Origin of the sequence: Brachybacterium sp. AG952, assembly GCF_004362645.1 — a bacterium.
Taxonomy (GTDB): Bacteria; Actinomycetota; Actinomycetes; order Actinomycetales; family Dermabacteraceae; genus Brachybacterium; species Brachybacterium conglomeratum.
On sequence record NZ_SNXV01000004.1, the window covers coordinates 171,857 to 228,415 of the forward strand.

Here is a 56,559-nt window from a genome sequence, read left to right on the forward strand (position 1 = left end):
TCGAGGCCGGTGCCGACTGGAGCTACCTCTACGACGGCACCGCACCCGCCGCCGACTGGAACCAACCCGACTTCGACGCCTCCTCCTGGACCAGCGGCGCCGCACCCCAGGGCTGGGGCCAGAGCACCCTCGACACCACCCTCACCACCAGCGTCAGCCCCAAGCCGCTGACCTCCTTCCACCGACACGAGTTCGAGGTCGAGGACGCCTCCGTCATCGAAGAGCTCCAGCTCACCACCCGCGCCGACGACGGCATCGTCCTCTACGTCAACGGCACCGAAGTCCTCCGCCACAACATCGACGAAGGCACCGTCGGCGTCGGCACCTACGCCAACAAGGCCGTCAGCGCCGGCAGCGCCGTCGACAACCCCCTCACCCTCACCATCCCCGGCTACCTCATCACCGACGGCACCAACGTCATCACCGCCTCCGTCCACTCCAACTACCGCAGCACCCCCAGCCACAGCTTCGACCTCGAAGCCACCGCCACCCTCGGCACACAACCCACCCCGCCGGAGCCCGACCCCGAGGACCCGACGCTGGTTGAGGCCGGTGCCGACTGGAGCTACCTCTACGACGGCACCGCACCCGCCGCCGACTGGAACCAACCCGACTTCGACGCCTCCTCCTGGACCAGCGGCGCCGCACCCCAGGGCTGGGGCCAGAGCACCCTCGGCACCACCCTCACCACCAGCGTCAGCCCCAAGCCGCTGACCTCCTTCCACCGACACGAGTTCGAGGTCGAGGACGCCTCCGTCATCGAAGAGCTCCAGCTCACCACCCGCGCCGACGACGGCATCGTCCTCTACGTCAACGGCACCGAAGTCCTCCGCCACAACATCGACGAAGGCACCGTCGGCGTCGGCACCTACGCCAACAAGGCCGTCAGCGCCGGCAGCGCCGTCGACAACCCCCTCACCCTCACCATCCCCGGCTACCTCATCACCGACGGCACCAACGTCATCACCGCCTCCGTCCACTCCAACTACCGCAGCACCCCCAGCCACAGCTTCGACCTCGAAGCCACCGCCACCCTCGGCACACAACCCACCCCGCCGGCGGCGGCCAGGACGCCCGGGAACGATGACGAGGCACCGGCGGATGAACCCGCCGCAGAGGAAGAGCGGACAGAAGCATCGGACAATGCGGACGCGCCCGCCTCGGAGAAGGAGGCCGGAGCCGGAGACTCTCCGAGCACTGAGCCTTCGCCGGAGCCCGACGATGAGCCGGCCGCCGACGAGAAGTCCGAGGCCGCCGAGACGCCCGAGGCCGACGGCGCCGAGCCGGAGGAACCGACCGAGACGGGCACCGACAAGACCGAGAAGCCGGCTACGACGAAGGATGCCGAGCCGGAGACGCCGACCTCGACGGACGATGCCGAGCGTGCCGCGGCAGATCCGGAGGAGAAGGCCACGTCGGGCCCGACACAGGCCGACACCGAGCACGTCGCGGGAATCGATCCTGACCTCGCTTCCGGCGCACTTCTCCTCGACGACGAGACCGACTGGTCATATCTGCTCTCCGGTGACGCTGCGCCGAAGGGATGGACCGAGGCAGGTTTCGACGACGAGAACTGGGAGACGGGCCACGGGGCAATCGGCTGGGGCTACCCCGACATCGACACCCCCGTCGACGACGAGCGTGCCGACCTCCCTGTGACCACCTATTACCGGCACACGGTGAACATCGAGGACGTGGACGAGCTGACGTCGCTCGACCTGACCGCACGCGCGGACGACGGGGTCGTGATCTACCTGAACGGTGAGGAGATCGTCCGTTCGAACCTCGAGGACGGAGAGGTCCTGCCGACCACCCTCGCCGCCGAGGACCTCACCCTCTCCCCCGGGGAGGACGATCAGAACCTGATCGTCGAGATTCCGGGCGATGCCCTGGAGGAGGGCGAGAACACCCTCGCGGTCGAGGTGCATTCCCACACCCCGTCCGCGACCAGCCACAGCTTCGCGATCACCGCAGAGGAGAACAGGCGATGAGCCTCGACCAGTCCGTCCACGCATCACCGCGGACCACCCCCGAGCGCGGAGGTCACCTCACCATCCGCGAGAACCTGCAGGCCCTCCACAGCGCCCAGAAGAGCGGTGCCGGAGTACCGGCCTATACGCGATGGGTGAACCGGAGAGCCGCGCGGATCATCGCGGCGACGGCCGCGTCCCTGGGCCTCACCCCCAACCAGGTGACCGCCCTCAGCGCGGGCCTCTCCGCGGCCGGCCTCGCCGTGCTGCTGATCGCCGGTCCGCAGTGGTGGTCAGCCCTCCTGTGCGCCGTCCTGCTGGCCGCCGGGTACGTCTTCGATTCCGCCGACGGCCAGGTCGCACGGCTGACCGGCGCAGGGTCGCCGGCGGGTGAGTGGCTGGATCATGTGGTCGATGCCGCGCGCACCCCGGCGATCCACCTGAGCATCGCCGTCGCTGTCTTCGTGCACCGCCCTGACCTCCTCTGGGTGGGAGGTATCGCGATAACGTTCGCCGTCCTGAGCGCGGCGCAGTTCATGAGCCAGATCCTCGCCGAGCAGCTCGTGCGTTCTTCAGGCCCTGAGGAGACCGGCGGGCCGCAGCTGAAGCAGTCCCTGGTCCTGCTGCCCACGGACACCGGAGTACTGTGCTGGTGCTTCGCGCTGTGGGCGTTCCCGCCGGCCTTCGCCGCCGTATACGCCGTGCTCTTCGCGCTCAACCTCGTCCACGCCGCGGCCTCGATGCGGCGGAAGCATCGGAAGTTGACGTCGATCGCCTGATCGTCCCGCCGGGGAACGGCATGCCGGACGATCGGAGTCCTCGACGGACGAGGAGATCGCGACCTGCTCCGGGCGTCACGACGTGAGCTTGTGATGCGAGCTGACCCCGCATACGGGTCGGCCTCATGACCGGTGCCGGCCCGCCGACGTGGCCGCTCAAACGTGCAGAAGGCTCCCGTCGGACCGCCGACCGATCGGTGCCGACGTGACCCGTTCTTCCGCAGCGTCTGCCTCGCGACGTGAGTCGCGCTCGCGAAGCAGCAGCGCCGCCGCGGTGAAGGACAGGATGAGGCCGTTGGGGAGAACGCCGTAATACATCACCTCGGTCAGGATGACCACCTGCACCGCGTGCACCAGCAGCTGCGAAGTGTTCCGCACCCGGGCCGTGGCGATGACAAGCCATGCGAGGGCGAGCAGGAAGAGTGCAAGGGCGGGAAGTCCGTGGGAGAACATCACTGTCCAGATGTGCCCCTGAGTGCCCGCCGAGGGCAGCCCTTCAGACACGGAGGGTCGAGGCGCCCCATATCCGAAGAGCGGAGAGTCGAGCGTGCGGTCCAAGGTCTCGCGGTACAGGCTGGCGCGGTCCTCTGTCGAGGAGCTGGTCGTCGTGCGCTCATCGAGTCGCGCTCCGACACCGAGCCAGACGGTGACGACACCGGTCGCGATCCCGAGCGCCAGGGTCCACAAGACCGGGCGGATGCGGCCTGACAGCAGGAAGCGGGTCATCACGTAGGCGCCGGCCACAGCGATGCCGAGAAACATCCCGCGGTTGAGCGTGAGCAGCGCCGGCACCAGCGAGAGGAGGATCAGACCCGCCACGGCGAGCGCCTTCGTCCGCTCCTTCCCCAGCAGAAGCTCTCTCACGTACGCGAGGACCATCGGCAGGCACAGCGAATAGACGTTCCCCCATTGGTTCGTGTACAGGAACGGAGCGGAGGGGCGAGGGTCCATGGCGAACCAACTCTCCGGGTTGTGCTGCGTCATGCGCCGCACGACCATCTCCCCGACCACCTCGTTGGACTCAAGACTGCTCGGCACGACCAGTCCGAACGGGGTGCGGAAGGAGAACACCGGGAAGAAGATCCCCGCGAATCCTCCTGCGACCGAGAAGCCCCAGAACACGGTCACCAGGCCGAGGATGTAGCGGAACGTCAGCCGATCCCGAGCGTTGTACACATAGACGAAGACGGTCGTCACCGATGCGTACTGAAGCGCCCTGTAGATGAAGCCGATGAGTCGACCGGGACTGTCGAGACCGATCACCGACACGCACATCAGCAGGAGGAAAAGGGACCATATGCCGAACCCCGCAGGTACGCGAATGCGGCCGCACCTCACCAGGAGCACGGCCATACACATGCCCAGGGGGATCCAGGCGATGGAACCCAGGCCCAGGGCCCACCACAGCGGGTAGAGGGCGAACGTGGCGAACAGCGGCCACCGAGGCAGCTGCGTCGTCCTGGACAGAGGAACGGTTCCGGAGAGGGGAAGGCTCATCGGTGCCCCCTCCTCCGCCCCGTACCCGTTGCATAGGCCGACGGGACCACTGCGAGTGCCGTGCGAGGACCCGGCGTCTCGCTCTGCGCAGCTGGCAATCCGCGATACGGCTTCTGCCCCAGGAATGCCCAGCTCACCCAGGTGACACGTCCGAACGTGATCTCGAAGAGCACGGGAAGGGCGAGCCCAGCCACGAGGCACAGGATCAGCACGGGTGCCGGCGAGTCGACCCCGAACCTCTCCAGGAGAATCCGGGTGGGCGCCGTTCCGAAGACGTGAAGCAGGTAGATGGCGAACGAGAAGTATCCGAGATGCGCCAGGAACGGGACCTGCAGCTCCTCCCTGAAGGCGATCAGAGCTGCGATCCCCACCAGCCCGAGTACGATGCCGAGGGCGCCGTCGATCGCCGGCGGAAGCTCCACTTTCACGATGATTTGGGCTGCTCTCACACCGAACAGGACCCCGGCCGCCACGAGAAGCACTCGACGAGCCGGAACCGCCAACGGCCAGAATCGAGCCACCGCGTAGCCCACGAGGAAGAACGGTGCCAGCCGGATCGCTCCGTTCACGGAGAACACGTTGAAAGGGAAGGGGACCTCGACGAAGATCGCCACGAGTGCGGTGGTCACGATGACGAGAAGGGTTTGGCGTCGGGTCGAGAGAACACCCAGTGCGTTCAGGACTCCCGCGCCGACCAGCAGGATCATGATCGCCTGAAGGAACCAGAAGTGCCATTGGCCGTAGACGAAGAGCATCCACCAGTTGTTCAGATCGGATTCGGCGTTCGTGCCCGGAGCGAGCGCCTGCACGACGGTGAAGACCAAGCCGACGGTGACCAGCGGTACCAGGAGGCGTTTCGCCTTCCCCACGACGAAGCGACGCAACTGCTCCGGTGCTCGGAGCGGCCGTGTCGCGTACACATATCCGGACAGTGCGGTGAAGAGCGGGATGCGCAGGTCTGCGAGAAGCAGGTACGACGTCCGGATCGTGGAGTCGTCAGCAACCCTCATCCCCTCCGTGGAATCGCCACCGATGACATGTCCCGCGACCATCAGGATGATGGCGACCCCTCTCAAGGAATCGATCGAGAGATTTCGCCCTCGTCGACGCTCTCCGCTGCTGGGCTGCGTCGCCGCGTCCACACCGATCCGCCCGGCAGTCATGTGCGCCTCACTCAGCTCACGGCCGACGTCGCCGCCGAGACGACCTGCTGCGACGTCGACCTGCTGTGCCTGGCGCTCTCTGCCCGACGTGACCGGACCTTTCGGCCCCGCGCATGCCCTGAGGAGCTCTTGCGGGGGCTCGTGACGATCGTGCCGAGCACGGCAGCGCCCATCGCATCGGCCTCATCCCGCAACCAGCGGATCTCAGCTCGTGTGGTCGCTCGCTCCCGGCCGACGAGGATCACCGCAGAGGTATGACGCAGCGCCGCGAGGATGCTCCCGTGGTACGCCTCCATGGTGAGGACCACGAAGGTGATGGTGCGCTCCCCCGCCTCACGGATCGCACGCGCCGTCTGGGCCGTGAGGAGGGGGTCCGCCTGCGCGCCCACGTGCCCGTCCGTCGCCCCGAAGAACGTGAGCGAACCGCCGGAGGACGACATCTCCACGTCATCGCGGTCGGGACCGAGCACGTCGTCCAGCCGTGACCGCGTGCGGCTCGACTCCTCCGGGGTGATGAGCTGGACGTCGATGCCCGCCTGCGCTGTGAGCACCGCGAGGTTCAGCGGGAGCGATGAGACCTGCCCCTCATGGCAGGCATCGACGACCAGCACCGTCGCGCCGGCACCGAGGCTGACCAGGATCCGCTCGCGCGCCACGCGGAGCGCGTCCGCATCGGCGCCACGAGCTGGGATGGCTCCATCCGCCTCCCCCACCTCGGAGAGGACAGGGGCGCCGAACGCTCTGCCGAGTTCGTCTGCACTCCGCAGGCGACGATCACGGAGATCCCGGACGAAGGCCACCAGGACGCCCAGCACCAGGCCGGCCGCGAGCCCCGTGAGGAGGGTCATCCGCGCGCTCGGCGCGACGTCGACGGAGGAGTCCGCCGCGGAGGAGAGCACCACCCCGGGTGCGGTGTCGACTCCCTGAAGCCCGTTCCTCTGCCCGAGGAAGTTCGTCAGCTCCGTCTCCCTCTGCTCGCGCTCGGAGGCGAGCTGCGCCCGGGAGGAGCTGTCCGCATCGAGCTGACCCAGCTCACCATCGATCTCCACGATCTGCTCCGTGAGCTCCTCGATGCGCCCATCGAGGCCTTCCACGAGCTGTGTGATCCGCTCCTCGGCACGCTCCTGCCGGAACGAGAGGTAGGCGCCGGCGACGGCATCCGCGCCGGCTGCGGCGCGCTCGGCTGAGTTCGCCGTGAAGTTGACGGTGACGACTGCTGCGCCGGACGAGGTGGAGACCGTCGATGCGCGTCGGATCTCCTGGGCGGACATCCCCAATCCCTGGTCCTCCGCCGCACGTGACGCGACGACGAACGACTGGGCGATCGCCTTCTCCTCCTGCTCGTCGAGGAGGCTCGACGGCGCACTGCGACCGGCGAAGGGCTCCGTGCTGATGACCGTGAGGTTGACGGTCGTGGACGCGGTGTACTCACGGGGCGCCAGCACGAGATACGCAGCGGAGGCGAGCAGCCCGACCACGGTCACGAGCGCGATCAGCCGCCACTGCCGCAGCAGCACGTGGGCGAACACCTCGATCCCGAGGCTCGTCCCCTTCTCGGCTCCGTCCATGAGCTCCCCCGATGCTGAGGCCCGTCGCGGCCTCGGTGGCGTCTTCCAAAGATCTTCCCGAGTCGGTAGTGTAGTACGAAACAGACGAACCGGACATTTTCTCGTTGGATCGCCTGGCGACCTGCCGGTGCGACCGCGATCGTGGCGTCGAGTGAATGGAGGACGACATGCAGGCCCCGAAGGTGAGCGTCGTGATGGCGACGCGGGATCGCCCACAGCTGCTGCGCCGAGCAGTCAGCTCAGTGCTCGCCCAGGACTACGACGGACCGATCGAGATCGTCCTCGTCTACGACGGGACGGCGATCGACGCGCTGTCCGATCTCGAGCTTCCGACAGGATGCACCCTGCGCGCCGTCGGCAACGACCGGACCCCCGGGCTCGCAGGAGCTCGCAACACGGGAATCCTCACCGCCACGGGGTCGCTGATCGCGCTGTGCGACGACGACGACGAGTGGAAGCCCTCCAAGCTGTCGCGCCAGGTCCCGCTCTTCGAGGACCCCGAGGTCGTCCTTGCCGCCACCGGCATCGAGATCATGTCCAGCGGAGGCTCCCACGTGCGTGTGCCTCCGACCCGGGTCTACCTCGCCAACCTTCTGCGCTCCCGGATCACGGAGCTGCACCCTTCATCCTTCGTGCTGCGTGCGAAGGCTCTGCTCGGCGACCTGGGGCTCGTCGACGAGGAGCTCCCAGCCTCCTACGGGGAGGACTACGACATGCTCCTTCGCGCGGTCCAGGTGGGACGGATCGCGTCGATCCCGGACCCGCTCACCGTCATCCATTGGGATCGAACCAGCTACTTCACGGAGAAGTGGCAGGGCATCGTCGACGGCCTCGGATACATCCTGGACAAGCACCCGCAGTTCGCCTCCAGCCGCGTCGGCCGCTCCCGGATCGAAGGACAGATCGCCTTCGCCCACGGCGCACTGGGCGATCGCCCCCGCGCACGGAACTGGGCGTACCGGGCGATCCGCAACGACCCGCGACAGCCTCGCGCCTATCTGGCCATGATGGTCGGCATGGGGGTGGTCTCCGGCGAGAAGGTGGTGGCGACCCTCAACCATCGGGGCAGGGGCCTCTGACATGCCCCGGCTGACGATCCTCATGCCCGTCCACTCGGCGGAGAGGACCCTGGGAGCTGCGATCTCCAGCACGCTGCGCGATCTGCCGCGGGACGCCCGGATCGCAGTCCTGGACGACGGCAGCCTCGACGCCAGCGCGACGGTCGCTCGGTCCTTCGACGATCCGCGTGTGCAGGTGCGAACCCGACGGAACGGCGGGGTCGCCAGCGCCCTCAACGAGCTCCTCGACTCCACCGACTCCGAGTTCGTCGCGCGGATGGATGCCGATGACATCGTCCTCCCCGGCCGCTTCCGTCGGCAGTTGAGAGCGCTCACTCGCCGACGCGACGGCACCCCGGCACCCGACGCCGTCTTCACGACCGTCGTCCAGTTCGGTGACGGGGCCCGCCCCGTCCCCCGTCCGAGCCGGATCCCCGCCGACGACTTCTCGATGCATCTGCTGCTCACCAATCCGGTCGCGCACCCGACGCTCATGGCGCGCCGCGCCGCGCTGGAGCGCGCAGGTGGCTACCGGCAGGTTCCGACAGAGGATTACGACCTGTGGCTGCGTCTCGCGGCGGACGACGCTCGTCTCGAGCGCCTCCGCCTGCCCGGTCTGGCATACCGGATGCATCCCGGGCAGGTCACCGCTTCTGCCCAGTGGCGACATGCCTCCTGGGGCGATCCCACTATCGGAGAGGCATACTCGCAGCTCTCCGAGCTCCTCCTCGGCGCTCCGTCGCGCCGGATCACGACGCTCGCCGTGGACGATTCGCTGGACGCCGACGGGAAGCGAGAGGAGTTCTCGCGCTTCGCCGCGCGCTTCATCGAGGCGGCGTCCCGGCGACCTACACCCTCGGAGCACGCACTCCGACGCAAGCTGAGCGAGAGAGCTCGCTGGCTCGAGGAACGCCTCGCTCAGGAGACCGTCCGTGCCGCATCCTGAACGATCGACAGGCACGAAAACGGTCCTGCGGGCCGATCTGCGCGCCAATGCGCACTACCCCAAGAGTCGAGTGATCCTGCGATGGCTGCGTGCCGCGCAGACATGGCGCGCGCGCAAGGGCCTGTTCGGGCGTGCGGGCTACCTTCTCGTGGGCGGCTCGTACAAGGTCGTCACCGAGTGGGTGCTGGGGGTCGAGCTGCCGGCCTCCACCGAGATCGGCCCAGGACTGCGTCTGCGCCACGGCGTAGGAGTCGTCGTCAACCCGGCCACCAAGATCGGTCGCGGGGTCATGATCCGACAGCATGTGACCCTGGGGAACAGGCGCAGCAGTTCGGACTGCCCGATCATCGAGGACGACGTCGAGATCGGCGTCGGCGCCGTGATCATCGGCGCGGTGAGGATCGGTCGGGGCGCCCGGATCGGCCCCAACGCCGTCGTCGTCAAGGACGTCCCGCCGGGCGCCGTGGTCTACTCGCCGACGAGCGTGCTGCGGCCCACCGCCGAGTGACGCCGTAGGTCCGGCGTTCGACGCACGGACGAGAGCGGACGGAATCCTGCGGTCAGCAGCGCGAACCCGTGATCGGAGCCCCTGCCGTCGAGACCCCGGACCGCCCGTGGCGTGACCGGTTCGTAATGTCCGTTTTGCGCTTTTTCTCCCTTATGTCGAGTAGACTTCTCGTGGGCGCCCGGCACTCAGAACTCCCGGGCAGGAAGGCCAGGAGATCGTGATGCGGATCGGATACGCAGCCGGAGGTTTCGACCTCTTCCACGTGGGGCACCTGAATCTGCTTCGTCGCGCTCGCCAGCAGTGCGATGTGCTGATTGCCGGCGTGGTGAGCGACGAGATGCTGCGCGAGGTGAAGGGGATCGAACCCGTCATCCCGACTGCTGAGCGTGCCGAGATCGTGGCCGGCCTGCGCTGCGTGGACCGCGTGCACGTCGAGACCACGCCCTCGAAGATCGACGCCTGGCATGCAGTGGGCTTCACCCATTTCTTCAAGGGGGACGACTGGCGCGGAACCCCGAAGGGGATCCTGCTCGAGCAGCAGTTCGCAGAGGTGGGCGTGCAGATCGAGTACCTCCCGTACACGATGCACACCTCCAGCACCTCGCTGCGCCGTGCACTGTCGGCGATCACCGCCTCCGCGGCAATCGCTCCGACCTCGGAGCTGGCGGCCGCGAGCGAGCTGCAGGACGTCGCGGCCCGCTGAGGCCCGACCACCGACCTCACGATGCAAGGCCCCGGGAGCAACGCTTCCGGGGCCTTGCTCACTCCGCGCTCTCGTCTGCCGGATCATGGTGTTCGTCGGCGTCCCAGGGCCCGACGCATAGAGGACTTCCAGCCCTGGATGGGGCCCGGAACTGTCACCAGCGATCTGTCCCCAGCACTGAGAGCCCTCAGCTCCGGCCTCTCCGCTCAGTACGCCCCGCGCGAGGCCACCACGGCCCGCACCGTGCGCACCAGGATCAGGAGATCCTGCACGAAGGACCAGTTGTCGACGTAGAAGAGATCCAGACGGACCGTGTCGTCCCAGGAGAGGTCGCTGCGACCGGAGACCTGCCACAGGCCGGTGATCCCGGGTCGCACCGCGAGGCGGCGATGGGCGTCATCGTCGTAGTCGGCGACCTCCGAGGGCAGTGCGGGTCGCGGCCCGACCAGGCTCATGTCCCCGCGCAGCACGTTCCACAGCTGGGGCAGCTCGTCGAGCGAGTAGCGGCGCAGGAACCGCCCCACCCGGGTGATCCGCGGGTCGTCGGCCATCTTGAACAGCACGTCGTTGCCGCGGTCGTGCTCGCGCTGCCGCAGCGCGGCGAGCCGCGCCTCGGCGTCGACCACCATGGAGCGGAACTTGAGGAACTCGATCGGCTCACCGCCGCGGCCGACGCGCTTCTGGGTGAAGATCGCGGGCCCGCCGTCGCCGCAGCGCACGCTCAGAGCGATCACCGCGAGCACCGGCGAGAGCAGCAGCAGGAGCGCGGAGCTCGCGACGATGTCGAAGGCCCGCTTGCCCTTCTTCAGCGCCTTGCGCGAGCGCGGAAGGTCCATGTGCACCAGCGGCAGTCCCGCCACGGGGCGCATCCGAATACGGTCCCCGGAGATCTCGCTGACCCCGGGCACGACGATCACCTGAACCTCGAGCTCCTCGAGCTTCCACGCGACGCGGCGGAACTCCTCGGCGCTCGCGGACGAGCCGGCCGTGAAAAGCACGATGTCCGGCCGATGCTCCCGCACCAGATCGAGCATCGTGGACTCGTCGCCGAGCACCGGGACCCCGGCCACCTCGTCGGGACACTCGTCGCTGACGGGCGCGACGGCGCCTACCACGTCATAGCCGAGCCAGACCTCGCGACCGAGGGTGCGCACGATCCCGCGCACGTGACCGGTGGACCCGACGACCAGCACCTGGGAGCGCAGACCGCCCCGGGAGCGGGCGAGGTTCACCCCGCGGCGCACAACCACCCGTACGACAAGCAGCAGGGCCGCTCCCACCAGGAAGAGCACCACCACGTAGGGGCGCGACAGCGGGATGTCGACGAGGAACAGGACGGTGCCGATCACGCCGATGGCTCCGAGCGTGCCCATCAGCACGCCCCGGTAGATCTCGGCCCCGGCCCCGATGTGCCGGGGATTGCTTGCCCCGAAGATCAGTAGCGAGGCCATCCACACCGCCGCGATGACCACGGAGCTGGCGACGAGGGAGACGGGGAGCTCCTGGGAGACCCCGACGACGGACAGGGGGCGGCGGATCACGACCGCGAGCACGCAGGCGGCGACGAGCACTACGAGGTCCGAGGCGACCAGGATGGCCACGACCAGGCGATCGCCCTCGTGCGGGCGGCGGGTGGACAGCGACGTGACCCTCGGCAGCACCCGACGTCGTACATCGGTCGAAGGGGTCTGGATCTCCGCCCCCCTGACTGCATGCTGGATCGCCACGTTCACCCTCCCGGACTGGAACCGACGACGGGTCGGGACGGCGGGTCCCGGACAGAGGCGTGCGCCTGCGCATCATTGCGGCTGTCGCGCGCGAGATGTCTGTTTTGCCCGTCTTGTCCGCACGACTCTACACCCGAGATGTCCGTTTTGTGAAGTTTTGGGGACGGCGATGTGGCGTCCGGGAGGATCGGAGGACGACGACGAACGACGCGCCACCCCAGGGGTGACGCGTCGTTCGAGAAGCGAGAGCCGAGCCCGGCACGCAGTGCGGAGCTGCGCGGCGGCCCGCCGGCTCAGCCGTTGAGGTGCTGCTGCAGCGCCTTGACGGTCGCGTAGCTGGTGCGGAAGTCCCACACGCCGTTGTTGTTCAGGCCGATCTCGGCCCGGAGCTTGCGGGTCGTCTCGGCGCCGATCTTGCCGTCGGGCGCGGCACCGATCTTCGTCTGCAGCGCCTTGATGTCGGAGGTGGACAGCGAGCCGTCCTGCGACACGCCGATCCAGCCCTGGAGGGCACGGGTGGTCTTGGGGCCGAACTTGCCGTCGACCACGAGGGAGGCTCCGGTGCTCGGCGTCGCCGGGGTGGAGCTGCCGGAGGAGGGGGCCTCGGCTGGGGCGCCGCTGTTCAGGAAGCTCTGCAGCGAGCGGACGGTGGAGGCGTCGGCGCGAAAGTCCCGGGCGCCGTTGCTGCCGAGCCCGATCGTGGCGCGAAGCTTCGCGGTGGTCTCGGGACCGATCTTCCCGTCGCGGCCGGCGCCGATCTTGGTCTGCAGCGCCTTGATGTCGGAGGTGGACAGCGAGCCGTCCTGCGACACACCGATCCAGCCCTGGAGGGAGCGGGTGGTGGCGGGGCCGAACTTGCCATCGACGGCGAGCGCGCCGGAGGCGGGGCTGGTGCGGTCGGCGTCGCGGGAGCTGCCGCTCGAGCTGCGGCCGGGCTGCGCATTCGCATCGGCGCCGCCGTTGGCGCGGGTGAGGCCGGCCTTCTTGCCACAGGTCGGCCAGGCGCCGGGGCCCTGCTGGTGGAGGGTGCGCTGGGCGACGGCGATCTGCTCGGCCTTGGTGGCCTGGTTCGCGGTGGAGGCGTACTCGGCGCCGCCGAAGGCCTTCCAGGTGGAGCTCGAGAATTGGAGCCCGCCGTAGTAGCCGTTGCCGGTGTTGATCGACCAGTTGCCGCCGGACTCGCACTGGGCGACGTCGTCCCAGACGGTGCCGCCCGCGGTGGCGCTCTCGGTGCCGACGAGCCCGAGCCCGGCGACGACCACGGCGCTGCCGGTGGCCGCGGCGACCTTCGGGGCGAGGCGGACGCCGCGGAAGGCGACGGCCCTTCCGGGGGCGCGATGGGTGGGCGTGCGGGAGTCGGACATCGAGAGCTCCTCGGATCGGGGAAGTCGGTGAGACGGGAGGGATGGCCGTCGCGGAGCGCCTGGCCGACGAGAACGCCGCTGACCTGCGCGCCCGCAGAGAGCACACCTCCACGGTGACCTGCTCGCCCCATCCCGGGAAGTGACCCCGCCCGAAAGATTCCCCTTCTCGGGTCGTCTCTTTACCAAATTCAGAACATTTTCGAGAACTTCGAGAATGACAGCGGTGTATTTCTCGAAAAGATACAGCCGTGTCACTCCCTTCGCGCGGGCGCGGTGGTGGCGGCCCTTGGCATCATGTCGCGCATGCCGGAGCAGGCGTGGCTGATCGTGGTGGGCCACGTGGCGATCGCCCTGTTCATCCGCCGCAACCCGGCCGACGCCGGGGATCGCCCCGTCGGCGCCGGGCCGGCCGAGCCCGAGGAGACGGTCGCCCCGGCCTGAGCCGTGGCGGTCGGGCACCTCAGTAGTAGACGGTCTCCTGGTTCCCGAACCAGGTGCCGTAGAAGTCGCCGTCCCGGTCCATCATCCCGATGGCGGCTTCCTCGACCGGCACGCGGTGCACGGTGGTGCTCCCATCCTGGGCGGTGACGGTGAACTCGGCCAGTCCGTCGTAGCCGTAGGCGTCGTAGTAGCCCGCCGCCCCGCCGGCGACGTGGATCTGCGGAGGGGTGATGATCTGCCAGGTGCCCTCGCCGGTGACCTCCTCCGGGGCGCTGAGGGGGCAGTTCTCGGGGCGCGGCTGGGTGCTGCGCGCGCACTCGGCGAGCGCCGTGTCGATCAGGTAGGTGCCGAGCTGCTCCTCGCCGGTCTCGGTGAGCTCGTAGCCGATCTCGAGGATGGAGTTCAGCCAGGGCCCGAGCATGGGCGGGATGGTCGAGCGGACCGTGGTCGGGGTGACCGCCTCCCCGCCCTCGGGGGCGCTGAGTTGGTACACGCCGGGCAGCACCACCAGGTGCACCTCGACGAGCCCGAAGGCCTGGTTCGCCCTGGCCTCGTCCGACAGCGGGACCTCGACCCCGTTGATCAGCACCGCGGCGGCGCTGACGGGCACGGCGACCCGCATCACCGGCAGCTCCACGGGCTCCAGCTCCCACACCGGGCGGCGCAGCGCCCCCTCGCGGTGCCGGGTGAGGTGGAGGGTGGTCTCCTGGGTGCGCCGGCCGAGGCTGAGCGTGGCCGTGACCTGGGCGGTGTCGCCGTCGACGCGCGTCTCCTCGATCGTGAAGCGGTCCACGCGCTCCTCGGCGGCCAGCACCACCTGGTCGGTGAGGGCGAGGTCGAGCACCCCGCCCTCGGGCTCGACCATGTGCTCGCGTACGGCGTCGGTGTCACCATCGAGGATCGCCTGGAGGAAGCTGCGTGCTTCGGTCTCCGGCGAGCGCTCCCCCACCAGCACCTGTGGCAGCACCAGCACGAGGGCGACCAGCGCGGCGATCCCGCCTAGCGGCCACCAGCGGCGACGGCGGAGCGGCGCGGCGGCGGAGACGCGGTCATCGACTGCCCCAGGGTCCGACGGGGTTCCGGCCGACGAGATTCCGGCCGACGAGCCCCTGGCAGTCGATCCCCGGATCGGTGCGGCCCCGGCCGAGCGGTCGCCCGTCGTCCGGCCACGGGCTGATCGGGCTCCGGCGGGCAGGTCTTCTCCTGGCGAGGGCGTGCCTGCCGTCGAACCACGGAAGGTGCCGTGCGGTGCCTCCTCGCCCTCGGCCCCGCCCCATCCCCGGACGATGACGCGGCCTGTCGCGCGCTGATCCCGTCCGCTCCCCCGCCGGCTGCTGCGCCCCACTGCGCCCCCTGTTCGCGTCGATGCCTCGGGAGAGGGTATCCCGGTGCCGGCCGTCCGGAGGCGCTGCCCTGCCGTTTCACGCGTTCGGCGCGGTCCCGGACTCGCCATCGCGATCCTGGACGCCCGTGGCGTAGCCGGCCAGAAGTGGCACCGGAGTCCAGTGGCTCAGCAGCGGCAGCACGTTCATCCGGGCGGGCACCGGGTCCAGACGCCTATCGCGGCTCGGGGTCTCGATCTCGTAGGGCCCGGGCAGCGCGCGCAGGGTGATGATGCCGAGCCCTTCGGCGCCGCCGCGTTCTCGGCGGCGACGACCGTGGGCTGCGGGCGCGGCTGGTCGGCCCGATGTGCGATGCATGCCCGGGGCTCACAGCGCCCCGGGTGCCTCCTTCTCGCGGGCGCGGTCGGCGAAGCTGACGCCCATCGCGGCGAGGGTCAGCGCCATGATGATCACCAGCGCGATCGTGAACGCTTCGAGCCAGGCGGTGCCGCCGTCGGTGAGGGAGAAGATGATGCCGGGGATCATAGCGGTGCCGATCGCGGCACCGAGGCGCTGGCCGAGCTGGAGGATGCCGCCGGCGACGCCGCCGAAGCGGGGGTCCACGGAGTTCAGGGTGAGGGTCTGGTTCGGGGAGATGGTCATGCCCTGGCTCAGGCCCATCAGCATCAGCGGTGCGGCGAGCCACCAGAACGCGACCGCGCCGGACTCCACGAAGCCGGCCAGCAGCGTCGTTCCCAGCAGGCCCAGGAACGCGACGCCGAATCCGGCGATCACCATGCGCCGGCCCAGGGTGAGCACGTAGCGGCCGGCGATCTGGGAGCTGATCGCGGCGGCGATCGAGGAGGGCAGCCCCAGCAGGGACGCCTCGAAGGCGGTGTGGTGGAGGTGCATCTGCAGGAACAGCGGCACGATGATCCACACGCTGGTCGCGCCGAGGAAGTACACCGAGACGATGAGGATGCCGTTGCGGAATGCCTTGTTGGCGAAGATCGCGGTGTCGACCATGGGCGAGCTGCCGCGGCTCTTGTAGCGCCGCTCCCAGGTCCACCACAGCCCCAACACCAGCAGGCCGGCAGGGAAGGACAGCCACACCAGCGCGTTCACGCCGCGCTCGAGGAAGGGCAGCATGATCCCGAGGATCGCCAGGCACAGCAGGATCGTGCCGACGGGGTCGAGGTCGGGGCGGCCCTTCCCGCGCGCGCGGTCGTCGGGGATGTAGCGGAAGGTGCCGATGATCGCGCCGATGCCGATGGGTACGTTCATGAGGAACATCCAGCGCCAGCCCCAGTTCGGGCCGAGCACCTGGATCAGCAGGCCGCCGATCACGGGACCGATGGCGGTCGCCACGGCGACGGTGGTGGCCAGCAGCGCGAAGGCTCGCGCCCGGTCCTGGCCGCGGAAGTGCTGCTGGATCAGGGCGACGGTCTGCGGGTTCAGCAGCCCCGAGCCGACGCCCTGGAAGATGCGGGCGAGGTTCAGCATCTCGACGTTCGGGGCGAGGCCCGACATCAGCGAGCCGAGGGTGAAGATCCCGACGCCGATCAGAAACATGCGCCGACGCCCGGTCGCGTCCCCTGCGCGCCCGGCGGGGACCAGCAGGATCGCGAAGGAGAGGGCGTAGCCGGAGATGACCCACTGCAGCGAGCCGGTGTCCGCCTCGAGGCCCTCGCCGATCGCGGTGAGGGCGACGTTGATGACGCTCACGGCGATGAGGGCCATGAACAGGGGTGCGAGGAGGACGGCGAGCAGGGGCTTACGACGCACCGCAGGGGTCGGCACGCTGTAGTCGGGGATCACCCTGCCACCTTATGCAGTGAGTGCACATCTGTGGAGGGTGTGGTGACCGGAGGGACACCGCAGCGGCCGGGCGCCACCCGTCGAGGCGGTGACGCGCGGCCGCTGGAGATCAGGACGACTGCGAGGGGCCCTGACCCGGTCCGAAGCTGCCGGGACCCTGCGGTCCCTGCTGCGCGTTCGGAGCCGGCGGCGCAAAGGAGTTCGCCTGCGCTCCGGCACGCGGGCCGCGGGCGTCGTCGTTGTACGGGCCGGGCGGGATGACGTAGCCGGAGCGTCCGCTGAGCAGCGGCGCGGCGGTCTGCACGGCCCGGGCCGTCGGGCGGTGGGGTGTCGGCACGCCGGTGAAGCGGCCGAACTGCTCGCCGTAGCCATCGGGACGGATCTGGCTGGCCTGGTCCAGCAGTGCGATCGCCTCGCCGGGGCTCGGGTACAGGGAGGACCAGCGGTGACCGGCCGGCAGCGGCGAGTCGAAGAGGTGTCCCTTGGGGCGGATCCACAGCGCGCCGGGCTTGGAGCGGTCGCGCAGGGCGTGGGCGCGCCAGGTGGTGATCGGGTGGGAGGAGCCCCAGTTGACCCAGTGCACGAAGAAGCTCGGGTCGGTCGCGGCACGGTCGGCGAGCTCGTGGACGTTGACCTCGGTGTTGAGGTACTTCCCGCCCGAGAGCAGGCCCATCACGCCGGCGGAGCCCTCGGGCGCGAAGCTGTAGCCGAAGTTGTCGGCGGTGTACTCCTGGGAGCGGGACAGGGCCGGGCCCAGGAGCGGGACCAGGGAGAGCAGGTTGGTGAACAGCAGACGGAAGTAGGAGACGTGGCCGGCGGCGAGGTGGCCCACCTCGTGGCCGATCACGAACTTCAGCGCGTCGCGGTCACGGCCCTGACCGCCGACCTCGAACAGGTCCGAGTGCACCACCACGAAGCGGCGGAACCCGTGGCCGGAGGCGAAGGCGTTGATCACGCCGTTGCCCATGGTCACGTAGGCGTCCGGGACGTTGCGCATCCCGAACTGGGCGGCGGCCTCGGCCACCATCCGGTAGCCCTCGGGGAACTGGGTGGGGCTCATCCGCACGGAGGTCGCGCGCAGCTGGGCGTACATGATCGCGCGCACCCACCAGATCAGAAACGGCAGCAGTGGCAGCAGGAACACCAGCTGAATCACCAGCGGGAGCATCGAGGCGTACTCCCACGCCTTGGAGACCGCGTCCTCGCCCTCTGTGGCGAACAGCCAGATCGTGCCGCCGATCGCACCGCCCCAGGAGAGGTAGCCGAGCACGGTCGCGGCCGCGCCCACCCACAGCAGCGGAAGCTCCCAGGGGTGGCGGATCCGGCGCTGGCCGCGGACGCCGTGGGTGGTGGCGCCGTTGAACAGGGACGGCTTCTTCGGCGGCGCGAGGGAAGCCGTCGAAGCGGTGGGCGGGAAGGTCATGAGGAGCTCCTCGAGCGCATCGGCTCATAGAGGTCGGAACGGCAGACCCGTGCGGGCCATGGAACGACGGTAGACCCGCTAGCCCCGCTGCGCATCACTGAGAGCCCTGGTCAGGCCCGAGCATGGCCGCGAGGAGGGGTCACCATAAACATTCGTCGCGGTGAGGTCATCCGCACGGCCGACGGCGGTCGAACGAGCCGAGGCGCCGGCGTCCGCTGCGCGGCGGCTCAGCGGAACAGCCGCCCGAGCAGCGCCCGCTTCGCCCCGCGGTACGGCGGGGTGACCAGCCGCAGCGTGTCGGGGCGCAGCGGCTTCTTCACGACAGGCTTGGCGTGCGTGAACACCTCAAGGCTCGCGAGGCCGTGGTACTTCCCCGTGCCGGACTCCCCCACGCCGCCGAAGGGCATGGTCTGGGAGCCGAGGTGAGCGAGGGTGTGGCCGAGGGCGAGGGATCCCGAGGAGGTCTCGGCGATGAACCGCTCCTCGATCTCGGGGCGGGGGCTGAACACGTAGGCGGTCAGCGGCTTCTCGCCCCCGTTGATGCGGGAGATCGCCTCGTCGGGCCCGTCCACGGCGAGCAGCGGGAGGACGGGGCCGAAGATCTCCTCGCCCATCACCGGGTCGCCCCAGTTCACACCGTCGAGGATCGTCGGCGGGAGGTAGCGCTCAGCGCGGTCCGCGCCCGCGGTGCCGCCGAGCACAGCCTTGCCGTCGTCGATCAGGGCAAGCACGCGGTCGAAGTGCTTCTGGTTCACCATGCGGCCGTAGTCGCGGCTGCGTCGGGGGTCGCGCCCGTACATCGCGGCGACGGCGTCCTTCAGATGGGGCACGAGGGCGTCGAGGGTGGAGCGCTCGGCCATGAGGTAGTCGGGGGCGACGCAGGTCTGCCCGGCATTGGTGAACTTCCCCCACACGATGCGGCGGGCGGTGGTGGCGAGGTCGGTGCCCCGATCGACGAAGACTGGCGACTTCCCGCCGAGCTCGAGCACGGTGGGGGTGAGGTGCTCGGCGGCGGCGCGGGCGACGATCCGGCCGACGGTTCCGTTGCCCGTGTAGAAGATCAGGTCGAAGCGCTGTTCGAGCAGGAGCGTGGTCTCCTCGACGGCGCCTTCGACGACTCTCACCCAGGCCGGGTCGAGGTGGGCGCGGACGAGGTGCGCGAGCGCGGCGGAGGTGGCGGGGGCGACCTCGCTGGGCTTGAGGATCGCGGTGTTCCCGCCGGCGATCGCGCCGATCAGCGGGGCGAGCGCGAGGTTCACGGGGTAGTTCCACGGGGAGATGATCAGCGTGGTTCCGAGAGGCTCGCGGCGGATCTGCCCGCTGGAGGGAGCGAGCAGCAGACCGGGTCCGAAGCGTTCCGGTCGCAGCCAGGCGCGGAGGTTCTTCCGCAGGTGCGCGATCTCCTGGGTGACCACGCCCAGCTCGGTGATCAGCGATTCGGTGCGGGACTTGCCGAGGTCCAGCTCGAGGGCCTTCAGCAGCCGGGGGCGTTCGGCGCGGAGGCCGCGGGCGAGGGCGTCGAGCTGGGCGATCCGCGCTGCGAGCGGCCGGGTGGTGCTGGCGTCGAAGGAGTCCCGCAGCGCGGCGACGTCGGCGAGGATCTCGCCTCGTCGGACGGCGTCGAGGGCGGTGGAGGCCTGCTGAGCGTCAGTCGACATGGCTCCAGGGTAGGGCCGGCCGTCCGATGACGGTTCGTGCTGAGCACCATTCCCCTCGGGCCGGACGCAGCATCGCCCGACCCCCGACTTCACCCTTCGCCGAGCAGGGTGAGGACGATGACCGGGCCCTCGTTCGAGACCCAGGCGCGCTGCTCCCACTGGCCGTCGCCCAACTTCGCGGCGAGCGCGGGGCACTCCCTGAACTCCTCGTTCCCGAGCTCTTCGGCGAGCTCGGGGACGACGTCGGGGGCGGCAGGCTCGCCCGCCTCCTCGCACAGCGACCGCCACTGCTCGGCCTGTGCATCGTCGACCTCGATCCGAGCGTCGATCCAGTAGGTGGAGGGGCCCGGGGCGCCGTTTCCCGTCGTCCCCGAGAACCACAGCACCGTGGCCTCCTCGGGGATTCCGCGCGTGCGGGACAGCAGCGGCGAGGGGTCCGTCTGTGCGGATTTCTCGATGTTCTTCTGCGCGGCTCGAGTCATCTCGGGCTCCTCCTCGCGATCGGTGAGACAGGCGGTGGCGCCGAGGACCGCGGCGATCAGCACGGCACGGCGGGTGCGGGGTCGCGCGGAGGTCACGGCGTCGTCACCGTGACCTGGTCCGGAGAGTTCACGTTCCATTCGACGACTCGTACGACTTCTCCACTGGGGTCGAACCCCTGAGCCCAACCGAGCTCCGAGAAGCGACCGTTCGCATCGTCGGGCTCCGAGGTGGCGATGTCCTGGTTGTTCGCGTTGAAGTTGTAGCGGTCCTCGGCGTGCACAGTGACGACCATTCGAGCGTTCCCCTGATCGTCGACGGTGACGTCGCCGCTGCTCCATTGCTGGTAGCCGCCGATCGTCTTCTGCCAGTTCTCGGTCGTCGGATAGTAGGACTCTCCGGCACTAGGCCCAGTGAATGAGAAGTCGTCCCGTCCTTCGGCGGCCATGGCCTGCGCGGCGTACTGGCTCTGACGGATCTGTGCATCGACGTTGGCTCGAACGCTCTCGTCCTCGATGTACGCCTCCTCGTAGTCGAACTCCATGCGCGTGCCCTCGGCACTGCGGTAATGCGCGTAGAACGCCAAGGCGTCGTCCAGACCCGGGCGTGCAGCCTGCCCGCCGCGTAGCATTGCCTCCCATCGCGCCCACGAAGCCCGGTCTCCCAGGGTCTCCTCTCCCTTCTTGGACTCGAAGGGGAAGTCGTCGTCCCACTCGAAGTCAGGTCGATCCGGCGCTCCCTCTCGGTACTGCGCCATCATCTCGTCCCAGGTCGGCCCGTCTGGGTGCATGGCGTCCCACTCCCTTCGGGCCGCCTCCTCGTCAGCAGGGAGGTTCGCTGGCGGTGCATCTCCATCATCACCACGGTTCTCGCGTGGCTGCCCCTGATCGGGCTCTGCGCCACCTGCCGTGGGAGGCGGCGCTCCGCCGGTGAGATCCATGGCGACCCTCGACGGCATCTCGGTCCCACCTCCTCCTTCGGAGGGCGTCGCTGGATCAGCTAGGAGATTGTCTCGCGCAGACGCCGCGTCCTGCTCCATCACGTGTTCCTCAAGCACCCTCGCCTGCTGCTCGAGCTGCTCCGCCACGTCGTTCAGCAGATCTCGCACCTCGCGCGCAGCGTTCCGGAACCGTCCGCGTCGACACCGCGCCAGATGTCCTCGCGACAGGCCTGGCCCAATACGGACGTCCCGATATCGGTCAAGCGGTCGGAACCGCCGTCGATGAGGCCGCCCAGGTGCACGACCTCGTCCGTCACCATCCCCCACATATGCATCCCCCTGAGTCCGCCTTCCCCTGTGTCACCTCGGACCGAACGGCGGCCGTGCAGTCCGGTCGACCGGGCGCCGCACGTCACGGTGAAGCTACCAGCTGCCGCTCGCGGACTCCTGCGTCTCCGGGATCTGGTTCCCTGCGGGGCACGTGCTCGGGAGGCAGCACCCGCTTCCGGCGCGAACCGCCCTGCGGGACTGCGCCGACCTGCACGGTGCGCCGTGGGCGAACGACCTGTCCGTCCCCGTTCCGTCGGTGATCGATGCCGGACAATGGAGGGGACGCCGTCCCGAAGGCCGGGCCGACGCGAGGAGGCTCCCCCGAATGGCTGTGCTGCTGTCGGCACCGATCCTGCTGTCGATCACCCTGCTGATCTCCGGGCTCGCGAAGCTCGGCGCGCGCGAAGGGACCCAGGACGCGATGCGCTCGCTGCGCCTCCCGCTGCCGGCGTTCCACGCCTCGGCCGCCTCGGTGCTCCCGGCCATGGAGATCTTCCTGGCGCTCGCGCTGTGGATCCCGCTGCCGCCCCTGCAGGTGCTTCTCGCAGGGCTGGTGGCGCTCCTGATGTTCACCTATCTGGTGATCATCGCGCGGGCGCTGACCTTCGAGGAGCAGGTGCACTGCTCCTGCTTCGGCACCCTCGCCTCCCCCACCGTCTCCCGCACCACGCTGGTGCGGAACGTGATCCTCAGCGTCCTGGGCGTTCTGGCCGTGGTCGCCGCCGCGAGCGGCGCGATGACCACTCTCCTGGTGCAGGCGCCGATGGGGCTGATCGGTTTCGGGCTAGCGCTGCTGATCGCGATCGCGCTGACGGCCGCCACGATCGGCGGAAGCGTCGCCGAGCCCGATGCCGACGCCTCGACCGCTCCCGCCCCTGCCGCGGCCGATGCGGACGAGGACGAGCTGCTGGACTACGAACGCAGCCCGATCCCGGCGGCGGTGCTGCAGCAGGCCGACGGCCGCCTGATCACCCTCACCCAGCTCACCGCGCAGCGGGCGGCGCTGCTGGTGTTCGTCACCGAGGGCTGCGGGCCGTGCGAACGGGTGCTGGACCACGCCGAGGAGTGGATCGGCGAGCTGGAGCAGACGCTGCAGGTGCGGTTCGTGTTCTCCCGCCCGCTGGACCAGCTGCGCGAGCGGACGACGGACCGCGTGGCGGGGTACGCCCTGCATGATCTGCAGTTCACCGCCCGCACCGCGCTCGGCGGCACGAGCGCGCCGAGCGCGGTGCTGCTGGGGGCCGACGGCCAGCTCGCCGGCGGCCCCGTCAACGGCGGCAGCGCGGTGATCGAGTTCGTGCAGGAGATCCGGGAGCAGTTGGCGGAGGCGCAGAGCAGCGATCCCGCGCCCAGGAGCCGGTGACGGATCACGGGACGCTCGCCTGGGCGAAGCGCCCCGCTCCTCCGGCCCGAAGCTCACCGGCGGAGGCCGGCACGAACAGCGCACGTCCCGCGCCGAGCACGTGACGACCGAGGCCGCTCTCCAGCAGCACCTCTCCCTCCAGCCCCAGGAGGATGCGGGGGCCGCCGCCCGGAACACGAAGGGGGAACCGATGCTCGCCGAGCGATCCCTCGAGCGTCGTGATCGACAGCTCGAAGTCGTCGACCGGGGCGTAGTAGGCGACGGAGGCGGCGCTCTGGCGCTCGGGGGCGACCCGCAGCGGCGGCGCGGCCTGGACGCTCACGCACTGGAGCATCTCGTCGGCGTCGACCAGCTTCGGCGTCAGCCCCGCCCTCAGCACGTTGTCGCTCGCAGCCATGATCTCGAGCCCTACCCCGTGGAGATACGAGTGAAGGGTCCCGGCGGGGACGTAGAGGGCCTCACCCGGCTGCAGGCTGACCGGATTCAGCAGGAGGGCCGCCACCACACCGGGGTCGCCGGGATGGTGCTCCGCGAGGTGGACCACGCAGCGGTCGATCCGGGGCGAGGGCGACTCCCCCGCTCCCAGACGGTGGCGACATGCCTCGACCACGCCCCGCACCGCCTCGGGGCCCGGCCGCATCGATGCCGAGACGAGGGACCGGAACGCCGCCCGCATCCCGTGGGCCGTCGGCTGCTGCACGAGGAGCTCGTGCAGCCGGTCGGTGAGCTCCGTCCCCAGTCCTTCGAGCAGGGTCGCCGCGCGGCGGGGAGTGCGGAAGCCGCACAGCGCCTCGAAGCGCGTCAGCGCCACGAGCATCTCAGGCTTGTGGTTGGCGTCGCGGTACCTGCGCTGCGGCGAGTCCAGCGGCAGCCCGGCGGCGTTCTCCGCCGCGAAGGACTCCGCGGCGTGCTCACGACCGGGATGCACCTGCAGCGACAGCGGTCGGTCGGGGGCGATGACCTTGAGCAGGTACGGCAGGCGCTGCGCGAAGGCGCGGGACACGCCGTCGCCGAGCATCCTGCGCGGCTCCGCGGCGATCGCCTCGTCCAGCGCACGACCTGCCGGGAGAAGGGAGGGCGCGACAGGGTGTGCGCCGAACCAGACCTCAGCCCAGGGCGTCCCGTCGGCCTCGCGCCCCAGGAACTCCGGCAGCGCGTCGGTCGATCCCCAGGCGTAGTGCTGGAGCGCGCCGTCAAGCTCCCACATGCTCCGTCCTCCTCCGTCCGTCCGGTCGCCTGCGAGCCTGACACCGCTCCGCGCTCGAGAGTGCAGGGCTCCTCGCGAACGGGTTCGCTTTCACGTCCCCGTCACCGCGAGGTGGCGCGGGGCGAGCGCGGCAGGGCGCGAGCGCCGCAGCTCGGGGAACACGAACAGCGACTCGATCCGCCGGCGCGCGAGGACCAGCAGAGTGGGGACGCCGAACGTCGTGATCATCATCAGCGGGATCACATAGGGCATGTTCTCCGTGCCGGTCACGTCGAGCACGCGCACGGTCGCGTAGGCGGCGAACGCATGCCCCACGTACATCACGATCGAATTGCGCCCGTACCACTCCAGCAGCCGCGTGAGGGGCCACCGGGGGATGCGGGGCGCGAGCCAGAGCACGAAGAGGATCCCCGCCAGCGAGACGGGGAGGTACTCGGGAGTCTGCGAGACCAGCAGCCGCTTGGCCACGATGTACCCGCCGCCCAGGGTGATCAGCGCGAGCAGCGCCGCGGCCCAGACCGGCATCCGCGTCTGGATCGTGGCCAGGTGCGGCCCCACCGCCGCGCCGAAGAAGAAGAACGCCCCGTACCAGAGGTACCGGTCCAGGATGGGGATGCCCGGCTCGACCAGCCACAGCACGGCCAGCGGCAGCGCCGCGAAGAGCAGCCAGGGCATCCACCGGGGCCGCAGCATCGCGGCGGCGTAGCAGAACAGCAGCGCGACCATGTACCAGAGGATCCCGCCGGAGACCCACACCTTCACGTGGGTGAGGCTGCTCAGCCAGCCCATCGTCGCGAAGATGATGGTCAGCCACACTGCGTAGGGCCAGGCGACGTGGCGGAGCTTGCCCGTCACGTACCTCCACGTGCCCTTGGCCAGCGACCGCTCCACGAGCAGGCCGGAGAGCACCAGCAGCATCGGGATGCGGAACGGTCCGAGGGCCGCGTTGAGCTTCCTGACGTAGTAGCCGGGCTCGGCGCCGTCGAGCAGCTGATCGGGGACCGACGCGGCATGCCAGAAGACCACCAGCACGATGGCGCCGCCACGGACGAGGTCCATCCACGTCATCCGCAGCCCGAGCCGCTGCGTGTCGTTCACGGCCGTTCCCTGCGTCCTCCGGAGCGGCACCGCCGGCGCCGTCATCCCGCTCCCTCGAGGATCTGGGCGATGAGGCGGGAGGGTTCGTCGGCCCCCGAAGGCAGCGCCGGCGTGGGCTCGCCGCCCCAGCGGCGCATGTCGTAGCGGTCCCAGAGCTCCCGCACCCAGGCGGGCACCCTCTCCCCCGTGACCCATGAGGGGATGCCGCGCGCGGCGGCCTCGAGCACGCCGGTGGAGACGATGCCGACCACCGGGGCGTGCACCTCGTGCAGCGGGACGGAGCTGTCCTGGAAATCCACGCCTCGGCGCCGCAGGAGCGTGTGCGCGGCGCGGGAGAGGACGTCGTCCTCCGAGGGATGCGGACGGTACAGCGCCTCCTCGGCACGGCAGAAGGAATAGGCGATGCCGGCGGTGGTCCGGCGCGGAAGCTCTGAGACGTGCATCTGGCCGAGGAACACGGGGCGCTGCCCGGTCACGTCGACCTCCTCGGCGCTCTCCTTCCCGGCCTGCCACAGCAGCTGGGAGCCGACGGTGCGCACCTCCACGTCGTCCCGTCCTGAGCGGTAGAACTCCGCATCGGCATCGCTCCAGGCCAGCAGCGTGGTGCGGGGCGGCAGCGGCGGGGCGTAGGGGGTCAGCACCCGGTGCTGGACCACGGCGGAGGCGGTGTCCGTCGCGAGCGCCCACTCGTGCGCGGCGCGGCCCGCCGCGAGGTCCTGGCCGAGGGTAAGCACCGCACCGATCCCGCGTGCGTCCAGCACCACGGCGAGGCGGCGGCGCTGCTCGTCGCGGATGGTGGCCGGTTCGATCCGCTCGTGGGCCCATTCGTCGCCCCCGAGCTCAGGCAGGTCCACGCCCGTCGGGCTCAGCACGTCCACGCCGATGCGCAGGTAAGGCAGGGCGGTCAGGAGGCTCGACCGGGACGCCGGGGAGGCGGAGTCCACAGCGATCAGCAGACGCGCTGAGCCCTCGCCCTCACGAGAGTGGAGCACGAGGCCCGGCAGCTGGTTCGTGCCGCGGCGGGAGCGCAGCGCGCCGGTCACGGCGTGCTTGACCCGACGGGCTCGGTTCCGCGTGCTCTGCCACTCCTGCCAGCGCTCCAGGGAGGTGGGGTGGATCAGTCCTGCCACGGCGAATCGTCCTCCTCGAGGCGATGATCGAAGATGTGCTCGGCGAGGGGGCGGTGACGACAAGCCTCCCGACCCCGCTCCCTCGGGCTCGGTCCTGCACCGCGTGCCGTGCGGGAGCGACGAGACCTTCGTGATCGTGCCGCACCGCGACCGCGCAACACCCGTCCACGAGACCCACCTCTCCCTTGCCGAGGAGCTCGACGGGGCGCATGGCGTGCCCGTTCGGTCACTGTAGACGAATCAGGTGGGCACCCGGCCGAAGGACAGGCCCTCGCCGGGCCTGAAAGGCCCGCTCGTCGCGCGAGGAGGTCATGCGAGGAGGGGGACGAGGCCGTCTCGCAGGATCATCAGCGGAGTCACCACCAGTGCGACCAGCCCGGCCCGTCTGCCTCGCCGCGCATCACCGCGGCATGTTCCGCAGGTTGCTCGCGGCCATGTCGACCATCCTTCCCACGCCGCCGCCGAGCACGATCTTCGTCGAGGCGGTGGCGAAGCCGCGGATCTGCTGGGCGGTGATCTTCGGAGGCATGGAGAGGGCGTCGGGGTCGGTGACCACGTCGATGAGCACCGGGCCGGGGGTCGCGAGCGCGGCGGCGAGCTGCTTCTTCAGCTTCTTCGGCTCTGTGATGCGCACCGCGCCGATGCCCACGCCCTCGGCGATCGCGGCGTAGTCCACGGCCTCGTGGTCGGTGCCGTGATCGGGCAGGCCCTCCACGAGCATCTCGAGCTTGACCATGCCGAGGCTGGAGTTGTTGAACACGAGGATCTTGGTGTCCAGCTCATGCAGCTTCACGGTCAGCAGCTCGCCCATCAGCATGCCGAGCCCGCCGTCGCCGCTCATCGAGATCACCTGCCGGCCGGGGAACGCCTTCGAGGCGCCGATCGCCTGGGGGAGGGCGTTGGCCATGGTGCCGTGGTGCCAGGAGCCGAACACGCGCCGCTTCCCGTTGGGGGTGATGTAGCGGGCGCCCCAGACGTTGCACATGCCGGTGTCCACGGTGAACACCGCGTCGTCGTCGGCGAGCTCGTCGAGCGTCGCGGCGACGAACTCGGGGTGGATGGGCGTCATCCGCTCAACGTTCTTCGTGTACGCGGCGACCACACCGGAGAGCGCCTTGTGGTGGGCCTTCAGCTGGCGGTGCAGGTAGCGGTGCCCCTTGGTGGACGTCAGCAGCGGCAGCACCGCCTGGAGGGTGAGCGCGACGTCGCCGTGCACGGCGAGGTCGAGGCCCACGCGGCGGCCCAGCCGGGACGCGTCGGCGTCGATCTGCACGATACGCGGCGCACCCTTGCCGTTCTCGCGCGGCAGGAACTCGCTGTAGGGGAAGTCGGTGCCCAGCAGGATCACGAGATCCGCCTCGTGCATCGCGTCGTAGCAGGCGCCATAGCCGAGCAGGCCGCTCATCCCCACGTCGTAGGGGTTGTCGTACTGCATCCACTCCTTGCCGCCGAAGGCGTGGCCGATCGGCGCCTTGACCCGTTCGGCGAGCGCGAGCACCTCCTCGCGGGCGCCGCGCACCCCGGCGCCGGCGAACAGCATCACCGTGTCCGCCTCGTCGATCAGCTCGGCGAGGCGGCCGACGGGGCCTGCGGCGGGCTGGACCGCGCCGAGCTCGGTGGCGAGATCCCGGGTGAGCGGGGCGTCGACCTCCTGGTCGGCGACGTCGCCGGGCAGCACCAGCACGGAGACGCCGCTCTTCGCGATCGCGGTCTGGATCGCGATGTGCAGCATCGTCGCGCCGTGGGGGCCGGAGTTGACCATCTCGCAGAAGTGGGAGCACTCCTGGAACAGCCGCTCCGGATGGGTCTCCTGGAAGAAGCCGGTGCCGATCTTCTCCGAGGGGATGTGGGAGGCGATCGCGAGGACGGGGGCGTTGTCGCGGTGCGCGTCGTACAGGCCCTGGATCATGTGGGTGTTGCCGGGGCCGCAGGAGCCGGCGCACACGGCGAGCTTCCCGGTCAGTCGGGCCTCGGCTCCCGCGGCGAAGGCGCCGGCCTCCTCGTTGCGCACGTGCACCCACTCGATGCCCTCGGTGGTGCGGACGGCGTCGACCACGGGGTTCAGCGAGTCGCCGACCACCCCGTAGATGCGCTCCACGCCGAGGTCGCGGAGCTGGGCGACGAGAAGCTGGGCGAAGGTGCTGCGAGCCATGAGAGGTCCTCCCGAGGTGTGGGTACCCGGGAGCACGGTCCCGGGACGGAGTGCATGTCCTCGACCCTACTCGCGAGATGCCCCGATGGCAGGGCTGAGCCCCGACCGATCGGCTCGGGAACGGCGCGGGCGGCAGCGGAGGCGAGGCGCGGCGGGGGCGGGCCCCGCCGGCTCAGACGGAGGGAGTCTCCTCGTCTGCCTGCTCCTCGCCCTCGGCGGGCGTCCCCGGGATGAAGCGCACCGTCTTCACCCGGCGCTCGTCGACCTCGGCGACCTCGAGGGTGCCGCCGTCGACCGCGACCGTGTCCCCGGCCTCGGGGATGCGACCCAGCTGCGCCATGAGGAAGCCGCCGACGGTCTCGTAGCCGCCGGTGTCCGGCAGGGAGATGTCGGTCGCGGCCTCGAACTCCTGCAGGATCAGGCCGCCCTCGAAGGTGCCGTCCGCCGCGAGGATGCTGTCCAGTCCGCCGGGAGCGGGCCAGGTGTCCGCGTCGAACTCGTCGTAGATCTCGCCGACGAGCTCCTCGAGCAGGTCCTCGAGGGTGACGATGCCGTCGGTGCCGCCGTACTCGTCCACGACCACGGCGATCTGGTCGGCGTGGGCACGCATCCGGTTCAGCGCCGAGAGCACCTGGACGGTGCCGGGGATGTGCTCGATGGGGCGCACCAGCTCCGACATGCGGGTGCGGACCGGGTCCTCGACCAGGAGCATGTCACGCACGTGCACGAAGCCGAGCACGTCGTCGACGTCGTCGCCGGTGACGGGATAGCGGGAGAAACCGGTGTCGCGGATCTCCTGTCGGCTCTCCTCGACGCTCTGGCGACCGTCGAGGAAGTGGACCTGGTGGCGGGGCTGCATGACCTCGACGACGGTGCGCTCGGAGGCGTCGAACACGTCGGCCAGCACCCGCGACTCGGCCTGGTCCAGGGCGTCGGAGTCGCGGACCATCGCCTTGATCTCCTCGGCGGAGACCGCCTCGCGGTTCGCGTTCGGGTCGCCGCCCAGCAGGCGCACGACGAGGTTGGTGGAGGCCGACAGCAGCCAGATCACCGGGCGCATCAGCTGCCCGAACAGGTGCAGCGGCGGGCCGACGATCCGCGTCATCCCCAGCGCGTTCTGCATGGCCAGGCGCTTGGGGACGAGCTCGCCGAACACGAGGGAGAGGTAGGCGATGATCAGCGTCATCCCGATCAGCGCGGCGGTCCCGGCGGTGGCCTCCGGCAGGCCCAGCCCCGTCAGCACCGGCACGAGCGACGGCGCGATCGTGGAGGCGCCGTAGGCGGAGGAGAAGAACCCGGCGACGGTCACGCCGATCTGCACCGCGGAGAGGAACTGGTTGGGGTCGCGGACCATCGTCGCGGTCTTCGCGCCGCGGGGCCCGGACTCCTCGAGCTGGTCGATCTGCGACTCGCGGAGATTCACGATCGCCATCTCGGTGCCCGCGAACACGCCGCCGATCAGCACGAAGAGCAGCACGAGGGCGATGTTCAGAAGGACGGAAGGATCCATGGGACAAACCTACCGGTGCGGGCCTGGGGCGCGGCTCAGGCAACGAGCCGCGCCGGTCGCGGCAGGGTCGGCCCTCGCGGCACGCACCGGACGGCGACGCCGGACCTTTCACAGCAGCGGCAGCAGCTCCTCCCACACGGCGCGGAGGATCTCGGCGCCGGCGCGGCCCTCGAGGTGCGAGGTCACGGTGAGCACGGCCTGCTGCGCGGGCAGGACCAGCAGGAACTGACCGTAGGCACCGTCGGCCCGCCAGGCCCCGTCGACCGTGCAGTCCCAGACCCCGAAGCCGTAACGGGCCGCCTCCGGCTCGGGGTCGCCGGTCGTGACCCAGGTGCCCTCGGCGTGGAGGGCGTCGATCCAGTCGGCGGGGACGAGCTGGGTGCCCTCGTGGGCGCCGCGGTCCAGGAGGAGGCGGCCGAGGCGGGCGAGCTGACCGCTCTTCAGGTGCAGGCCGGTCGCGCCCCACGTGCGGCCGTCACGGGTGGTGAACCACTGCGGGTTCAGGATCCCGAGCGGTGCGAACAGGCGCGGCATCAGCCAATCGCGCAGGGTCTGCCCGGTGCGCTCCTCGATCACGCGGGCGAGTAGGAAGATCGAGCCGTTGGAGTACTCGAACCGCTCCCCCGGCGCGGCGGTGAGGTCGGTGGCGAGCAGGTGGGCGGTGAGGTCCTCGTGCTCGCGCTCGGCGTCGAGGAAGCCGAGCACCGGGGAGCCGGAGGTCATGGTCAGCAGGTGCCGCAGCCGCACCTCGTCCACGCCCTGCCCGTACCCTCCGGTCGGGGCGGGCAGGTGGTCTGTGAGCAGGTCCTCGACCCGCAGCAGCCCCTCGGCCTGCGCGATCCCGACGGCGAGGGCGGTGACGGTCTTCGAGACCGAGTAGATGTTCTCGGCGGTGTCCTCGACGAAGCGGTGGGAGAGCTCGGGATGGCCCGTGCGGTGCAGGTGCAGGGCGCGCACGCCCAGGCGCTGCTCCAGGATCCGCTGGCGCAGCGGCAGCAGGAGGTACGGGTCGGCGGGGGTGGCAGCGATGTCGCTCATGGCTCGACCGTAGTCGGTGAGGCCGATGCCTCAGATGTGCACCGGGTCGGGTGCCTCCTGGCCTGCAGGCCGGGTGACGGGCTCGAGCAGGGCCACGCCCTCGCGTCGGCCGATCCACAGCGCGAGAGCGGCGGTGAGCAGCAGCAGCCCGGCGGCGGCGGCGACCCCGCCGGCGAGCGCCGCCTCGGGCGCGGCGGCCGCGGGGACGGCGAGCGCAGCGGCGGAGGTGCCCGGTGCGGCGGCGGCCGCCCCGACCGCGCCGATCCCGGCCCCCGCTCCGCTGCCCGCGGCGAACGCGCCGACGACGTGGGAGAGCAGGGTCAGCGTGCTGGTCAGCGCGATCGGCAGTTCGAGCCCGCCCGTCTTCCAGGCGAGCACCCCGGCGCAGAGGCCGAGGGCCAGTGCCGGCAGCACCACGGCGGGGGTCAGGTCGCGGCCGATCAGCATCACGGCGGTGCCGGCGAGCACGGGCAGGACGGGACTGCGCAGCCAGGTGCCGAGCGCCTGCATCACGGTGCCGCGCAGGCTCAGCTCGAGTCCCGCCGCCTGCAGCGGTGCCAGGACCAGCGCGAGCAGCGTCACCAGCAGCAGCTGCGGGACGGAGGCCGACGGCTCCGCCGCGGTGCCGACGGTGCCGGTCAGCGCGCCGGCGATCGCGGCGGCAGCGGCCACGACCGCCCCGGCTCCGATCCCGGCGAGCAGCAGGGAGCGGTCCCTGCGCAGCTGCGCGGCGATCGACCAAGCGGTGCCGACCGGTCGCCAGCCGCCCACTCGCACGCCCACGATCCCGGCGGGCAGCCACATCGCCCCCATCGCCAGCGCCAGGCCGACGTCCAGGGGGCTGGTCGGGTCGCCGCTGGTGACGCCGCGGGCGATGTTCACGCCGGGCACCACCGCGAGCAGCAGCACCGCGGTGACCAGCACGACGGAGCTGAGCACCACGTAGGCGAGGAGGGCCGCGCCGAGGCTGAGCAGCGGCTTCGCGGGCCGGGACCAGGCCGAGCGGAGGGTCGCGAGGCGGTGGTACGCCGTCTCGGGGGTGTCCGACGAGGCGGCGTCGGGGATGCTGTCGGAAGCGGCGGCCGCGGCCGGAACGGCGTCGGATCCGGTGCCGTCGGCCGGGCCGGAGGTCGCGCCGTCGAGAGGCCAGGAGGTCGCGTCGCTCATGCGGCGCGCTCGGCGAGGCGGCGGCGACGCTCCTGCTGCGCCTGGTCCTGGGCCGCATGCGCCTGGGACGCGGCGGCGGAGAGGCCGAGGTCCTCCAGCGCCAGCGGCTGGGCGAGCGGGCCGAAGGGGCGCTCGCGGCGCACGGTGCCGTCGGCCGCGAGGTGCAGCAGCTCGCCGGAGTCCATGAGGCGCCAGGCGGGGTCATCATCCATCGGCTCGGAGGCGATCACCACCGAGTCGATGCCGGCGAGGTCCTCGCTGCGGGTGCGCAGCGTGGCGGAGGACTGGTCCAGCGCCTCGCGGGGCGCTGCCGTGGTCGCCTCCCGCTCCAGCACCCACAGCTCGTTGGTGGCGGGCAGGCGCACCGCGATCAGCTCCTCGTCCTTCAGCACCAGCACGTTCACCGAGTACACGGGCACGTTCCGCGCGATCCAGTCCAGCGCCGCGACGACGCCGCCGCGCAGGTCGCCGCCGTGCGCGGCGACCTCCCCGGTGATCAGCGCGGCCATCCACTCGCTGTCGGTCGTGCCGCGGACGTGATGGGCGGCACCGAGCTCGCGGACCCGCTCCTTCATCTGCTCGGTGACCTCGAGCACGCCGTTGTGGGCGGAGAGGATCCCGTCCTGCAGGAAGGGGTGGGTGTTCTCGTCGCTGTGCCCGGTGCCGGAGGAGAGCCGTACGTGCGCGATCATCGCGCGGGACCGCACCGCGGTGGCGATCTGTCCGAAGCGCTCGGAGGCGTAGGCCGCGACGGGCTTCTTCGCGACCTGCGGGGCGCCGTGCTCGTCGATCCAGCCCAGCCCCGTCCCATCGGCGTTGAAGCGGGACTGGCGGAGCAGCGAGTAGGGAGCGTCCAGCAGCCAGAAGTCGGCGGTGATGGGCTGGTCGGAATGGAGGGCGAAGAGTCGGCACATGACGCCTCCACTGTAGAGCGGGAGGCCTGTGGGCGCCGTGAGGGCCGACACCCGAGGCCGGGGGCAGGCTGATGCCAAGGGCGGTGGCAGCCGATGCCAGGGGCCGGGACCGGCTGAGGCCAGGGGCAGGGGCGGGCCGGCACCCTAGGCCGGGGCCGGATGAGGGCAGGGGCGGTGGCAGCCGATGCCAGGGGGCCGGGGCCGGGCCGATCGGACGCGGGGCCCGCCGGATCGAGCACCGGAGGCCCCTGCACCCCGGGGAACGCCGGGGGCATGGTCAGGTAATGGCGCTGGGCGTACCTCTATGCCTATATAGGCGTAGAGGTACGCCCAGCGCCAGTACCCGTCACCCACGCCCCGCTGCACGCCCCGCCCCCTGCCCCGCCGCCACGGCGCGAGACCCGTCACCTTCGGGAAGGACCGCGCTGACCGGCGCGTTCGGCCCGCCATGAGCAGCTCCTCTCGCCTCACGCTCGGGATCCTCGGCGCCGGGAAGGTCGGCACGGTCCTGGCCCGCCTCGCGGTCGCCGCCGGTCATGAGGTGCTGATCGCCGGCTCCGGCGACCCCGCGAAGATCACGCTGATCACCCAGTTCCTGGCCCCGGGCGCTCAGCCGGTCACCGCCCGTGAGGCGGCTGAGCGCGCGGACCTCGTGATCCTCGCGCTGCCGCTGGGCAAGCACGCCACGATCCCCGCCGACGCCTCGGAGGGGAAGCTCGTCATCGATGCGATGAACTACTGGTGGGAGACCGACGGCCGGATCGAGGAGTTCTCCTCCCCCAGCGCCTCCACCAGCGTGTTCATCCAGGAGCAGCTGCCGGACGCGACCGTGGTCAAGGCGTTCAACCACATGGGTTATCACGACCTCGAGGACCTCGCCCATCGGCCCGCGCCGCGTGCCGCGATCGGGATCGCCGGCCCCTCCCCCGCGACCGGCGTGGTCGCCCGTCTCGTGGACGACCTCGGCTTCGACCCGGTGCTGATCGGGGAGCTCTCAGAGGGGGTGCGCCTGCAGCCCTTCACCGAGGCGTTCGGGGCGAGCACCGATGCGGACGCCCTGCGGGAGATCGTGGAGCGGTTCCCCGAGACAGATCGCGGCCGGGAGGTCATGGCCGCGCTCGGCGCCGAGGTCTGAGCCGGATCCGCCGCACGGAGTCGACCGCACGGACGATCCGGCGAGCCCCGACTCGTCCCTACGCTGGGAACATGACCACGCACCGGCCCGTCGGCCCCGCCACGCCGCAGGAGACGGTCGCGTCGCCCGCCCCCGAGACGCCGCCGGAGACGGCGGCGCCTCTCGAGCCGGGGACGCCGTCGTGGCGCAGCGTGCGCGGCTGGGTGATCGCTGCCCTGCAGACGCTGCTCTGCCTGGGACTCGGCTGCCTGATGTTCGTGGTGGTGCTCGGCGAGCTGCTGTTCGAGTTCGACGACGCCCCGCCCGAGGGTCTGTTGGCGATGGTGGCTGTCGACGCGCTGATCGGGGTCGCGGCGACGGTCGTGATCGGCCCGCTGCGCCTCCTGCGCCCGGGCCGGCTTCATGCGACGGCCCACCTGCTGATCACGACCGTAGCCGGGCTGAGCGTGTGGAGCGTGCCTGCGGCAGCGATCGCCCTGTACCGGCTCGGGCTGCGGCGCCGACTGGGACTGGACGTCGCCGCGGTGGCGCTGCTCGGCGTGACCGCCATGGCCTGGCTGACGCTCGACATGCGGCTTCGGGGCGACGACGATCCGCGCTACGTCGCCACCGCGCTCGGGGTGATGATCGTCGGCGCCCTCGTGCCGCTGCTGATCGGTCGCGTGGTCGGCACCCGCCACGAGCTGATCCGCACGCTGCGCGAGCGTGCGGACGCGGCCGAGCGCGAGCGTGCCTCCGCTGAGCGGGAGCGGGTCGCCGCGGAACGGGAGCGGGCCGCCGCCGAGCAGGCCCGATCCTCGGCGGACCAGGCCCGACGCTCGGCCGAGCAGGCCGGGCTGTCGGCGCAGCGGGAGGCCGACGCCCTGCGGCGCGGCCGCGACGCGGAGAGCGCCCAGGTGCGGGCGGAGGAGCGGGCGGCGCTGGCCCGCGACATGCACGACAGCGTCTCCCACCACCTCGCCTCGATCGCCATGCACGCGGGCGCCATGGCCTATCGCGAGGACCTCGACCCCGAGACGCTGCGCCGCACGGCGCGGACGGTGCGCGACGCCGCCCAGCACGCGAACCGGGAGCTGCGCGAGGTGCTCGTCGCGCTGCGCACCGCCGGTGACCCCGCCGCCGATGACGCCGCGCCGCTCGCCTCCGTCCCCACCCTCCAGGAGGCGGTGGACCGGGCGCGGGCCGGCGGGCAGGAGGTCTCCCTCGAACTCGACGGACTGGACCTGGCCGAACTCGAGCAGCTCGGACGCGGCACCGTCGTCGCGCTCGCCCGCATCCTCGGCGAGGCGCTGACCAATGCGGCGAAGCACGCACCGGGCGCCCCGGTCACCGCGCTCCTCGCCCGGCGGGCCGAGCAGGTGACGCTGACCGTCGAGAACCCGCTGACCGGTGAGGCACAGCCCCTCTCGACCGGGCACGGGCTCATCGGCGTCGAGGAGAGAGCGCGCCTGCTCGGCGGCGGGGCCCGCTGGACGCGCACCGAGCACGGCACCTTCGAGATGGAAGCATGGCTGCCATGGTGAACGACGGATCGGACGCGCACGGAGCCGCCGGCGACGACAGCGGCACCGACGAGCGGCGCGGCGCTACCCCGGTGCGGGTGCTGCTGGTGGACGACGAGGCGCTGATGCGCTCCGGCCTGCGCCTGATGATCGACGGGGCGCGCGGCATCGAGGTGATCGGCGAGGCGGCCGACGGGCACGCCGCCCTCGAGCAGACCGCCGCGCTCGGCCCGGACGTGGTGCTGATGGACATCCGCATGCCGCGCATGACCGGGCTCGAGGCCCTCGCCGCACTGCGCGAGCGCGGCGATCAGGCGCGGGTGGTGATGCTGACCGCTTTCGACACCGACGAGTTCCTGCTCGAGGCGCTGCGGTCCGGTGCGGAGGGCTTCCTGCTCAAGGACTCCCCGCCCGAGGAGGTGGTCGAGGCGGTGCTCGCCGCCGCCGCCCAGCGGCCCCGCTTCTCCCCCGAGGTGCTGCGCCGCCTGGTCCGCCTCGCGGCCGACAGGGGCGCAGCCGGCGCCTCGGGCAGCAGCAGAGCGCCCGGCGCACGTGCCGACGGGACTGCAGACGGCGCTCTCGGCGGGGCCGGGGCCGCGTCGACTGCGGGGGCGGGACCGGCGTCCTCGTCGGCGGGATCCCCGTCGGCCGAGGCTTCCCTCTCCCCCGCGCCCGAGGGGATCACCGAGCGGGAGTGGGACGTGGCGCGGCTGGTCGCGCAGGGGCTCGCGAACCCGGAGATCGGCGCGAGCCTGTTCATGTCGGTCGCGACGGTGAAGACGCACCTGGGCCGGCTCTACCAGAAGCTGCAGGTCACCAACCGCGTGCAGCTCGCGATCGCGGTGCTCGAGCTCGGCGGCTGAGAGCGTCTCAGTTCATCAGGACCACGGCGGCGAAGGCGACGAGCAGGCACGCGGCGCCGAGGCACCACACCCACGCGGGCACGTTCTTGCTCTTCGAGGTCACGACGGTGGCGTAGAGCGAGATGATCGTCGCGAACATCAGCATGCCGGAGAGCAGGAACAGCAGCACGATGGCAGTGCTCATGCCGCCACCTCCGTGCTCTGCGTCGACGTCGGCATCCGTGGTCCTTCCCTCGCCCTGGCCTGACCCGCCGAATGGTAGTACAGACCTCCTTGACCGGGAACGATGCCACCCGCGACAGAACCCTCGTATCCTGGAGTCCTGATCTCGATGGGGAGGTTGTCATGGACCGGGACGACGGCAGTACGGCCGGGAGCACCGGCGCCGCGACGCCCGCCGCGGGCGGGACGCATCGCGCGGCATCGCCCGGGGTCGAGGGCCCGCTCCCGGTGGTCACCCTCTGGGAGCATTTCGGGGCCGGGGCCGACGCGATCGGCCGCGAGGTCGCCGAGCGGCTCGCCCTGCCCTACCACCAGCAGGCCTTCAGCTCCGAGGAGATCGAGTCCGACGGCCGCGACCGGGGCCCCTCCGCCGAGCAGAAGGCCGCCCAGATCGAGTCCAGCCTCGCGCTCGCGCAGGTGTTCTCCGCGATGGGCGGGATGTACGGCGGGTTCGACGGCCGCGACATCATCGACACCCAGGAGCAGAAGCGCACCCTGATCGCCGAGAACGACGCGACCGTGCACCGCTACGCCGAGGAGGGCGGGGTGATCGTCGGCCGGAACGCCACCGTGCTGCTCGCGGACCGGCCCCGCACCCTCCACGTGCTGCTCACCGCCGATCCGGAGACCCGCATCGCCCGCGCCGCCGAGCGCGCCGGGATCTCCCACGACCGCGCGGCCAGGCGGCAGAAGCGGGAGGACCAGGTGCGGGTGGACATGTCGAAGTCGCTGTACGGCTGGGACCCGAGCGCGGTGGAGAATTACGACATGGTCCTGAACACCTCGCGCCTCTCCCAGGATGCCGCCGTCGAGGCGATCGTCCATGGGGTGACGGGGCCGGGCGCCGCCCGGTGACCGCCTCCCGCGTCCTCGTCGTCGAGGACTCCCCCGACGTCCGCGCCCTGCTCGTCGAGGCCCTGCGCGACGAGGGGCACGAGGTTCTCACCGCCGCCGACGGGCTCGCCGCCCGCACCGCCCTCGCCCCGGGCGGTGCGGCCGCGGACGTCGACCTGGTGGTGCTGGACCTGATGCTCCCGCACGTGGACGGGTCGGTGCTGCTGGCGGAGATCCGCCGCGCGGGCGAGGTGCCGGTGCTGGTGCTGTCCGCGAAGGACGCCGTCTACACCAAGGTGGACATGCTGCGCCTCGGGGCCGACGACTACGTGACCAAGCCCTTCGACCTCGCCGAGCTCACCGCCCGGGTCGAGGCGCTGCTGCGCCGCTCCGCCCCGTCCGCCGCCGCCAAGCCCGCCCCGCTTGTCCACGGGCCCCTCTCCCTCGACCCCGCCGCCGCGCGCGTGCGGCTGGACGGGGCCGAGGTCGCGCTGACCGCGACCGAGCTGCGGCTGCTGCACCTGCTGCTGGCCTCGCCCGGGCAGGTCTTCTCCCGGCCCCGGATCTACGAGGCGGTGTGGGAGGAGCCGTTCGTCGGCGACGACGCCGCGGTGAAGACCCACGTCTCGAACCTGCGCGGCAAGCTGCGCGAGGCCGCGCCGGCGCTGGACCCCATCGAGACCGTGTGGGGGCTCGGGTACCGGCTGCGCGCGCTCTGACCCGTCGGTCGGGGCATCTGCGCCGTCGGCCGCGCCGATCTTCACGCTTTCCTGACCTTCTCCGCCCCGCTCCTCACGCCTGCCCGACCTCTTCTCCGTAGCGTCGTCCCCGACACCACGAGCCAGAAGGGAGCCCGGCATGAGCGAGACCGTCCTGAGAACCCGGGACCTCACCAAGCACTACGGCGACCACGCCGCCGTGCACGCGATGAGCATCCGCCTCGAGCGCGGGCGGATCTACGGGCTGATCGGCCGCAACGGCGCCGGCAAGACCACGCTGATGCGGCTGATCGCAGGGCTGTCGATCCCGAGCTCCGGGAGCATCGAGCTGTTCGGCGCCGACGCCGAGCGCCCCCGCACCGCCGACCTCGCCCGGATCGGCACCCTCATCGAGTCCCCGTCCCTGCACGGCGGGATGACCGCGCGGCAGAACATGCACCTGCACCGGCTGCTGCGCGGCGTGCCCGATCCCCGCGTCGAGGAGCGTCTGCTCGAGCTCGTGGGCCTCGCCGGGACGGGCCGGAAGAAGGTCCGCGACTTCTCCCTCGGCATGCGCCAGCGGCTCGGGATCGCCCTCGCCCTGATCGCGGACCCGGAGCTGCTGATCCTCGACGAGCCCGTCAACGGCCTGGACCCGCAGGGCGTGGTCGAGGTGCGGCGCCTGGTGCGCTCGCTGGCGGAGGAGCGCGGGATGACCGTGCTGATCTCCAGCCACAACCTGCCCGAGCTGTTCCAGACCGCGACCGACTACCTCATCGTCGAGGGCGGCGAGCTGCGCATGACCCTCACCCTCGAGGAGCTCGAGGCCCAGACCCAGCAGTACCTCGAGGTCGCCGCCGCTGATCCCGCCGCCCTGCTCACCGCGCTCGAGGAGGCCTGGCCGGACGCGGAGGCGCGGGTCATGCCCGGCGGGACCGTGCGTCTGCCCCACCACGCCGACCGCGCCGAGCAGGTGCTGCGCACCCTCGTCGCCGCCGACGTGTGGCCCACCCGCCTGGCCCGCGAAGGCGAGAGCCTCGAATCGTTCTTCCTGTCCGTGATCGGAGGAGAGAGAGCATGATCAACCAGCTGCGCGCAGACCTCTACGCCATCGGCCGCACCGGCCCCGTCCTGATCTGCCTCGCCGTCGCCGTGCTCGCCGCGGCGCTGTACACCGTGCTGCAGCACAGCCTCGCCGCCGGCGACCTCGGCCCCGAGGCGGCCAGCGGCGTGCAGGTGCTCAGCGACGCGCTGATGGTCTCGCTGATGGGGCCGCTGCTGTTCGGGGCGCTGGTCGCCCAGCCCTTCGAGACCAAGTCCGTGCACGACTCCCTGCTCGCCTCCGGGCGCGGCGCGTTCGTCGGCGCGAAGACGGTGCTGACCGCCGCGGCCGTGACCGCCCTGTCCCTCCCCTACGGGATCGCGGTGCTGATCGGGCTGGCGACCGAGCAGGAGTTCGCCCCGGCGATCCCCACCGCGTTCTCGCAGCTGCTCGCCGCCGGCGGCGGTCTCGACGGCGGCCGCGTCGGCGAGATCCTCGCGATCACCGTGGCCATGGCCGTGCTGACCACGGCGAAGCTCTCGGTGTGCCTGCCGCTCGCGTTCGTGCTGCGTCGCCCGCTGGTGGTGATGGCGATCGGCTTCGTGTGGGGCTTCCTCGCGGACCTGATCGGCTCCACCGCGGCCGACGTCGAAGGGCTCGCCGCGCTCGTGCGCCTGACCCCCTTCGCAAGCGACCACGTGCCGGGCCTCGACTCCACCGGCGGCGACCTGGTGGGCACCCTCGCCGTCTCGCTCGTGTTCATCGCGCTGATGGGGCTGGTGTCCTGGCTGATCTTCCGCCGGGCCGACGTGAAGTGACGACCGGGCCTGACGCATCGCCCTGTGGCGTCGCCGCCTGAGGGCGGCCGCGTGCGGGGCGGGTGCGTGCGGGGCGGGTGCGTGCGGGGCGGGTCTGGGATCATGGCGGGGCCCGCCCCGATCCGTCGACCAGGGAGGCCCGATGACGGTTCTGCTCGTGGTCCTCGCCGTGCTCTGGCTGGGCACCGCCGCCTATCTCGTGGTGGTGCTGCGGCAGATCGCGGTGGTGCGGCACCGGCTCGAGGAGCGCGCCGGGCAGGAGTCCCCCTCCGCCGTGACCCTCGCACTCGTGGTCCCTCAGCTCGAGCAGCTCACCGCCCGGGTCAACGAGGCCGTGGAGCAGGCCCGACAGGCCTCGACCCGCACCCGCGCCGAGGAGCGGCGCATCCGCTCCTTCATCGCGGACGTCTCCCATGACCTGCGCACCCCGCTGACCTCGGTGCACGGCTACCTCCAGCTGCTGGAGCGCACCGATCTCGACGCCGTCCAGCGCGAGCGCCTCGCCGCCGCGCATCGCCAGACCGTCGAGCTCGGCGCCCTGGTGGACCGTCTGTACGAGTACGCCTACCTGCTGGACGTCGAGCCGCGTCAGGAGCTCGAGCGTCTCGACGTCGGCCTGCTGGTGGGCGAGGTGCTGCTGGGCATGAGCGGCGAGATCGAGGGCGCGGGGCTCGAGGTGGAGCTCGATCCGCCGACGGGGCTCGTGCTCGCCACCGACCGCGAGATGCTCACCCGCATCGTGCAGAACCTGGGCCGCAACGCCGTCCAGCACGGCCGCGGGACGCTCGCCGTCGAGGTCGCGGCGTGGGGCGGGGCGGAGGGTGGGGCCGAACTGCGCTTCCGCAACGGGGTCGCGCCGGACGCCGCGATCGACACCGCGCGCCTGTTCGACCGCTTCTTCACGGCCGACGCCTCCCGCTCCGCACGCAGCAGCGGGCTGGGCCTCTCGATCGTCGAGGTGCTGGTCACGGGTCTCGGCGGCACGGTCTCCGCCGCGCACGACCCGGTCGCGGCGACGCTCGAGATCCGCGCGCGGATCCCGTCGGCCGAGGCGCCGTCGACGCGCTGACCTCTGCCCCTCCCCGACTGCACTCGCGACCACGCCATGTTGTGGAGCGCTGTGTTCCGGGCTTGGAACGCAGCGCTCCACAACATGGCGGCGCTGGGGCGGAACGGGCGTGCTGCGCGACCTCGCGTGCGGGATATCCCCGTGCCCCGTCACCGCGGCGCCGATAGCCTCCCGTCCATGCCTGCCGCGCCAGCCCCCGACTCACCGTCCCCGCGCATGCGCCTCCCCTCCGCACTCGACGCCGTCGGCCCCGAGACCCACTACAGCGAGGTGGAGCGGATGCTGCGCGGCGAGGGCTGGACACCCTGCGGCACCGGCGACTGGGCCTTCGCGCTCGCCTCCCCGGACGGCACGATGGCGGCCCGGATCAGCCCCTTCGACCCCGTCGGCCCGTTCACCGCGCAGCTCTACGCGGAGGCGGCCACGACCGGCGCCGTGCCCCGCCTGGACCTGCACCGCCACCTCGCCGGAGGCGCGGACCTGCTGGTCATGGAGTTCCTGCAGCCCGTCAGCGAGGAGCAGGCGAAGGAGTTCTTCGCGCGGGTGCGCGACGGGGACGGCGACCTCGCAGAGCTCTCCGCGATCGTGCACCGGATCCATGCCGCGGCGCTCGCGGAGCTGCCCTGGTGCGGTCCGCTGGATGCGAACCCGTCGAACGTGATGCGCGGGGCCGACGGGCGCCTGGTGCTGATCGATCCGTTCTACGCCGACGGCCCCGCCCTGTACGGCATGGCGCAGGAGGATCCGGACCGGTTCGTCACCACGCTCCCGCCGGAGCAGCGCCGACACCTCACCGAGATCCCGCTCGGCTGCTCCGGGCCCTGGCCGGAGGAGGAGCGGGAGGCGCTGCGAGCACGGCTGCAGCGAGCCGACCGGGAGCGTCCGGCCGAGGACCTGATCGCCGAGGCCGCGGCGGCCGACGTGGACGGATGGGGCTTCGACTGGCTCACTGGCCGCGCCACCGAGGAGCGTCCCGAGTGGGGCTACGCGCGTCTGCTCGCCGAGGCCGTTGCCGGTGCAGAGGTGGCGATCGACCTCGACACCGGCGGCGGGGAGGTGCTCGGCGGATGCCCGCGCCTGGCCCGCGAGCAGCACGTCACCGAGTCCTGGCCCCCGAACGCGGAGCGCGTGAGGCGGCGGCTCGGCCCGCGCGGGGTGATCGTGCACGAGACCGCGCCCGGCGCCCCGATCCCGCTTCCCGACGGCGCAGCGGACCTGGTCACCTCCCGCCATCCCGTCGCCCCGGACTGGCGGGAGATCGCCCGGGTGCTCGCACCGGGTGGGCAGTACCTGGCCCAGCATGTCGGCCCCGGCTCCGCCTTCGAGCTGATCGAGGCGGTGCACGGCCCGACCACCGAGGCGCAGCGTCGCGGGCGCCATCCGGACGACGAGGTCGCCGCGGCGGAGGCGGCGGGACTGGAGATCCTCGAGCGGCGCGAGGCGCGGCTGCGGATGGAGTTCTTCGACATCGGCGCGGTCGCCTGGATCCTGCGCAAGTGCCCGTGGTGGGTGCCGGGCTTCGGGGGCGACACCCACCGCGAGCAGCTGCTCGAGGTGGACCGGATCATCCGCCGCGACGGCGCCTTCGTCGCCCACTCGACCAGGCACCTGCTGCGCGCGCGGAGGCGGTGAGTCCCGCCCACCCCGTCGGCCTCAGCGGGTCTTCGCCCCCGCGCCGAGGGTGGACTCGCCCGGGGCGAGCGCGCCGACGACCCTGTGGGGGACGTAGGGCGCCTCGAGCGCGGCGATCTCGTCGGCCGTGAGCTCGAGGTCGAGCGCGCCGAGCGCCCCGTCGATGTGCGAGGTCTTCGTCGCGCCGATGATCGGGGAGACGACCGGGTTCTTCGCGAGCAGCCAGGCCAGCGCCACGTGCACGCGCTCGACGCCGCGGTCGGCCGCGATCCTCGCGACCTGCTCGACGATGGCGCGGTCGGTGTCCTCGGTGGAGTCGTACTTCGACTTCGCGGTCTGGTCGGTGCGGGCCCGCTCGGTGTCCGCGTCCCAGTCGCGGGTGAGTCGGCCGGCGGCGAGCGGGCTGTACGGCGTGGAGGCGACGCCGAGCTCGCGCAGCAGCGGCATCATCTCCCGCTCCTCCTCGCGGTAGAGGAGGTTGTAGTGGTTCTGCATCGAGACGAACTTGGTCCAGCCGTTCACCTCGGCGACGTGCTGCGCCTGCAGGAACTGCCAGGCGAACATCGCCGACGCCCCGAGGTAGCGGACCTTCCCCGAGCGGACCAGGTCATCCAGCGCCTGCATCGTCTCCTCGATCGGGACGGTGTGGTCCCAGCGGTGGATGATGTACAGGTCGATGTAGTCGGTGCCGAGCCGGCGCAGGCTCGCCTCCGCCTCGGCGAGGATCGCCTTGCGGGAGAGTCCGCCGCCGTTGGGGCCCTCGTGCATCGTCCCGTGCACCTTCGTGGCCAGCACGATCTCGTCGCGGTTCGCGTAGTCGACCAGGGCCTTGCCCACGATCTCCTCGCTGCGGCCGATCGAGTACACGTTCGCGGTGTCGAAGAAGTTGATGCCTGCGTCGAGGGCGTGCTTGATGACGGGGCGGGAGTCGTCCTCCTCCAGGACCCACTTGTGGATCCAGCGCTCGGCGCTGCCGAAACCCATCGTGCCCAGGCACAGCCGCGACACGTCCAGTCCGGTGCGGCCCAGCTTCACGTACTCCATGCGGTGCTCCTCCTGCTGCGATGGTGCGGGCGTCGCTCGCCCGATGTCCCCATCCTCGCGCCGCCCGCGCCGCGATGGGAGGACCTGTCAGAGCACCCCTCCCGCGGACGGGCCGTGCGCACCCCGCTGCACGACTCTCCCGGAGTTGTTCGACGAAACGTGCCAGATTCGTGGCACGTTTCGTCGAACAACTCCCCCGCGCCGCGCTGTCAGCGGCCCGTCCCGTCCCGGGGAGCCGCCGAGACGTGGATGTCTGAGCGTGTGGCTTCGTTCGCTTGGTGGCGGGGTTTTTGCAGCGCTCCGTGGCGGTCTTGTTGCCGCGACCACGCAGGACTGGCTGCAGGTAGGTGTCGCGGTCTGAACCGAGAGGGGTGCGCCCGGTCGGCGCCGTTTGGATCGCTGCCGCTACGTCAGAGTCCGAAGGCTCCGCCGCTGACGAGAATCACGATGCCGAGGCCGATGAGAACGATGGGGAAGAGGATGTGCTCCCAGCGTTCGAGCACTTCGGCGATCGGGGGGCGGGTGGCGACGAACTTTGCCAGGGCCACCAGGACCGCGACGAGCGCGAGGAAGACGATGCAGTAGGCGACTACTGCGAGAGGTTCCACGCTGAGGAAGACAGGGGTGTAGACGCCGATGTTGTCGCCGCCGTTGGCAAGGGTGACGCCTGCGACTGTCCACACGCCGACCTTCTTGCCGGCAACCTTGGCCTCGTCGTCATCGTCGTCATCGTCTCCGCGCCAGGCCTGCCATGCGGCCCAGAGGCCGAGGCCCAGAGGGATGAGACCGAAGTACGGGATGGCTGCCGAGGGCAGGAATGCTCCGGCACCGATGGTCACCAGGACCGCGGCACCGAGGATGCCGGCGAATCCGAGGTACTGGCCGGCCAGAATGCGGGCGGTAGTGCCGCGCTGGCCTGCCCCTCGCGCGAAGAAGAGGGAGAGCACGATGATGTCGTCGATGTTGGTCGCTGCGAACAGGCCCATCGCCTGCAAGACCGAGGTGAGGATCATGCGCCCTCCCCAGCTGCGTCGCATCCGGGAAGCGAGCAGGCGGGATCGATGCACGGGGCGTCTTCGTCCACTGCCAGGGTGGCATCGACCAGTGCCGTCAGCGCCTGCGCCAGGTGCGAATCGGCGATCTCATATCGTGTCCGACGACCCTCGGGCTCGGAGACGACGATCCCGCAATCGCGCAGGCATGCCAGGTGGTTGGAAACGTTCGGGCGTGTCAGGTCCAGATCTCGGGCCAGTTCCGCCGGGTAAGCGGGATGGTCGAGCAGGGTCAAGATGATCCGGGATCGAGTGGGGTCGGCCAGTGCACGACCCAGGCGGTTCATCACGTCGAGACGCGAAGCCATAGTCAGCATGGACTGAACTATACAGTGCACACTGAACACTCGGTCACAGGCGTCAGCCCAGATCGCATGCCCGTAAGGGGATCCTTCACCGTACGTCGTGCGAGCTTCCTCCTCGACGACTTTTTATGAGGGATCGTCATGTACGCAAGACCCGTACGGTGACATGGGCGGTGAGGGGAGGGCAACTGCAACAATGGGGACATGCATGTCGGCTACGCGCGCGTCTCGACTCTCGAGCAAGACCTCTCCGCCCAACGGGAAGCACTCGAGCGCCTCGGAGTCGAGAACAAGAACGTCTACTTCGACCACGGTCTAACGGGAACGACCCGCGCCCGGCCCGGGCTGCGCGAGGCACTGGCCGCGACCCGGGATGGGGACACCCTGGTGGTGACCAAGCTCGACCGGCTGGCCCGCTCGCTCCCGGACGCGAGGGACATCGCCGACGAGCTCACCATCAAGGGAGTGGCGCTCAGTCTCGGAGGCAGCGTCTACGACCCCAACGACGCCGTCGGCCGGTTGCTGTTCAACGTGCTCGGCATGGTGGCCGAGTTTGAGGCGGACCTCATCCGCCTGCGCACCCGCGAGGGCATGGCCATCGCCAGATCCAAGGGCAAACTCAAAGGCAAGAAGCCCAAGCTCTCGCCCTCTCAGCGCAAGCACCTGCTGACGTTGCACGCCGCCGGTGAGCACACCCAAGCCGAGCTGGCCGAGCTGTTCAACGTCTCCCGCACCACCATCTACCGCGAGCTGCGCCGCACCACGGCCGACACCTGACCGCGCCTGCACCGCCACTGAGCGATCACAGAAACCCGCCACCAAGCCATCACATCCACAGTCTGAGCGGGACGAGGCGATCAGCACGGGAAGGAGGGACCAGGACGCGCCGGCCCGGCGCTGGCCGGGGAGACGGCCCGGGATCGACGGGGACGGCCGCGGCGAGCCGCCGTCACCGTCAGGTGGCGAACGTGCCGGTCAGCTGCACTTGCGGAAAGTCTTGCCGCCGGGCATGCCGTAGCGCTTGCCGGTGTAGCCGCCGTCGTCCGAGTAGGGGATCTCCGGGCCGTAGGGCTCACAGCCGGACTTCCCGCCACCGGACTTCCCGCTGCCCGAGCTGCCGCCGCCGGACGAGTCACCGCCGGAAGCGCCGCCGCCCGAGTTGCCGCCGGAGTTCGAACCGCCAGAGCTCGAGGACCCACCCCCGGAGCCGGACTTCCCGTCGGACCCCGAGCCGCTGCCGCTGCCCGAGCTCGTCGCTCCGGAGCCTGCCTCCTCGTCGGACGAGTCCGCGGCCGGCGCCGCCTCCCGCTCGCGACGCTCCTGCTCCTCGCGCTCCTGGCGCTCCCGCTCCTCCCGCTCGATCCGCTCGCGCTCCTGGCGCTCCCGTTCCTCGCGCTCCTTCTGCTCGCGCAGCCGCTGCTGCTCCTCATCCCAGTCGTCCTTGAGGCCCTGCACCCGGTCTCGCCCGTCGACGGCGCGCTCGCGCACCTCATCGGCGGCCTCCCGCTGCCCGTCGAGGAAGGGAGCGACCAGCGGCAGGGCGAGAACGGCGTTCGGGCCGGTCGCGAGCACGTCCGCGTCGAGCGCATCGACGAGCGCCTCCGCGTCCTCGACCAGCGTCGTCGCGTCGGCGAGCGCCTGGGCGGGGTCGCCCGCGACCGTCTGTGGGATCTCGTCGGCCGCGGCGCCGAGGGACTCGACCTGTGCGGGGACGGTGCATTCGGTCGCGGCGGAGAAGAGGCCGAGCCCCTCGGACTGCGCGGTCGCCGCGGCCTCCTCGACCTCGGGCAGGAAGCGGTCGTTGGGCTCGAAGTAGACCGGCACGCCGAGTCCCTCCGCGGCGATCTCGGCGTTGACCAGCGAGCCCGACTCGTACACACCCGCGAGGGTGCGGTCGTAGCGGTCCAGCCGCTCCTCGTCGTACTCGAGCTCGATCTCGGTGCCGGCCGGTAGCCGCTCGGCGAGGAAATCCGTCGCCTCGGGGCCCAGGCACTGCACGGGCAGGTCGGGGTGCTTCGTCTCGGGGGTGTCGATGTTGAGCAGGCGGATCGTGGTCTCCTCCCCGGCGACGACCGCGACCAGGGTGTCGCCGTCGACCACGCGCACCACGGTCCCCTCGCCGCTGCCGTCGTCGCAGCCGGTGAGCAGGCTCCCCGCGAGCAGGGCGCCGAGGGCGAGGCCCAGGCTCCGCGCACGCAGCGGCCGACGCCCCTCCTCTCCGACGCTCGCGATCCGACCCCGACGCGACCCGCTGGACCTGCCCATGACCACCTGATTCGTTCCTCTCAAGAGCACCTGCTCGTCAATGCTTGAAGCATCTCCGACCGGTGCGACAACCGCACCTCGGGATGACGCCCAGTCGCCGAGATCACACGGTCTCGTGCCACCCTGGAGCGAGTCGCGAAGGAGGACCCATGACCACCGCCCCCGACCACCCCGCCGAGCTGGGCCGCGCCCGGCATCTCGTCGCCCTGCTCTCCGCCGAGAAGCTGCGCCGCGGACTCGGACGCCTGCTCACCGGGGACGGACCGGCCGAAGACCCCTCGGTGCGCGGGCCGCTCTCGCGCCTGGACTGGCTCGGCGAGGACGGCACGGCGGACGTCCCGGCGCTGCGTCGGATCGCGGACTCGCTCGCGCTGATGCGCTCGGACAGGGCGATCCTCGAGGTGCCGCGGCTGGACGGCATCCCGGTGAAGACCGAGGAGTCCCGCGAGGTCAGCGGCAGGATCGCGCGGATCGTGTTCGAGCGGGTCGGGTCGGCGCGCAGCCTCGGCGAGGCGGAGCTGAACGCCGCGATCGCGATGTTCGCGGCCGATGTGGCGCTCGTCCGGCGCGACGCCGTGGACTCGGGCGTGCTGGAGCGCTCGGCCGACGGCGCCTGGTACCGCCTGGCCGGCTGACCTCGCAGCCGTCTGATCCGTCGGCCGCGCAGCCGACCTGCTCAGCGCCGTCCCGGCCCGTCGACCGACCGGCTAGGCGCCGTCCCGGCCCGTCGGCCGACCGACTCTACGCCCGGCCGGCCGCGGCTACTTCCGGAAGGACTTGATCACGTTGGCCAGCATCGGAACCAGCACCACGAGGGCGATCCACCCGAAGCTGAAGTTGTCGCGGAAGAACTCGTTCCTGGCGAAGAACCCGAAGAAGATGACGAGGAACACGACGATCGGGATCGCCTTGACCAGGGCCTTGCCCACCTCGGCCGCCCGATTGCGGACCTCGGGATCGGGCCGGCCGCCGGACTCCCACTCCTCGTACCGGCGCTCGGCCCTCTCACGAGCGTCGTCCCCGAACTCGCCGAAGCGCGGCCCGGAATGCTGCGGGGCCGGGGAGTTCGGGCCGAAGTCCTGGTCAGCGCGGCGGGACGAGCTGCGCGAGTCGAAGTCCGAGGACCAGGTGCTGTCCCCGCTCGGAAGCGGCCCGGACCTGCTCTCCCCCGTCCCGGCACCGTCCGCCCCCGTGCCCGGTCCCCCGCGGTCCTTGCCCCCGAGCCACGACGGATCCCCGCCCGGCCCGTGCTCGTCGTTCCCCCACCGATTCATCATGTTCACAGGGTAGACATTCTTCGCACGACGGTCGCCCCGGTCCCGCACCCCGAACGCGGCACGGACCCGCCCCGCGATACCGTCGAGGCGTGATCCACCTCGACGACGCCCAGGTCAGCACGCTCCTCCCCACCCCGGCCGAGCAGGTCGCACTCATGCGCGAGACGCTGCTCGCCCTCGCCGACGGCTCCGCCTCGGTGACGCCGAAGACCCAGGTCGTCCACGAGGAGGGCGGCTTCGCCAACGCGATGCCCGCCGCCTGGCCGGAGCGCGGGCTGCTGGGCATCAAGTGGGTGACGGTCACCCCGTCGAACCGCGCGCGGGGCCGGGAGATGATCGGCGGGCTGATGGTGCTCTCCGCGGCCGACGGCTCGACCCGCGCCACGATGGACGCCGCCGAGCTCACCGCCCAGCGCACCGCGGCCGTGACCGGCGCGAGCCTTGCGCTGGACGACCGGCCGATCACCTTCGTCGGCACCGGTGTGCAGGCCCGATCCCACGCCCGGGTGATCGAGGCGCTGGGTCGGGGCCCTCTGGCCGTGTGGGGCCGCCGCCCCGAGGCCCTCCGGGAGCTCGCCGCCTGGTGCGCCGAGCACACGCCCGGCCTCGAGCTGCGCACCACGACCGACCGGGCCGAGGCGCTCGCAGGCGCGGGCGTCGTGATCAGCGCCCTGCCGATCGGGCTGACCGATGCGGCGCTGCACCCGGGTGACGTCGCCGCCGACGCGACGCTGCTGCCGATCGACTACGCCTCTGTCGCGGGCGCCGAGATCTCCCGCACCGGCACGGTCGTCGCCGACGACGCGGAGCAGTTCGAGTCGCTGCGGCCGCTCAAGCACGGCGAGGACTACCCCAAGGCGACCGGGTCGACCGGCGACCTGCTGCGGGAGGGCCGGCCGGGCGGCCTGGTCGTCGCGCAGAACCTCGGCTCCGGCCTCGGCGACGTGGTGCTCGCCGACGCCGTCGCCCGCGCCGCCGGGGCCTGATCTCCACGGCGCCGGAGGTCCGGTGCGGCGCGACCTCCGGGCATCTCCGATCGACCGCCCCACACTCCCGAGACTTCCCTCGCCTGCTCCGATATGATGATTTCATCATGCCGCTATCCCAGTCCCAGCGTCCGCTCTACGAGGTCAAGGCGAACCTCTTCAAGGGCCTCGCGCACCCGTTCCGCATCCGCCTGCTCGAGCTGCTCTCGGACTCCCCGGAGCTGACCGTCTCCGCCCTCCAGGCGGAGACGGAGCTCGAGCCCTCCCATCTCTCCCAGCACCTGTCCGTGCTGCGCCGCCACCACCTCGTGGTCTCCGAGCGCCGCGGCAGCCACGTCTTCTACCGGCTCGCCGATCCGCGGATCCGCGAGCTGCTCGCCGTCGCCCGCGCCCTGCTGCTGACGATGCTCAGCGAGGACCGCGACCGGCTCAGCGAGGCGGAGGGCCTGCCCGCGATCCCGGGGGCCGACGGGAGAGCCGAGGCCCGAACCGAGGGAGATGCCGACGGGAGGAGCGACGGATGAGCGCCCCCGCCGCTCCCCCGTCGGCCGATCCGACGGCCGTCGCCCCGACGCCGACGCTCGCACAGCGCGCCCGCGCGGCCGTCACCCGCTCGCGCAGCCTGTGGCCCGCCCGCGAGGACTACCGCCTGCTGCCGAGGACCTGGCGGCAGGACCTCGTCGCGGGCGTGACCGTGGGCATCGTCGCCCTGCCGCTCGCGCTCGGCTTCGGCGTCAGCTCCGGGCTCACCGCCGAGCAGGGACTGGTCACCGCGATCGTCGCCGGCCTGCTCGCAGCCGTGTTCGGCGGCTCGAACGTGCAGGTCTCCGGCCCGACCGGCGCGATGGTCGTGGTGCTCGTGCCGATCGTCGCGGCCTACGGGGTCGGGGCGATCGCCGCCGTCACCCTGCTCGCGGGACTGATCGTGACCGTGACCGGTCTGCTGCGGCTGGGGAAGGTCGTCTCGATCATCCCCTGGCCGGTGATCGAGGGGTTCACCCTCGGCATCGCCTGCATCATCTTCCTGCAGCAGGTCCCGCAGATCACCTCGGCGACTCCGGCCGCACCGGGTGAGCTCAGCTCGAACGCGCTGGTCGCAGCGGTGCAGTCGCTCGCGCGGGCCGATCTCATCCATCTCGCCTGGGCGGTCGGCGCGGCTCTAGTGGTCGCCGCGGTGATGGCGGTCGCCCCGAGGATCCATCCCTCGATCCCGGGCTCGCTGATCGGGATCGCCGTGGTCGCGGTGCTCGCCCGACTGCTGCCGACGCCGCTGGCGACCATCGGGACGATCCCCGCCTCGCTGCCCTCGCCGTCCCTGCCCGTGATCGACCCGGAGATGCTGGGGGTGCTGCTGCCGGCCGCCGCCACCGTCGCCGCGCTCGCGGCGATCGAGTCGCTGCTCTCGGCGCGCGTGGCCGGGTCGATGGCGGACACCGGCGCCTTCGACCCGGACCGGGAGCTGGTGGGCCAGGGCGTCGCCTCGATCGGCGCGTCCCTGTTCGGTGGCATGCCCGCGACCGGCGCGATCGCCCGCACCTCGGTGTCGATCCGGGCCGGGGCCCGCACGCGCGCGGCCTCGATCGTGCACGCCCTGGTGCTGCTGGCGGTGGTCTACGTCGCCTCCGGCCCCGTCGGGATGATCCCGATGGCGGCGCTCGCGGGCGTGCTGTTCATGACCGCGATCCGGATGGTGAACGTGCAGGTCGCCCGTTCGATCATGACCTCCACCCGCTCCGATGCCTGGATCTTCGCGGTCACGGCGCTGATCACGGTCTCCTTCGACCTGATCTGGGCGGTGCTGATCGGCGTGGTCCTCGCGGCGGTCGTCGCCCTGCGCGCCGCCTCCCGCTCCACCGGCGTCTCCCTCGAGCGGATCGAGGCCGACGAGCCGAGCGAGCTCGATGACGCGATCGTCGCGGTCCGCTTCCAGGGGCCGCTGTTCTTCGTCTCGGCCGAGCGGGTGTTCGAGACCGTCATGGATGTCGGCCGGCCGACGGTCGTGATCCTGCGCCTGGCACGCCTCGAACGGGTCGACGCCAGCGGCGCCCAGGTCCTCGCCGAGATCGTGCGGGGGCTGGAGCGTCGCGGGGTGACGGTGCTGATCAAGGGCGTGCAGACGGTGCACGAGCCGCTGTTCCGCCGCGTCGGCGTGCTCGCCGCGCTGCGCCACCACAAGCACCTGTTCACCGACGTCGACAGCGCCCTCGAGCACGCCCGCTCCCACGTGGAGCGGGCACGTCAGGCCCTCGAGGCCTGAGCGCCCGGTCGCACGCATCCCCGCTGATCCTCCGTGTGCCCGGCTCGCCGAGACGTGGATAAGTGTCGGTACAGCCCCTGATACCGACACCTAGCCACGTCTCGATGCTGCTCCGGGGCGAGCCGTCAGGCGCCCAGGCCCGATGGCCGCCCCGGCGCAGGGTCAGGCGGCGCGGATGTGCTCGGTGCGGCGGAGGTCGAGCTCGGCGGAGGTGGACCAGCCGCTGAACAGCGCCTCGCCCGGCTCGAGGTCGCGGCCCGCGGCGAGGGCGCCGAGGTGCACGGGCTCGTAGCCGAGGCGGTGCAGCAGCGCGGTGACGAGCTCTGCGGCCCGGTCGTCGTCGGCGGCGAGCGCGATCGCCCGACGGGACGGGTCGCCGTGATCGCGGCCGTGCTCCTCGACGTCGTGGTACCCGATGTGGTTCAGCGTCTTGACCACGTGCGCACCGGGCAGGCGCGCGGCGAGCAGCTCGCTCGTGGAGAGCTCGCCGGCGTGGTCGCCGAGCTCGGCGCGGGCGGCGTCGACGGCGGCCGCATCGGCCTCGCCCCAGGGGTTGGTCGCATCGACCACGACCGCGCCCTGCAGGGCGCCCTCCTCGAGGCTCAGCGCGACGTGCAGCGGCAGGGTCAGGGCGATGACGTCGCTGGTCGCAGCGAGATCTGGGAGGCCGACGTGCAGAGCACCGGGCAGCTTCGCGGCGAGCGCGGGCGGGGCGGAGCGGCCGGCGACGGAGACCTCGACCCCACGGCGCAGCGCCGTGCGGGTCAGCGCCGAGCCGATCTTGCCCGGGCCGAGCACGCCGAGCCGCGGGGTGTGCGGGGCGCGGACGGCGAGATCCGCGGGGAGCCGGAAGGGCGCGACAGCAGTGGCCGACGCATCTGACGCAAGTGCGACCTGTGCCGAAGCGGCGGCGGGCGTGACCCCGGGGGGTCCGTCGGCGGCCGGCGCCGCAGCGGCGACGGGCACGAGCACCGGGATGCCGCCGTCAGCGTCCTCGCCCCCGTGCTGCTCGGCCTCCGGCCGGGGCGCGTGCGCGCGCAGCGCGGTCTCGAGCACCTCGCGGGCGAGGGCGTCGTTGCGGCGGTGGCAGGGGGCGTTGGTATGGGGCCGGGCGAAGGCGCCGATAGGCAGCTCCGAGGTCCAGGGCCCGATCGCCCACAGCCGCTCGCGCGGCGTGCCGTCGGGGCCGAGCACGCGGTGGCGCGCGTCGACGTCGAGGGTCCCGGGCGAGGAGGCGGACTCTCGACCCACGGCCTCCCCGCCAGCTGCCTCCGCACCAGCGGCGACGAGATCGCGCAGCAGCGGGTTCGTGGACTCCTCCAGCGAGGGCTCGGGCAGGAAGGCGTCCACGAGCGCGTCGGCCGCGATCTCGATCCCGGTGGCGCCGCGGGCGCGGAACCGGCCGCTGGTCTCGTCGGCCGTGACCCGCAGGCCCGGTCCGAGGAAGCGGATGATGCCCGCGCGCTCGAGGGCGAGCAGCTGCTGGAGGCGGTGCGGGGGCGGGCCGGAGTCGACGAAGCTGAACAGCGAGTGCCACCAGCGGGGGTAGTCGCCGCGGGCGCCGCCGCGCAGGCGGGTCGCGGGCAGCTGGTCCACCAGCACGCCGTGCAGGCGCAGCAACAGCTGGAAGAGGGTGCGGGCGGCGGTGACCTCGCCGCCGATGCGGTCGCGCAGGTCCGCCTCGATGTGGCCGACGACGGCATCGCGCGTGGCCTGTTCCGCGAACCCGGGCAGCGTGGTCGCGCCGAGATCGGAGAGCGGCTCGTCGAGCCAGGCCAGCGGCTCCTCCCCCTCCTGCGCGAGAGGCGCTCCGGGGACCTGGTGGGCGATCTCGGCGGCGATCAGCGGCAGCACGTCGGCGCGGAAGTCGAGCAGGCCGTGCTCGTCCTCGCGGGCGCGGAGACTCGCGGGAGTGACGTGCACGAGCTCGCCGAGCCCGGTCGGGGCGCCCTCGTCGCGGACCTTCGAGTGGTAGGGGACGCCGCGGCGGGAGCCGACCCAGAGTCGGGGCTCCTCGCCGGAGGGGAGGTAGTCCAGGCGGCCGCGCAGCTCGGCGGCCGCGTCCTCGCCCGCGCTCTCCGCCTCGGCGGCGGGCACGAAGCGGCCCCCGCGACCCTCGGTCAGCAGCGCCATGAGGTCCACGAAGGCGAGTCCCATGCCGCGCACGATCACGTCCTGCCCGGCGCCGAGCAGCTCGACCTGCGCGTCGGAGGCCTGGGAGGGGCCGAGATAGGTGCCGCCGTGACGGCGGGCGAAGGCGGCGAGCTCGTGTCGGGCCGCGTTCGGACGGGCGTCGGTGTGGCCGGCGGCCAGCAGCAGCAGGTCGGCGCGCAGAGGGGAGCGGTCCTCGAGATCGACACTCCACGTCGCGGGCCCGTCGCCCGCGCGCACGGCGGTCGCGGTGGTGCGGTGCACGGTCACGGACACCGTCGAGGGCAGCGCCGCGAGCACCTGCCCGAAGAACCACTCGAGGTAGAGCGCCTGGACGCGGCGGGAGGCGAAGTCCGTGGGCCCGAGCGCGTGGATCTCGGCGAGGCGGGCGGTGCCGGCCGTCGGCGCGGCGATCGTGCCGCGGCGGATCCCGTCGGCCCATTCGGCCAGCGACGGACCGGCGACCACGGGCCCCTCGGCCTCGACGGTCTCGTCGGTGAAGATCGAGACGTCCGCGGCGCGGGAGTTCATCAGCAGCAGGGGGCTCTCCTCGGCCCGCCAGATCCGGCCGGCGCCGGGCATGTGCGGGTCGACGATGTCCACGTGGAGCGGCGTCTCGGCGAGGCGCTCGGCCGTTCCGGGCACGCCGGCGTTCGCGCCGAGCCGCTCGAGCACGCCGATCGCGCGCGGCCCGCCGCCGACCATCACCAGGCGCATCTGGGCGCCGCGGCGGGCGTCGTCCGTGCTGGTGGGGGTCAGTGCGCTGTGCCGAGAGTTCATGCGTGCGGGTCCCTTCCGAGGTTCCTCTGTGTCACAACGTGACGCGTCATAGTCGTCACCTTGCATCTCCATTAGATTCGCTTATAACGTCGAGCCTCGCAAGCCTCGACCGGCCTGTGGTTCACGTTCCGTCACGGAAGGCACACCATGACCTCCTCCGTCGTCACCCACGACACAGCCCGCCGCGCCGACGCGCCCGGCGCCGCCTCGGGGACCGACATCATGTCGTGCCCGCCCGGGACAGGCACCGAGGATCGTGCGTCGCTCGGCCCGATCAGCGATGAGGAGCTCTCCCGCCTGCGCGTCGTCCCCGCCCGACACCCGGGCCGGATCGTGCTCGCGGTGCTGGTGGGCCTGCTCGCGGCCACAGTGCTGTGGTCCTTCGTGACCAATCCGCGCTGGGAGTGGGGCGTGGTCGCGCAGTGGTTCTTCGCCGAGTCGATCATCCGCGGGCTGCTGGAGACGCTGAAGCTCACCGTGCTCGCCGGCGCCGTCGGCTTCGGGCTGGGGCTCGTCCTCGCCCTGATGCGCCTGTCGAAGTCCTCGCTGATCTCGTCGGTGAGCTGGACGTTCTCCTGGATCTTCCGCTCCACGCCGCTGCTGGTGCAGCTGCTGCTCTGGTACAACCTCGGCTACCTCTACGAGAGCATCACGCTCGGCATCCCGCTGACCGACGTGACCTTCGTCGACACCCGCACCAGCGACCTGATGACCCCGATGCTCGCTGCGATCCTGGGGCTCGGCCTGCACCAGGCCGCCTACGCCGCCGAGCTCATCCGCGGCGGGATCCTGTCGGTGGACCAGGGCCAGATCGAGGCCGCGAGCGCCCTGGGCATCCCCGCCCGCGACCGTTCCCTGCGGATCGTGCTGCCCCAGGCGATGCGCGCGATCCTCCCCACCGCGTTCAACGAGATCATCGGCCTGGTGAAGGGCACCTCGATCGTGTACGTCCTCGCGCACGCCGAGCTGTTCTTCACCGTGCAGCTGATCTACGGCCGCACCCAGCAGGTGCTGCCGATGCTGCTGGTCGCGACGGTCTGGTACGTCGTGATCACCTCGCTGCTCTCGGTCGGGCAGTACTACATCGAGCGCCACTACTCCAAGGGCGCGGTGCGCACCCTGCCGCCCACCCCGCTGCAGCGGCTCCGCGCCCGCCTCGGCCGCCGCCCCGTCACCGCAGGAGCCGCCGCATGAGCCCGCTGACCTCCCTGCTCCGCCGCCGTTCGGCCGGGGTGCAGTCGACCGTCGACGCCCGTCCGGCTGACGCGACCAGCCCGTCGGCCGCCCTCCCCTCCCCGTCGGCCGACGGTCCCCGCGGCGGTCTCGTCGAGATCCGCGGGGTGCACAAGTCCT

At 71.5% G+C, this 56,559-nt stretch carries 51 protein-coding genes and 1 pseudogene (1 of these 52 running past the window's edge); 24 read left to right on the plus strand and 28 right to left on the minus strand.

Annotated elements, in window-relative coordinates:
• Both DEU31_RS16835 and DEU31_RS11180 read left to right on the plus strand, forming a co-directional pair.
• Positions 1–1,991: pseudogene (locus DEU31_RS16835) on the plus strand (hypothetical protein); the annotation flags it as partial.
• A complete protein-coding gene (locus tag DEU31_RS11180; RefSeq protein ID WP_133677168.1) occupies positions 1,988–2,749 on the plus strand; it encodes a CDP-alcohol phosphatidyltransferase family protein in 762 nt (253 codons plus the stop codon). The pseudogene DEU31_RS16835 and the gene DEU31_RS11180, both read left to right, overlap by 4 nt.
• Positions 2,750–2,905: 156 nt before the next feature.
• Here the strand turns inward: DEU31_RS11180 and DEU31_RS11185 are convergent, their stop codons facing one another.
• From DEU31_RS11185 to DEU31_RS11195, 3 genes are read right to left on the minus strand one after another with little or no spacing between them, the layout of a single operon-like run.
• The gene (locus DEU31_RS11185) at positions 2,906–4,246 is read right to left on the minus strand and encodes an O-antigen ligase family protein (protein WP_133677169.1); all 1,341 of its coding nucleotides are present in this window, start codon (positions 4,244–4,246) and stop codon (positions 2,906–2,908) included.
• Positions 4,243–5,409: an acyltransferase gene (locus DEU31_RS11190; RefSeq protein ID WP_133677170.1), complete on the minus strand. Its 1,167-nt coding sequence runs from the start codon at positions 5,407–5,409 to the stop codon at positions 4,243–4,245. The genes DEU31_RS11185 and DEU31_RS11190 overlap by 4 nt, the downstream gene beginning before the upstream one ends.
• Before the next feature lie 11 nt (positions 5,410–5,420).
• Positions 5,421–6,977 (minus strand): Wzz/FepE/Etk N-terminal domain-containing protein, encoded by a 1,557-nt coding sequence (locus DEU31_RS11195; RefSeq protein ID WP_133677171.1) that lies wholly within the window; start codon positions 6,975–6,977, stop codon positions 5,421–5,423.
• A 167-nt stretch (positions 6,978–7,144) separates the two neighbouring features.
• Here DEU31_RS11195 and DEU31_RS11200 point away from each other — a divergent pair, with 167 nt between their 5' ends.
• The 4 genes from DEU31_RS11200 to DEU31_RS11215 all read left to right on the plus strand — a co-directional run bounded on the left by DEU31_RS11200 (position 7,145) and on the right by DEU31_RS11215 (position 10,192).
• The gene (locus DEU31_RS11200) at positions 7,145–8,056 is read left to right on the plus strand and encodes a glycosyltransferase (RefSeq protein WP_243733815.1); all 912 of its coding nucleotides are present in this window, start codon (positions 7,145–7,147) and stop codon (positions 8,054–8,056) included.
• Between the two features lies 1 nt (position 8,057).
• Positions 8,058–8,981 (plus strand): glycosyltransferase, encoded by a 924-nt coding sequence (locus DEU31_RS11205; protein ID WP_133677173.1) that lies wholly within the window; start codon positions 8,058–8,060, stop codon positions 8,979–8,981.
• Positions 8,968–9,489, plus strand: a complete 522-nt coding sequence (locus tag DEU31_RS11210; protein WP_133677174.1) for a serine acetyltransferase — start codon at positions 8,968–8,970, stop codon at positions 9,487–9,489. The genes DEU31_RS11205 and DEU31_RS11210 overlap by 14 nt, the downstream gene beginning before the upstream one ends.
• A gap of 220 nt (positions 9,490–9,709) precedes the next feature.
• Positions 9,710–10,192 carry an adenylyltransferase/cytidyltransferase family protein gene (locus DEU31_RS11215; RefSeq protein ID WP_133677175.1) on the plus strand — a complete coding sequence of 161 codons (483 nt, stop codon included), beginning with the start codon at positions 9,710–9,712 and terminating at the stop codon, positions 10,190–10,192.
• A gap of 206 nt (positions 10,193–10,398) precedes the next feature.
• On the opposite strand, the gene DEU31_RS11220 is transcribed toward DEU31_RS11215, so the two are convergent.
• A complete protein-coding gene (locus DEU31_RS11220) occupies positions 10,399–11,793 on the minus strand; it encodes a sugar transferase (protein ID WP_243733816.1) in 1,395 nt (464 codons plus the stop codon).
• A 419-nt stretch (positions 11,794–12,212) separates the two neighbouring features.
• Positions 12,213–13,283, minus strand: a complete 1,071-nt coding sequence (locus tag DEU31_RS11225) for a transglycosylase family protein (protein WP_133677176.1) — start codon at positions 13,281–13,283, stop codon at positions 12,213–12,215.
• A 303-nt stretch (positions 13,284–13,586) separates the two neighbouring features.
• Here DEU31_RS11225 and DEU31_RS16840 point away from each other — a divergent pair, with 303 nt between their 5' ends.
• Positions 13,587–13,724, plus strand: coding sequence for a hypothetical protein (locus DEU31_RS16840; RefSeq protein ID WP_166649478.1), 138 nt, complete (start codon positions 13,587–13,589; stop codon positions 13,722–13,724).
• A 19-nt stretch (positions 13,725–13,743) separates the two neighbouring features.
• Here DEU31_RS16840 and DEU31_RS11230 read toward each other — a convergent pair whose 3' ends face one another.
• The 8 genes from DEU31_RS11230 to DEU31_RS16845 form a co-directional block, all read right to left on the minus strand.
• Positions 13,744–14,697, minus strand: a complete 954-nt coding sequence (locus tag DEU31_RS11230) for a hypothetical protein (RefSeq protein WP_133677177.1) — start codon at positions 14,695–14,697, stop codon at positions 13,744–13,746.
• 448 nt (positions 14,698–15,145) lie between these two features.
• Positions 15,146–15,424, minus strand: a complete 279-nt coding sequence (locus DEU31_RS11235) for a hypothetical protein (protein ID WP_133677178.1) — start codon at positions 15,422–15,424, stop codon at positions 15,146–15,148.
• Positions 15,425–15,433: 9 nt separating this feature from the next.
• Positions 15,434–16,864 (minus strand): MFS transporter, encoded by a 1,431-nt coding sequence (locus DEU31_RS11240; protein ID WP_133677179.1) that lies wholly within the window; start codon positions 16,862–16,864, stop codon positions 15,434–15,436.
• A 109-nt stretch (positions 16,865–16,973) separates the two neighbouring features.
• Positions 16,974–18,287 (minus strand): M48 family metallopeptidase, encoded by a 1,314-nt coding sequence (locus DEU31_RS11245; RefSeq protein WP_133677180.1) that lies wholly within the window; start codon positions 18,285–18,287, stop codon positions 16,974–16,976.
• A gap of 227 nt (positions 18,288–18,514) precedes the next feature.
• Positions 18,515–19,945: an aldehyde dehydrogenase family protein gene (locus tag DEU31_RS11250; protein ID WP_133677181.1), complete on the minus strand. Its 1,431-nt coding sequence runs from the start codon at positions 19,943–19,945 to the stop codon at positions 18,515–18,517.
• Positions 19,946–20,034: 89 nt separating this feature from the next.
• On the minus strand, positions 20,035–20,523 hold the full coding sequence (locus tag DEU31_RS11255; protein ID WP_133677182.1) for a hypothetical protein: 489 nt from the start codon (positions 20,521–20,523) through the stop codon (positions 20,035–20,037).
• Positions 20,520–21,512, minus strand: coding sequence for a hypothetical protein (locus tag DEU31_RS11260; protein ID WP_133677183.1), 993 nt, complete (start codon positions 21,510–21,512; stop codon positions 20,520–20,522). Before DEU31_RS11260 ends, DEU31_RS11255 begins: the two co-directional genes overlap by 4 nt.
• Positions 21,513–21,517: 5 nt before the next feature.
• A complete protein-coding gene (locus DEU31_RS16845; RefSeq protein WP_166649479.1) occupies positions 21,518–21,685 on the minus strand; it encodes a hypothetical protein in 168 nt (55 codons plus the stop codon).
• A gap of 335 nt (positions 21,686–22,020) precedes the next feature.
• Here DEU31_RS16845 and DEU31_RS11265 point away from each other — a divergent pair, with 335 nt between their 5' ends.
• The gene (locus DEU31_RS11265) at positions 22,021–23,058 is read left to right on the plus strand and encodes a MauE/DoxX family redox-associated membrane protein (protein ID WP_133677184.1); all 1,038 of its coding nucleotides are present in this window, start codon (positions 22,021–22,023) and stop codon (positions 23,056–23,058) included.
• 4 nt (positions 23,059–23,062) lie between these two features.
• On the opposite strand, the gene manA is transcribed toward DEU31_RS11265, so the two are convergent.
• The 8 genes from manA to DEU31_RS11305 all read right to left on the minus strand — a co-directional run bounded on the left by manA (position 23,063) and on the right by DEU31_RS11305 (position 33,274).
• Positions 23,063–24,265 (minus strand): mannose-6-phosphate isomerase, class I, encoded by a 1,203-nt coding sequence (gene manA / locus DEU31_RS11270; RefSeq protein ID WP_133677185.1) that lies wholly within the window; start codon positions 24,263–24,265, stop codon positions 23,063–23,065.
• Between the two features lie 90 nt (positions 24,266–24,355).
• A complete protein-coding gene (locus DEU31_RS11275; protein ID WP_166649480.1) occupies positions 24,356–25,363 on the minus strand; it encodes an acyltransferase in 1,008 nt (335 codons plus the stop codon).
• A 41-nt stretch (positions 25,364–25,404) separates the two neighbouring features.
• Positions 25,405–26,493 (minus strand): hypothetical protein, encoded by a 1,089-nt coding sequence (locus tag DEU31_RS11280; RefSeq protein ID WP_133677187.1) that lies wholly within the window; start codon positions 26,491–26,493, stop codon positions 25,405–25,407.
• A gap of 400 nt (positions 26,494–26,893) precedes the next feature.
• A complete protein-coding gene (locus tag DEU31_RS11285; protein ID WP_133677188.1) occupies positions 26,894–28,645 on the minus strand; it encodes a pyruvate dehydrogenase in 1,752 nt (583 codons plus the stop codon).
• Positions 28,646–28,817: 172 nt separating this feature from the next.
• The gene (locus tag DEU31_RS11290; RefSeq protein ID WP_133677189.1) at positions 28,818–30,155 is read right to left on the minus strand and encodes a hemolysin family protein; all 1,338 of its coding nucleotides are present in this window, start codon (positions 30,153–30,155) and stop codon (positions 28,818–28,820) included.
• Positions 30,156–30,263: 108 nt separating this feature from the next.
• Positions 30,264–31,193, minus strand: a complete 930-nt coding sequence (locus DEU31_RS11295) for a serine hydrolase domain-containing protein (RefSeq protein WP_133677190.1) — start codon at positions 31,191–31,193, stop codon at positions 30,264–30,266.
• A gap of 30 nt (positions 31,194–31,223) precedes the next feature.
• Positions 31,224–32,360, minus strand: a complete 1,137-nt coding sequence (locus DEU31_RS11300) for a CAAX protease (protein WP_133677191.1) — start codon at positions 32,358–32,360, stop codon at positions 31,224–31,226.
• On the minus strand, positions 32,357–33,274 hold the full coding sequence (locus tag DEU31_RS11305; RefSeq protein ID WP_133677192.1) for a class II glutamine amidotransferase: 918 nt from the start codon (positions 33,272–33,274) through the stop codon (positions 32,357–32,359). Before DEU31_RS11305 ends, DEU31_RS11300 begins: the two co-directional genes overlap by 4 nt.
• 448 nt (positions 33,275–33,722) lie before the next feature.
• Between DEU31_RS11305 and DEU31_RS11310 the strand changes: the two genes are divergently transcribed.
• The 3 genes from DEU31_RS11310 to DEU31_RS11320 all read left to right on the plus strand — a co-directional run bounded on the left by DEU31_RS11310 (position 33,723) and on the right by DEU31_RS11320 (position 36,774).
• Positions 33,723–34,409, plus strand: coding sequence for an NAD(P)-binding domain-containing protein (locus DEU31_RS11310; RefSeq protein WP_133677193.1), 687 nt, complete (start codon positions 33,723–33,725; stop codon positions 34,407–34,409).
• A gap of 71 nt (positions 34,410–34,480) precedes the next feature.
• Complete coding sequence (locus DEU31_RS11315) at positions 34,481–35,932, plus strand: histidine kinase (protein ID WP_133677194.1); 1,452 nt, start codon at positions 34,481–34,483, stop codon at positions 35,930–35,932.
• Positions 35,917–36,774: a response regulator transcription factor gene (locus tag DEU31_RS11320; protein WP_243733817.1), complete on the plus strand. Its 858-nt coding sequence runs from the start codon at positions 35,917–35,919 to the stop codon at positions 36,772–36,774. The genes DEU31_RS11315 and DEU31_RS11320 overlap by 16 nt, the downstream gene beginning before the upstream one ends.
• 7 nt (positions 36,775–36,781) lie before the next feature.
• Here the strand turns inward: DEU31_RS11320 and DEU31_RS16850 are convergent, their stop codons facing one another.
• Positions 36,782–36,958, minus strand: a complete 177-nt coding sequence (locus DEU31_RS16850; RefSeq protein ID WP_166649481.1) for a hypothetical protein — start codon at positions 36,956–36,958, stop codon at positions 36,782–36,784.
• 161 nt (positions 36,959–37,119) lie between these two features.
• Here DEU31_RS16850 and DEU31_RS11325 point away from each other — a divergent pair, with 161 nt between their 5' ends.
• The 6 genes from DEU31_RS11325 (at position 37,120) to DEU31_RS17360 (ending at position 43,089) form a co-directional block, all read left to right on the plus strand.
• Entirely contained in the window at positions 37,120–37,851 is a 732-nt protein-coding gene (locus tag DEU31_RS11325) for a cytidylate kinase-like family protein (RefSeq protein WP_166649482.1), read from the plus strand.
• Complete coding sequence (locus DEU31_RS11330) at positions 37,848–38,549, plus strand: response regulator transcription factor (RefSeq protein WP_133677196.1); 702 nt, start codon at positions 37,848–37,850, stop codon at positions 38,547–38,549. The genes DEU31_RS11325 and DEU31_RS11330 overlap by 4 nt, the downstream gene beginning before the upstream one ends.
• Positions 38,550–38,688: 139 nt before the next feature.
• Positions 38,689–39,609: an ATP-binding cassette domain-containing protein gene (locus DEU31_RS11335; RefSeq protein ID WP_133677197.1), complete on the plus strand. Its 921-nt coding sequence runs from the start codon at positions 38,689–38,691 to the stop codon at positions 39,607–39,609.
• Positions 39,606–40,388 (plus strand): hypothetical protein, encoded by a 783-nt coding sequence (locus tag DEU31_RS11340; protein ID WP_133677198.1) that lies wholly within the window; start codon positions 39,606–39,608, stop codon positions 40,386–40,388. Before DEU31_RS11335 ends, DEU31_RS11340 begins: the two co-directional genes overlap by 4 nt.
• 142 nt (positions 40,389–40,530) lie before the next feature.
• The gene (locus DEU31_RS11345; RefSeq protein ID WP_133677199.1) at positions 40,531–41,457 is read left to right on the plus strand and encodes a HAMP domain-containing sensor histidine kinase; all 927 of its coding nucleotides are present in this window, start codon (positions 40,531–40,533) and stop codon (positions 41,455–41,457) included.
• 177 nt (positions 41,458–41,634) lie between these two features.
• Entirely contained in the window at positions 41,635–43,089 is a 1,455-nt protein-coding gene (locus DEU31_RS17360) for a methyltransferase domain-containing protein (RefSeq protein WP_347876458.1), read from the plus strand.
• Between the two features lie 21 nt (positions 43,090–43,110).
• Here DEU31_RS17360 and DEU31_RS11355 read toward each other — a convergent pair whose 3' ends face one another.
• The 3 genes from DEU31_RS11355 to DEU31_RS11365 form a co-directional block, all read right to left on the minus strand.
• A complete protein-coding gene (locus DEU31_RS11355; protein ID WP_133677200.1) occupies positions 43,111–44,133 on the minus strand; it encodes an aldo/keto reductase in 1,023 nt (340 codons plus the stop codon).
• 410 nt (positions 44,134–44,543) lie between these two features.
• Positions 44,544–45,146, minus strand: a complete 603-nt coding sequence (locus tag DEU31_RS11360) for a cadmium resistance transporter (protein ID WP_016997609.1) — start codon at positions 45,144–45,146, stop codon at positions 44,544–44,546.
• Positions 45,143–45,502, minus strand: coding sequence for a metalloregulator ArsR/SmtB family transcription factor (locus DEU31_RS11365; RefSeq protein WP_118915137.1), 360 nt, complete (start codon positions 45,500–45,502; stop codon positions 45,143–45,145). Before DEU31_RS11365 ends, DEU31_RS11360 begins: the two co-directional genes overlap by 4 nt.
• Positions 45,503–45,694: 192 nt before the next feature.
• On the opposite strand from DEU31_RS11365, the gene DEU31_RS11370 reads away from it, so the two are divergent.
• Positions 45,695–46,267 (plus strand): recombinase family protein, encoded by a 573-nt coding sequence (locus tag DEU31_RS11370; RefSeq protein ID WP_010551803.1) that lies wholly within the window; start codon positions 45,695–45,697, stop codon positions 46,265–46,267.
• Between the two features lie 198 nt (positions 46,268–46,465).
• On the opposite strand, the gene DEU31_RS11375 is transcribed toward DEU31_RS11370, so the two are convergent.
• Complete coding sequence (locus DEU31_RS11375; RefSeq protein WP_243733818.1) at positions 46,466–47,755, minus strand: thermonuclease family protein; 1,290 nt, start codon at positions 47,753–47,755, stop codon at positions 46,466–46,468.
• 149 nt (positions 47,756–47,904) lie between these two features.
• Here DEU31_RS11375 and DEU31_RS11380 point away from each other — a divergent pair, with 149 nt between their 5' ends.
• The gene (locus DEU31_RS11380; protein ID WP_133677201.1) at positions 47,905–48,390 is read left to right on the plus strand and encodes a DUF2087 domain-containing protein; all 486 of its coding nucleotides are present in this window, start codon (positions 47,905–47,907) and stop codon (positions 48,388–48,390) included.
• Between the two features lie 126 nt (positions 48,391–48,516).
• Here DEU31_RS11380 and DEU31_RS16855 read toward each other — a convergent pair whose 3' ends face one another.
• Positions 48,517–49,032, minus strand: a complete 516-nt coding sequence (locus DEU31_RS16855) for a hypothetical protein (protein WP_166649483.1) — start codon at positions 49,030–49,032, stop codon at positions 48,517–48,519.
• An 89-nt stretch (positions 49,033–49,121) separates the two neighbouring features.
• Here DEU31_RS16855 and DEU31_RS11390 point away from each other — a divergent pair, with 89 nt between their 5' ends.
• The 3 genes from DEU31_RS11390 to DEU31_RS11400 all read left to right on the plus strand — a co-directional run bounded on the left by DEU31_RS11390 (position 49,122) and on the right by DEU31_RS11400 (position 52,275).
• Complete coding sequence (locus DEU31_RS11390) at positions 49,122–50,018, plus strand: ornithine cyclodeaminase (RefSeq protein ID WP_133677202.1); 897 nt, start codon at positions 49,122–49,124, stop codon at positions 50,016–50,018.
• A 107-nt stretch (positions 50,019–50,125) separates the two neighbouring features.
• Positions 50,126–50,542 (plus strand): metalloregulator ArsR/SmtB family transcription factor, encoded by a 417-nt coding sequence (locus tag DEU31_RS11395; protein WP_133677203.1) that lies wholly within the window; start codon positions 50,126–50,128, stop codon positions 50,540–50,542.
• A complete protein-coding gene (locus DEU31_RS11400; RefSeq protein ID WP_166649484.1) occupies positions 50,539–52,275 on the plus strand; it encodes a SulP family inorganic anion transporter in 1,737 nt (578 codons plus the stop codon). The genes DEU31_RS11395 and DEU31_RS11400 overlap by 4 nt, the downstream gene beginning before the upstream one ends.
• A gap of 162 nt (positions 52,276–52,437) precedes the next feature.
• On the opposite strand, the gene DEU31_RS11405 is transcribed toward DEU31_RS11400, so the two are convergent.
• Positions 52,438–55,206: an FAD/NAD(P)-binding protein gene (locus DEU31_RS11405; protein ID WP_133677204.1), complete on the minus strand. Its 2,769-nt coding sequence runs from the start codon at positions 55,204–55,206 to the stop codon at positions 52,438–52,440.
• Positions 55,207–55,353: 147 nt separating this feature from the next.
• On the opposite strand from DEU31_RS11405, the gene DEU31_RS11410 reads away from it, so the two are divergent.
• A complete protein-coding gene (locus DEU31_RS11410) occupies positions 55,354–56,400 on the plus strand; it encodes an amino acid ABC transporter permease (protein WP_133677205.1) in 1,047 nt (348 codons plus the stop codon).
• Positions 56,397–56,559 carry the 5' end (the start) of an amino acid ABC transporter ATP-binding protein gene (locus tag DEU31_RS11415; RefSeq protein ID WP_243733819.1) on the plus strand. Its footprint extends 761 nt past the window's final position, so only the first 163 of its 924 coding nucleotides appear in the window; it begins with the start codon at positions 56,397–56,399; its stop codon lies off the right edge, out of view. Before DEU31_RS11410 ends, DEU31_RS11415 begins: the two co-directional genes overlap by 4 nt.

Coding starts and splice junctions, on each gene's coding strand:
- DEU31_RS11205 (WP_133677173.1), top strand. CDS start 8,058: ATGCCCCGGCTGACGATCCTCATGCCCGTCCACTCGGCGGAGAGGACC.
- DEU31_RS11225 (WP_133677176.1), bottom strand. CDS start 13,283: ATGTCCGACTCCCGCACGCCCACCCATCGCGCCCCCGGAAGGGCCGTC.
- DEU31_RS11340 (WP_133677198.1), top strand. CDS start 39,606: ATGATCAACCAGCTGCGCGCAGACCTCTACGCCATCGGCCGCACCGGC.
- DEU31_RS11410 (WP_133677205.1), top strand. CDS start 55,354: ATGACCTCCTCCGTCGTCACCCACGACACAGCCCGCCGCGCCGACGCG.
- DEU31_RS11320 (WP_243733817.1), top strand. CDS start 35,917: ATGGCTGCCATGGTGAACGACGGATCGGACGCGCACGGAGCCGCCGGC.
- DEU31_RS16840 (WP_166649478.1), top strand. CDS start 13,587: ATGCCGGAGCAGGCGTGGCTGATCGTGGTGGGCCACGTGGCGATCGCC.
- DEU31_RS16850 (WP_166649481.1), bottom strand. CDS start 36,958: ATGAGCACTGCCATCGTGCTGCTGTTCCTGCTCTCCGGCATGCTGATG.
- DEU31_RS11345 (WP_133677199.1), top strand. CDS start 40,531: ATGACGGTTCTGCTCGTGGTCCTCGCCGTGCTCTGGCTGGGCACCGCC.
- DEU31_RS11400 (WP_166649484.1), top strand. CDS start 50,539: ATGAGCGCCCCCGCCGCTCCCCCGTCGGCCGATCCGACGGCCGTCGCC.
- DEU31_RS11305 (WP_133677192.1), bottom strand. CDS start 33,274: ATGTGCCGACTCTTCGCCCTCCATTCCGACCAGCCCATCACCGCCGAC.
- DEU31_RS11315 (WP_133677194.1), top strand. CDS start 34,481: ATGACCACGCACCGGCCCGTCGGCCCCGCCACGCCGCAGGAGACGGTC.
- DEU31_RS11180 (WP_133677168.1), top strand. CDS start 1,988: ATGAGCCTCGACCAGTCCGTCCACGCATCACCGCGGACCACCCCCGAG.
- DEU31_RS11300 (WP_133677191.1), bottom strand. CDS start 32,360: ATGAGCGACGCGACCTCCTGGCCTCTCGACGGCGCGACCTCCGGCCCG.
- DEU31_RS11285 (WP_133677188.1), bottom strand. CDS start 28,645: ATGGCTCGCAGCACCTTCGCCCAGCTTCTCGTCGCCCAGCTCCGCGAC.
- DEU31_RS11325 (WP_166649482.1), top strand. CDS start 37,120: ATGGACCGGGACGACGGCAGTACGGCCGGGAGCACCGGCGCCGCGACG.
- DEU31_RS11235 (WP_133677178.1), bottom strand. CDS start 15,424: ATGCATCGCACATCGGGCCGACCAGCCGCGCCCGCAGCCCACGGTCGT.
- DEU31_RS11405 (WP_133677204.1), bottom strand. CDS start 55,206: ATGAACTCTCGGCACAGCGCACTGACCCCCACCAGCACGGACGACGCC.
- DEU31_RS11335 (WP_133677197.1), top strand. CDS start 38,689: ATGAGCGAGACCGTCCTGAGAACCCGGGACCTCACCAAGCACTACGGC.
- DEU31_RS11395 (WP_133677203.1), top strand. CDS start 50,126: ATGCCGCTATCCCAGTCCCAGCGTCCGCTCTACGAGGTCAAGGCGAAC.
- DEU31_RS17360 (WP_347876458.1), top strand. CDS start 41,635: ATGCCTGCCGCGCCAGCCCCCGACTCACCGTCCCCGCGCATGCGCCTC.
- DEU31_RS11380 (WP_133677201.1), top strand. CDS start 47,905: ATGACCACCGCCCCCGACCACCCCGCCGAGCTGGGCCGCGCCCGGCAT.
- DEU31_RS11190 (WP_133677170.1), bottom strand. CDS start 5,409: ATGACTGCCGGGCGGATCGGTGTGGACGCGGCGACGCAGCCCAGCAGC.
- DEU31_RS11365 (WP_118915137.1), bottom strand. CDS start 45,502: ATGCTGACTATGGCTTCGCGTCTCGACGTGATGAACCGCCTGGGTCGT.
- DEU31_RS11295 (WP_133677190.1), bottom strand. CDS start 31,193: ATGAGCGACATCGCTGCCACCCCCGCCGACCCGTACCTCCTGCTGCCG.
- DEU31_RS11310 (WP_133677193.1), top strand. CDS start 33,723: ATGAGCAGCTCCTCTCGCCTCACGCTCGGGATCCTCGGCGCCGGGAAG.
- DEU31_RS11360 (WP_016997609.1), bottom strand. CDS start 45,146: ATGATCCTCACCTCGGTCTTGCAGGCGATGGGCCTGTTCGCAGCGACC.
- DEU31_RS11250 (WP_133677181.1), bottom strand. CDS start 19,945: ATGTCGACTGACGCTCAGCAGGCCTCCACCGCCCTCGACGCCGTCCGA.
- manA (WP_133677185.1), bottom strand. CDS start 24,265: ATGTGGGAGCTTGACGGCGCGCTCCAGCACTACGCCTGGGGATCGACC.
- DEU31_RS11265 (WP_133677184.1), top strand. CDS start 22,021: ATGGCTGTGCTGCTGTCGGCACCGATCCTGCTGTCGATCACCCTGCTG.
- DEU31_RS11375 (WP_243733818.1), bottom strand. CDS start 47,755: ATGGGCAGGTCCAGCGGGTCGCGTCGGGGTCGGATCGCGAGCGTCGGA.
- DEU31_RS11290 (WP_133677189.1), bottom strand. CDS start 30,155: ATGGATCCTTCCGTCCTTCTGAACATCGCCCTCGTGCTGCTCTTCGTG.
- DEU31_RS11215 (WP_133677175.1), top strand. CDS start 9,710: ATGCGGATCGGATACGCAGCCGGAGGTTTCGACCTCTTCCACGTGGGG.
- DEU31_RS16855 (WP_166649483.1), bottom strand. CDS start 49,032: ATGATGAATCGGTGGGGGAACGACGAGCACGGGCCGGGCGGGGATCCG.
- DEU31_RS11355 (WP_133677200.1), bottom strand. CDS start 44,133: ATGGAGTACGTGAAGCTGGGCCGCACCGGACTGGACGTGTCGCGGCTG.
- DEU31_RS11245 (WP_133677180.1), bottom strand. CDS start 18,287: ATGACCTTCCCGCCCACCGCTTCGACGGCTTCCCTCGCGCCGCCGAAG.
- DEU31_RS11185 (WP_133677169.1), bottom strand. CDS start 4,246: ATGAGCCTTCCCCTCTCCGGAACCGTTCCTCTGTCCAGGACGACGCAG.
- DEU31_RS11200 (WP_243733815.1), top strand. CDS start 7,145: ATGCAGGCCCCGAAGGTGAGCGTCGTGATGGCGACGCGGGATCGCCCA.
- DEU31_RS11370 (WP_010551803.1), top strand. CDS start 45,695: ATGCATGTCGGCTACGCGCGCGTCTCGACTCTCGAGCAAGACCTCTCC.
- DEU31_RS16845 (WP_166649479.1), bottom strand. CDS start 21,685: ATGGTGACGGACGAGGTCGTGCACCTGGGCGGCCTCATCGACGGCGGT.
- DEU31_RS11195 (WP_133677171.1), bottom strand. CDS start 6,977: ATGGACGGAGCCGAGAAGGGGACGAGCCTCGGGATCGAGGTGTTCGCC.